Origin of the sequence: Sphingobium sufflavum, assembly GCF_021403115.1 — a bacterium.
GTDB lineage: Bacteria > Pseudomonadota > Alphaproteobacteria > Sphingomonadales > Sphingomonadaceae > Sphingobium > Sphingobium sufflavum.
Map to the genome: position 1 here is coordinate 115344 of NZ_JAJSSH010000002.1, position 57158 is coordinate 172501.

Sequence of the window (57158 nt, forward strand, 5' to 3'; positions counted from 1 at the left end):
GTCCATGTCGGCATAGGCGCAGTTCGACAGGCCCAGATGCTCGCCGGTCATGCGGGTGGTGATGGCCAGTATCTCGTCGGCGTCACGGCTTTCCGCCACGGCGCGGCCCAGCGTGTCGAGGAAGCGCAGGCGGGATTCGCTGTCCTCCAGCGCGGCGCGGGTGCGTTCCGCCTCGGTCGTTTCCACCACGATGGCGATGACGCCGGCGGGATGGCCATCCTCGCCCAGCACCGGGGAATAATCCAGGTCCATCCACACTTTTTCGGGGCGGCCATCGCGATTGAGGAAGAGGGCGTGATTCTTGTACTGGAGGGTCTGCCCGGCCAGCCCGACCCGCATCACATTGTCATTGAACTCGGCGATCTCGTCCCAGCCGTCCCGGACCTTTGACCCCAGCAGGGTGGAATCGCGCCCACCGGCAAAATCGGAATAGGCGTCATTATAGATCATCACGCCGTCGCTGTTCCACAACAGGACCATGGGCACGTCGCTGCGCAGCATCAGGGAGACGGTGCTGCGCAGGCTTTGCGGCCACTGGTCCAGCGGCCCGATGGAGGTCGCTGTCCAGTCGAACCGCGCGATGCGGTCGCCCATTTCACCGCCCCCGGTCAGGAACGCGCCGATTACAGGCAAAATCTTGTTTTCCGACGCCATCGCCACTGCTCACTCACCCGCCAAAGTCCGTTGCCCCATGGTTGTTGCGACAGACGTCCAATGCCCCCATTTCGACGGAAAAGATAACGCGGCAAGTGGGTACGCGTTCCGGTCCGTCCCCGGCCGCCATGCCGAAAAACCCGGTCCCGGAGTGGGACAGGCGATGGGTGGCCGTTCGTCGCCCGCCGTGCCGCCTGTTGCTTCAATGTATCGTGCCGTTTCCGTCGTGGCGCTCCCCGCGCGCTTTGGGCTATGGCGGATCGGAAAAATGAATTAAGCGCGCCGCTTCGATTTCAGCGGCAGGGAGAGTTTGCCATTCGCCAGATCGCAGCCTTGCCCTACCGCACCGATACCGCTGCGGGTGACACGCCGGTCCACATCCTGCTGGTCACGTCGCGGGAATCGCGGCGTTGGGTGATCCCCAAGGGCAATCCGCAGTCCGGCATGGCCCCGCATGTCGCCGCCGCGCAGGAGGCGGAGGAAGAGGCGGGCGTGTGCGGCCCCATCTGCCCGACGCCGCTCGGCTCCTATCGCTATCGCAAGCGCAAGGGCAATGGCGCGTCGCTGATGCTGGACGTGGATGTCTATCCGCTGGCGGTGACGCGGGAATATCCGCAGTGGAAGGAAGACAAGGAGCGAGAACGGCGCTGGTTCAGCCTTGCTGAGGCGGCTAACGCGGTCGAGGAGGAGGATCTGCGCTACCTCATCCGGTCCTTCGGGGCGAGCGGCTTCACCAAGGCGGCGCAGCGTAGCGGCGTCCTGACCGCCGTGGCGCAGAAAACAGGGGTTGGCATAATGTTCGGTTGGTTTCAGCGGCTGTTGCCCAAGAGCGGCAATTTCTTCGACCTGTTCGAGGCTCATGCGGTGAGCGTCATGGCGGCGGCGGACGCGATGGCGCGCCTGTTCGACGGCGGCGTCGCGCGCAAAGATCATATCCGCGAAGTGCATGAGCGCGAACAGGACGCCGACGAGGTGACGCATGAGGTGCTCCAGACTGTCCGCAAGACCTTCCTGACCCCCTTCGACCGCAGCGCGATTACCAGCCTGATCGGATCGCTGGACGACAGCATCGACGAGATGCAGGCGGCGGTGCAGGCCATCGACCTGTATGAGGTCACGAGCTTCGAGCCGGAAATGCGGGACATGGCCGCAATCATCGTGGACGCCGCGCGCATCACCGCAGAGGCGATGCCGCTGCTGCGCGACATTGCGCGCAACGGCGGACGCCTCCACGAACTGACCGAGCGACTGGTGCGCATGGAAGGCCATGCCGACGAGATTCACGCGGCGGGCCTCAAGAAGGCGTTCAAGGCGACCGAGGGCGCGCCCGACACGCTGAAGTTCATCGTCGACCGCGAAATCTACAAGCATCTGGAGCGTATCGTCGATGCGTTCGAGGATGTGGCCAACGAGATTGACGGCATCGTCATCGACCATGCGTGATCCCTGCGCCTGACGGACTTCAACAGACATGCATGAACTTGCCTTTCCGCTGCTGGTCGGCCTGATCTTCATCGCGCTGGCGTTCGATTTCCTGAACGGCCTGCACGACGCCGCCAACAGCATCGCCACGGTGGTCGCGACGCGATTGCTGGGACCGGTGCAGGCGGTGCTGTTCGCCGCCGCCTTCAACTTCGCCGCTTATTTCCTGACCATCGCCTTTCCCGCGCTGCACGCCGTCGCCGACACGATTGGCAAGGGGCTGATCGACAAGGATCTGGTGACCCCGGCGGTGATCTTCGGCGCGCTGGGCGGGGCGATGTTCTGGAATGTCGTGACCTGGCTCAAGGGCATCCCGTCCTCCTCCAGCCACGCGCTGGTAGGCGGGATGATCGGGTCGGGCGTCGCCCATGCGGGCACCGGTGCGATCCAGTGGTTCGGCCTCAACAAGACGCTGCTCGCCATCGTCCTGTCGCCGCTGCTCGGCATGATTCTGGCGATGCTCATCATGCTGCTGTCGAGCTGGGGGCTGCGCAATTACTCGGCGTCTCAGGCGGAGCGCGGGTTTCGGGCGCTCCATCTCCTCTCCTCCGCCGCCTATTCGCTCAGCCATGGCCTGAACGACGCGCAGAAGACGATGGGGATCATCACCGTGCTGCTCTATTCGACCGGCTATCTGACCGGCGATTTCCAGGTGCCGCACTGGGTCGCGATCAGCTGCTATGTCGCCATCGCGGCCGGTACGATGACGGGCGGGTGGAAAATCATCGAGACGATGGGATCGCGCATCACCAAATTGTCGCAGCATCAGGGGTTCAGCAGCTCGCTGGGCGGGTCGATCGTGCTGTTCAGCGCCTCGGCCCTGGGCATCCCCGTGTCCACTACCCACACCATCACGGGGGCGATTATCGGCGCGGGAACGGCCAAGCGGGCCTCCGCGGTGCGCTGGGACGTCGCGCGGACGGTAGTGACGGCCTGGATCATCACCATACCCGCATCGGCGGCGGTGGGCGCGCTATTTTATGGGGTGACGACGCTGTTCTGAGGCGAGGAGCGGCGTGCGGGGCAGGGGAGGCCTTTACGGCTTCGCCGGTCTGGCGGTTGCGGGCAGCCAGCCGCGCATTCCCCGCGCCACCTCTTCTGCTCCCTCCATCACCCGTAGGATATTGCCGCCCGCCAGTTTCGCCAATTCGGCGTCGGTCCAGCCACGGTGGATCAGTTCCGCGAACAGCCGGGGGTAGCTTTCCACCCCGTCCATCCCCTCCGGCAGCACGGCCAGCCCGTCATAGTCGCCGCCCAGCCCGACATGGTCATGGCCTGCAATCCGGGCGATACGCTCCACATGGTCTGCGACGGTGGCCACGGTCGCCCGTGGTTCGGGGTTGGCCGTGAGCCATGCCGCCATCGCCGCCTTCGCCCGGTCCGGCTCCCCGGTGTAGAGGATCTTGCCGCGCGCCTCCTCCGCCGCGCGGGCGCCGCCCCACAGGCGCCGGGCCTCCAATATATATTGGGGCGCGAAGTTCACCATGACGATGCCGCCATTCTTCGCCACCAGCCGCAGGACATCGTCCGGCACGTTGCGCGTATGGTCGCAGAGCGCCCGCGCGCTGGAATGGGAGAAGATGACCGGCGCGGCGCTGGTCAGGAGGGCGTCGCGCATCACCCCCTCGCTGACATGGCTGAGGTCGACCAGCATGCCCAGCCGGTTCATCTCCCGCACCACGGTCTTGCCGAATTCGGTCAGCCCGCCTCTGGGGCCATGTTTCGGATCGTCCGTCGCACTGTCCGCCCAGCTGATGCTCTTGAAATGGGTGAGCGTCAGATAGCCGACACCCAGGTCATGATAGGCGCGCAGCACGGACAGGCTCTCGTCGATCTGTCCGCCGCCCTCCGCTCCGATCAGGGACGCGATCCGCCCCGCCCTGTGCGCGGCCCGCACGTCCGCCGCCGTGCGGGCGAGGGTGAAATGTTGCGGGTATCGCAGCGCCAGCCGCTTGACGAGGTCGATCTGTTCCAGCGTCGCCTTGACCTGCTCCAGTCCCGGCAGGCTGGCGGACACATAGACCGACCAGAATTGCCCGCCGACCCGGCCCCGCCGCAGCCGTTCTATATCCGTGTCATAGTCTTTCGGGTCGAGCCGGTTGAGATCGAGCGTCCAGCGCGCATCTCCGGCCTTGTCCACCAGCGCCTCCGCCCAGTCATTATGGCCGTCGATCAGGGGTGTGCGTTTCAGGATGCGGTCGATTCGCGCCGCCTCTGCTGCTGTCTGGGCAAGGGCGGGTACAGGCAGGGACAGGAGGAGGGCGAAGGCGAGCGTGCGGCATGTCGTCATGCGGCCGAGCATAGGCCGATGTCGCGCCCACCGGAAGCGTCGTCAGACCGCTGTCACCACTGCCACCTCCAGCGATGGGCCGTCAAATGTGAGGGCGTTGAAGCTGGGCCAGCTCGCCCGCACCCGTTCGGACAGGGTGCCTGCGCCGATCAGCCGGATGGGGTGACCATCCGCCTCCACCACCGTATCGAACGGATCATGGACATGGCCCGACAATATGGCGCTGGCCCCCGCACGGGCGAGCGCGGCCAGCGCGCGTGCGCCGCCCCGCGTGCGCGCGGTGCCGCGTGTGCCACCCTCCACCAGCGGATGATGACAGGTGACGAGCCGGTGGCGGGCCGGGGTCGCGGCCAGCAGCGCCACGGCTTTCTCGACGCGGTTGTCCGTCACATGCCCCTTCGACCAGTTGAATCGCCATTGCGCCCGCGCGGTCGTGCGGAGAGACACGACCGCGACGTCGGGCAGGCTCAGCGGCCGTTCGATGAACCGCTCCACCGCCCGGTATCGGCGGTAGGGGGCGATCAGACGGGTGGCGATGTCGAAATAGGGTAGGTCATGATTGCCCACCTCCACCGACACAGGCGCGGCCAGCGATGCCAGCCAGTCGCGCGCGGCGGAAAACTCGCTGCGCCGCGCCCGCATGGTCAGGTCGCCGGTGATGAGGATAGCGTCGGGTCGCCGTGCTTCCGCTTCGGTTCGGAACCAGTCGAGAGCACTCTTGTCCTCCGCACCGAAGTGCAGGTCGCTGGCGTGCAGGATCAGGACCATGGCACGCCCCGGCTCGGATATTCGTCTGTCATGGGATGGCAACGCATCCGTCATGAAAAGGTGCCATCCGGCCTGGTTGCCTGCGACCCACTCGCAAAAGCCATCAATCCTTGATTTTTCGCGCACGCAGCATAGGAGAGGCATCCAAAGGACCGTTCCACACCGGGGAAATTGCGACATGGCCGAATTCACTTTGCCCGCCAACAGCAAGATCAGGGCAAATGGCGTAACCCACAAGGCGCCCGCCAGCGCGACCAAGGTCAAGAAGTTCAAGGTCTATCGCTACGATCCCGATTCGGGCGAGAACCCCCGCTACGATACTTTCGAGATCGATACGGATAACTGCGGTCCGATGGTTCTCGACGCGCTCATCAAGATGAAGAATGAGCAGGATTCGACCCTCACCTTCCGCCGCTCCTGCCGCGAGGGCATCTGCGGTTCCTGCTCGATGAACATGAACGGTAAGAACGGCCTCGCCTGCACCACCGCGATCGAGGATTGCGGCAAGGGCGACGTGCGCATCACGCCGCTGCCGCACATGGACGTCATCAAGGATCTCGTTCCCGACTTCTCGCACTTCTACGCGCAGTATCAGACGATCCAGCCCTGGCTGAAGACCGTGACCCCGCCGCCCGCCGGCAAGGAGCGGCTCCAGTCGCCGGAAGACCGCGAGAAGCTCGACGGTCTCTATGAGTGCATCCTGTGCGCCTGCTGCTCGACCAGCTGCCCCAGCTATTGGTGGAACAGCGACAAGTTCCTCGGCCCGGCGATCCTGCTCCAGGCGTATCGCTGGCTGGCCGACAGCCGCGACGAGCATACCGGCGAGCGTCTGGACGAGCTGGAGGATCCCTTCCGTCTCTATCGCTGCCACACCATCATGAACTGCTCGAATGTGTGTCCCAAGGGCCTGTCCCCGGCGCGTGCGATCGGCGAGATCAAGAAGATGATGGTCGAGCGCGCGGTCTGATTGGATCGAAACTGACTGGACCCGATTTCGTGGCGGAACTGGTTGCCGATGGGCCGTGGGCCGGGTGGATTCGTCATGAAGACGAGGAGCCTGATACCTATCTGAGCATCATCGGCCCCAGCTACAGCCGCCCGGAAGGCGCCCATCGCGCGACTGTCGCGGTGGAAACTCGGCCGTTTCATCGCAACCGCATGGGTGCGCTGCATGGCGGCTATATTGCGGCGGTGGCGGATCATGTCGGCTTCGCGGCGCTCAAGGCCTTGGGGCGACCGGAGCAGTTGGGCGGTGTCACCATCGACCTGCAAGTGCAGTTTCTGGGGTCCGGCAAGGTCGGTCCGGCGCTGTTCGCGGATGTCGAGATTCTCAAGGAAACCGGTCGACTATTCTTCGTGCGGATGACTTTTCGGCAGGATGATGCTCCGGTCGCCGCTGCCACCGCGACCTTTCGCAAGGCCAGCGAGCGGACCAGCGTAAAGGCGTGACCGGCGTTCTTGCCCGCTATGAGGCGCTGGTTGCCGCCGGAGAGATTCGCCCCGATCCCGACCAGCGTGCCGCCGCCGAGCGACTCGACGGCATAGCGAAGGCGCTGGAGGCGGGTGGCGGCGGCAAGGATGGGGGCGGCCTCTTTTCCCGTTTGCTCGGCAAGAAGAAGCCGGAGCCGGTGCGGGGCCTCTACATGTGGGGTGGTGTCGGGCGTGGCAAGTCGATGCTGATGGACCTGTTCTACGACACGCTGACCGTCGGTCCGAAGCGCCGCGCACATTTCCATGAATTCATGCTCGACGTCCACGACCGGCTGCGTATCGCGCGCCAGTCGGAAAAAGGCGATCCTATCCCGCCGGTGGTGGAGAGCATCGCGGCGGAGGCGCGCGTCCTCTGCTTCGACGAGATGGTCGTGAACAATATGGCCGATGCGGCAATCCTGTCGCGACTGTTCGCGGGGCTGCTCGACGCGAATGTGACGGTCATCACAACGTCCAACCGTGTGCCCGAAGACCTCTACAAGGACGGGCTGAACCGGCATCTTTTCCTGCCGTTCATCGACCTGCTGAAGGCGCGGCTGGACGTCATCACCCTCGACGGGCCGGTCGACTATCGACTGGATCGTCTGGCGGGTGCGCGCACGTGGTTGGTGCCCAACGGCGACGCCGCGACTCGCGAACTCAGCGAAACCTTTTTCCGCCTGACCGACTATCCCCCCAGCGACCGGGAGAATGTGCCATCGGAGGATGTGCCCGTCCATGGCGGTCGGTCGATCCATGTGCCCAAGAGTCTGAAAGGTGTCGGCGTCTTCTCCTTCAAGCGGCTGTGCGCGGATGCGCGGGGGGCGAGCGACTATCTCGCCATCGCGCGGCATTTCCACACGGTCGTCATCGTGGGGATTCCGATCCTGGGTGCGGAAAATCGCAACGAAGCGGCCCGCTTTGTCACACTGGTCGATGCACTCTACGAATATAAGGTCAAGTTGCTGGCCAGCGCGGAGGCGGAACCGGAAGTTCTCTACCCCAGCGGCGACGGGGCTTTCGAGTTCCAGCGGACCGTTTCCCGGCTCATGGAAATGCGGTCTCTTGACTATCTCGCGCTCGGCCATGGTGGCGAGGAATAGCAGTCATTGATATTGCGAACTGTTATCACAAATAGATGGTTCGCTGCCGCGAATCTGCATTGAATCCTTAACCCAATGGGCCTAAGCGGTCCTCCGACCAAGCGGCTCATATGCTTTTAAGGAGGACCAGATGGCCCGTAAGAAGATCGCGCTGATCGGCGCTGGCAATATCGGCGGCACGCTCGCGCACCTCGCCGCGCAGAAGGAACTGGGCGATGTGGTCCTGTTCGACATTGCCGAGGGCGTCCCACAGGGCAAGGCGCTCGACCTGTCGCAGTGCGGTCCGGTTGAAGGCTTTGATGCGAAGGTGACTGGCACCAACGATTATGCCGACATTGCAGGCGCGGACGTGATCATCGTCACCGCCGGCGTGCCGCGCAAGCCCGGCATGAGCCGCGACGACCTGCTCGGCATCAACCTCAAGGTGATGAAGGCCGTTGGCGAGGGCATCAAGAACAACGCCCCCGACGCATTCGTGATCTGCATCACCAACCCGCTCGACGCGATGGTTTGGGCGCTGCGCGAATTCTCCGGCCTGCCCCACAACAAGGTTGTCGGCATGGCGGGCGTGCTGGACTCCGCGCGCTTCTCCACCTTCCTCGCGGAAGAGTTTGGCGTTTCGGTGCGTGACGTGTCCAGCTTCGTGCTGGGCGGCCATGGTGATACGATGGTGCCGGTGGCCGAATATTCGACCATCAAGGGCATCCCGATCCCCGACCTCATCAAGTTGGGTCGTTCGACGCAGGAGCGTATCGACGCCATCGTCAAGCGCACCGCCGTCGGCGGCGGCGAGATCGTCGGCCTGCTCGGCACCTCGGCCTTTTATGCCCCGGCCGCCAGCGCCATCGCGATGGCTGAAAGCTATCTGGGTGACCAGAAGCGCATCCTGCCGTCCGCTGCCTATGTCGACGGCAAGTACGGCCTTGATGGCCTGTATGTCGGCGTTCCGGTGGTCATCGGCGCCGGTGGTGTCGAGGAAGTCGTCGAAATCACGCTGGACGAGACGGCGAAGGCCGGCCTTCAGGTGTCGATCGACGCCGTCAAGGAGCTGCTTGTTGCCTGCAAGAGCATCGACCCCAGCCTGGCCTGACGAACAAGGGGCGTCCGGTCCAGAAGGCCGGGCGCGCCTTTCCGCATAGACGTCACCGACCCGAAAAGGGGGATATATGTCCATTCTCATCGACAAGAATACCAAGGTCATCACGCAGGGCATGACCGGCGCGACCGGCACCTTCCACACCGAGACCGCGCTGGCCTATGGCACGCAGATGGTTGGCGGCGTGACCCCCGGCAAGGGTGGCACGACCCACATCGGTCTGCCCAACTTCAACACGGTCGCCGAAGCCAAGCACGCCACGGGCGCCAATGCTTCGGTCATCTATGTGCCGCCGCCATTCGCGGCTGACTCCATCCTGGAAGCGATCGACGCGGAAATCCCGCTGATCGTCGCCATCACCGAGGGTATCCCGGTGCTCGACATGGTTCGCGTCAAGCGCGCCCTGTCCGGTTCGAAGTCGCGCCTGATCGGCCCGAACTGCCCCGGCCTGTTGACCCCCAATGAGTGCAAGATCGGCATCATGCCCGGCAGCATCTTCAAAAAGGGTTCGGTCGGCGTCGTTTCGCGCTCTGGCACGCTGACCTATGAGGCGGTGTTCCAGACCACGAACGCAGGCCTGGGTCAGACCACGGCTGTCGGCATCGGCGGCGATCCGGTCAACGGCACCAACTTCATCGACGTGCTGGAACTGTTCCTGGCCGACGACGAGACCAAGTCGATCATCATGATCGGCGAAATCGGCGGCGACGCGGAAGAGCAGGCTGCACAGTTCCTGATCGACGAGGCCAAGCGTGGCCGCAAGAAGCCGATGGCTGGCTTCATCGCGGGCCGCACGGCGCCTCCGGGCCGTCGTATGGGCCATGCCGGCGCGATCGTGTCGGGCGGCAAGGGCGATGCCGAGAGCAAGATTGCGGCGATGGAGGCAGCGGGCATCCGCGTTTCCTCCAGCCCCAGCCTGCTTGGCGAAACGCTCGTCGAAGTGCTCAAGGGCTGATCTGTCGGGTCGGAACCGCTGCCGCGGCGTGGCGGTTCCGACCGGATGGCTGACGATGATCGGCAAGGCGGCGACAGGTGTTTGTCGCCTCGTGGCGCAAATGAAGCGGAAATGAGGGGCGCACGCGCGCACTCACCGGCCTTCGGGAAGGGGTCCGGTCCGCTCCATGGATGAACGGACGAACGGGGGCGAACCGCACGGCGGGTGACAGGTAAACAGGTTTACCATCATCGGCCCTAACGCAGGCGATTGGAAACGGCAATGGGATATGAAGGTCAGATAGGCGACGGATTGCCCGGTGCCGAAGTGGAGCAGGGGCCGAGCTGGGAACGGCGCGGGTGGCCGCTCGACACCACGGATGACCTGACGGCCGCGCTGGACCCGACCCAGATGGCGGTCGCGGTGAAGGCTGCCGCGAAAAAATCTGGCGCGCCGATCGGCGATGCCGATATCGCCGTCGCTGCGGCGGATGCGATCCGCGCGATGATGTTGATCCGCACCTATCGGGTGCGGGGCCATCTCGCGGCCAATCTCGATCCGCTGGGCCTGACCCAGCGTGAGTTGCCCGCGGATCTGACGCCCGAATATCATGGCTTTTCCGGTGCGGACATCGACCGCCGCGTCTATCTGGGCGGCCATCTCGGTCTGGAGTGGGGCACGATCCGCGAGGTCGTGAACATCCTGCGCGCCAATTATTGCGGCAATGTCGGCCTAGAATATATGCATATCGCCGACGTGGAGGAGCGGGTGTTCCTTCAGGATCGGATGGAAGGCGCCGACAAGTCGATCGACTTCACGCCAGAGGGCAAGAAGGCGATCCTGTCGAAGGTCATCCACGGTGAGCAGTACGAAAAATTCCTGGGCCGCAAATATGTCGGCACCAAGCGTTTCGGCCTCGATGGTGGCGAGTCCATGATCCCCGCGCTCGAAGCGGTCATCAAATATGGTGGCCAGCAGGGCGTGCGCGAGATCGTCTATGGCATGGCCCATCGTGGCCGCCTGAACGTGCTGGCCAATGTGATGGCCAAGGGCTTCCGCGTCATCTTCCACGAATTTTCCGGTGGCACCGCCAACCCGGAAGATGTCGGCGGTTCGGGCGACGTGAAATATCATCTCGGCACCTCCACCGACCGCGAGTTCGACGGGGTGAAGGTGCATATGTCGCTGGTCCCCAACCCGTCGCATCTGGAGACGGTAGACCCCATCGTGCTGGGCAAGGTGCGCGCGCAGCAGGTGTTCCGCGATGACATCGGTACGCATAACCAGGTTCTGCCCGTGCTGATCCATGGTGACGCGGCCTTCGCCGGACAGGGCATTGTGTGGGAGTGCCTCGGCTTCTCCGGCGTGTCAGGCTATAACACCGGCGGCTGCATCCATTTCATCATCAACAACCAGATCGGCTTTACGACCAGCCCGCAATTCTCGCGCGGCTCGCCCTATCCGAGCGACGTGGCGAAGGGCGTGCAGGCGCCGATCATCCACGTCAACGGCGACGACCCGGAAGCGGTGACCTTCGCGTGCAAGATTGCGATCGAATATCGCCAGACGTTCCACCGCGACGTGGTGATCGACATGTGGTGCTATCGCCGCTTCGGCCATAATGAGGGCGATGAGCCGGGCTTCACCCAACCGCTGATGTACCAGAAGATCCGCCAGCATCCGCCGGTGAGCGAAGTCTATGCCGCGCGCCTGACCGCCGAGGGCGTAATCGACGCGGGCTATTCGCAGGGCGTCACCGACGCCTTTGTCGCGCAGCTGGAAGAAGAGTTCGACGCGGCCAAGAGCTACAAGGCGAATAAGGCCGACTGGTTCGCGGGTCGCTGGTCGGGCCTGCACCAGCCCGCCAACGCCGAAACCGCGCGCCAGAATGTGGAAACCGCGATCAATCCCAAGCTGTTCGACAGCCTGGGCAAGACGCTGACTACGGTGCCGGAGGGCGTGAACGTCCACAAGACGTTGCGCCGCATTCTCGACGCCAAGACGGAAATGTTCGCCAGCAGTGCCAATTTCGACTGGGCGACCGGTGAGGCGCTGGCCTTTGGTTCGCTCCTGTCGGAAGGCTATGGCGTTCGCCTGTCGGGTCAGGATTCGGGCCGCGGTACCTTCAGCCAGCGACATTCGGTCTGGGTCGACCAGAATACGGAGAGCAAATATATCCCGCTCTCCACCGTGCCGCATGGCCGGTTCGAGGTCCTGGACAGCCCGCTGAGCGAATATGGCGTGCTGGGTTTCGAATATGGTTTCGCCATGGCCGATCCCAAGACGCTGGTGCTGTGGGAAGCGCAGTTCGGCGACTTCGCCAACGGCGCGCAGATCGTCTTCGACCAATATATCGCCTCGTCGGAGAGCAAGTGGCTGCGCGCTAACGGCCTCGTCTGCCTGCTGCCGCACGGCTATGAGGGGCAGGGGCCGGAGCATAGCTCCGCGCGTCTGGAGCGGTTCCTGCAACTGTGCGCGGAGGGCAACATCCAGGTTGCCAACTGCACCACGCCTGCGAACTATTTCCACATCCTGCGCCGCCAGATGCTGCGTCCGTTCCGCAAGCCGCTGATCATCATGACGCCCAAGTCGCTGCTGCGCCACAAGCTGGCGGTGAGCAAGGCGTCGGACTTCCAGGGCGACACGCATTTCATGCGCCTGCTGTCGGACACCAATCCGGCACCAGACGTGGAGACGAAGCGTCTGGTGCTGTGCTCCGGCAAGGTCAGTTATGACCTGATCGAGGCGCGTGACGCGGCGGGGGACAAGAACACCCAGATCGTCCGCGTGGAACAGCTCTACCCCTTCCCGACCGAAGCCTTGGCGGTGCGTCTGTCGCGCATGCCGAATCTGGAAGAGGTGATCTGGTGCCAGGAGGAGCCGCGCAACAATGGCGGCTGGTTCTTCGTGGAACCGTTCATCGAGCAGGCGCTGGATGCCGCTGGCAAGGCGCCGATGCGCGCCCGCTATGCCGGTCGCAAGGCGTCGGCGTCGCCCGCCACGGGCCTCGCCAAGCGTCACCTTGCCGAACAGGGCGCTCTCATCGCCGACGCGCTGGGCCATAGTGTCCGCGACGAAATCAAACGCCAGAAGAAGGGCTGATCATTCCCATGGCTATCGAAGTCAAAGTGCCCGTTCTGGGCGAATCCGTGACCGAAGCGACCGTTGGACAGTGGCTGAAGAAGCCCGGCGACGTGGTGGCGGCGGATGAACCCATTGTCAGCCTGGAGACGGACAAGGTTGCGGTCGACGTGCCATCGCCCGTTGCGGGCGTGCTGAGCGCGCAGCTGGTCGCCGAAGGCGATACCGTCAACGTCGGCACCGTCATCGCCGCCATCGAGGAAGGCGGCGCGGGCGCAAAGCCCGTCGCTGCGGCTGCCGCACCCGCCAAGGCGGAAAGCGCCGCACCGGCGCCTGCCGCCTCCGCCCCGGCCGAGGATAACAACAGCGTCACCCTGTCCCCGGCAGTTCGCCGTCTGGTGCTGGAGCATGGCCTCGATCCCAGCAAGATCAAGGGCACCGGCAAGGACGGCCGTCTGACCAAGGATGACGTGACCGCCGCGATCGCGGACGGCTCGGCGGTTGCAGCGGCAGCTTCGGCTGCTGCGGTGGAGGCGGTCGCTGCTACTGCTGTCCCGGCCACGCGCAAGCAGGAGCGGGTCAAGATGACCCGCCTGCGCCAGACCGTCGCCAAGCGGCTGAAGAGCGCGCAGGAAACGGCGGCGCTGCTGACCACCTTCAACGATGTCGACATGACCAATGTCATCGAGGCGCGGAACAAATATAAGGATTTGTTCGAGAAGAAGCATGGCGTCCGGCTGGGCTTCATGGGTTTCTTCACCAAGGCGGTGACGCTGGCCCTGCGCGATATTCCGGCGGTCAATGCGCAGATCGAGGGTGACGAGATCGTCTATAATGACTTCGCCGACATCTCGGTCGCGGTGTCCGCGCCCAACGGTCTGGTCGTTCCGGTCATCCGCGATGCGGAGAAGCTGAGCGTCGCCGAGATCGAGCGTACCATCGGCAATTTCGGCAAGAAGGCCAAGGAAGGCCAGTTGACGATGGAAGATATGAAGGGCGGCACCTTCACCATCTCCAACGGCGGTGTGTTCGGTTCGCTGATGTCGACGCCGATCATCAACCCGCCGCAGTCCGCCGTGCTGGGCTTGCACCGCATCGAGGACCGCCCCGTGGTCCGCAACGGCCAGATCGTCATCCGTCCGATGATGTATCTCGCGCTCAGCTATGACCATCGCCTGATCGACGGCCGCGAAGCCGTGACCTTCCTGGTCGCGGTCAAGAATGCGATCGAGGATCCGACGCGGTTGCTGATCGACCTTTGAGAATGAGCTTCGGGGCCGCGCATGTCGCGGCCCTGTCATTTGCACTATAGACAATGCCCCGTGGCGGAACGGGTGACGGAGTGAAACATGGCTGAGTTCGACTATGATGTCCTGGTGATCGGCGCAGGCCCCGGCGGTTATGTCGCCGCGATCCGGGCCGCGCAGCTTGGCCTCAAGACCGCCTGCGCGGAGAGCCGGGCGACGCTGGGCGGCACCTGCCTCAACGTCGGCTGTATTCCGTCCAAGACGCTGCTCAACGCATCGGGCCTCTATCATGAGGCGGCATCGGGTGCGCTTGCCAAGCATGGCGTGAAGCTCGGCTCCGTCGAACTCGACCTGCCTGCCCTGATGGCGGACAAGAATGACGCGGTGAAGGGCCTGACCGGTGGCATCGAATATCTGTTCAAGAAGAACAAGGTCGACTGGCTGAAGGGCTTGGCCACCTTTACCGGCGCCCACACCGTCGAAGTGGGCGGCAAGAGCGTCACCGCGAAGAATATTGTCATCGCCACCGGTTCCAGCGTCACCCCTCTGCCCGGCGTGACCGTGGACAATGATGGCGGCGTGGTGGTGGATTCCACCGGCGCGCTGGCGCTCCCCGCCGTGCCCAAGAACCTTGTCGTGATCGGCGGCGGTGTCATCGGCCTCGAACTTGGTTCCGTCTGGGGCCGTCTGGGCGCGAAGGTGACGGTCGTCGAATTCCTCGACCAGATCCTGCCCGGTATGGACGGCGACGTCCGCGCCGAGGCGGCCAAGATTTTCAAGAAGCAGGGCTTCGACATCAAGACCTCGACCAAGGTCACGGGCGTTAGCGTCAAGGGCAAGACCGCCAGCGTCACTGTCGAACCCGCAGCGGGTGGAGAGGCGCAGACCCTGGAAGCCGATGCGGTGCTGGTCGCCATCGGCCGCCGCCCGAATACGGAGGGGCTGGGCCTCGACGCCATCGGGTTGGCGCTCAATGCGCGCGGTCAGATTGAGACGGACCATGATTTCGCCACCAGCGTCCCCGGCGTGTGGGCGATCGGCGATGTGATCCCCGGCCCGATGCTCGCCCATAAGGCGGAGGATGAGGGCGTCGCCGTTGCGGAGAATATTGCGGGCCTGACCGGCATCGTGAACCATGACGTGATCCCGTCCGTGGTCTACACCCACCCGGAAATCGCCGGCGTCGGCCTGACCGAGGAAGCGGCGAAGGCCAGGGGCGCGGTCAAGGTCGGCAAGTTCCCGATGATGGCGAACAGCCGGGCCAAGGCGATCAGCGACACCGACGGCTTCGTGAAGATCATCGCGGATGCCGAGACGGACAAGGTTCTGGGCGTCTGGATCATCGGTGCGCCCGCGGGCACGATGATCGCGCAGGCGGCACAGGCGATGGAGTTTGGCGCGTCGAGCGAGGACATCGCCTACACCTGCCATGCGCACCCCACGCACAGCGAAGCGATTAAGGAAGCGGCGATGGCCGTGCGGGGCAAGCCCATCCATATGTGAGCCATCCGTGCCCGTCCGTCCCTCTTTGGCAGGCTCGAAGGGGACGGGCGCGGACGGACTGTCCTGTTTCGGGATGGTTCCCGGTCGGGTACGACCTTGGTTGCGGTTCCCGTGGGACGCCGATGCGTCTAGGTGGGGACAAGCAAAAAGGTCGGAATTTCAATATGAATCGTTATTCCATCGCTGCCCTTGTGGTGGTCGCGGCGCTCTCGGCCATGTTGTCGACGGGCATGTCGGTCGATGTCCCCGTTGCGCAGGCGGTCGCTGCGGTCGGCATGGACCGGCATGCGGAGCAAGGTCTTCTCATCGCGCGGCATGACGGCTTGACGCAGCCCTGATCCGGCGAAACCGCTCTGATATAGTTTCGCCCGCGCGATCGGAGCAGCGTGAAGCGGGTTGTTGGTTGATTGTCCCTACTTCGCCACATCTGTTGGGTTAGCAGGGGCACAGTTGCGGTCGACGTTTGGTTTCCGGTGCGGCTCTCCGCAGGGCATGATGGGTAGGCGGCATCCTGAACGATGTCCTTTCCGTGCGGATGCTCGGCTCACGGCAGAGCCTCCCAACTCCCGCTCTCCGACAGCGTTTGACGCCCTTTCTCGGCAGTCCGGTATCCCTATCCCCCAGCGCCCGCTGGAACAGTCCTACATCGACCCATGTGTTGAACTTCCAGCCGACCGCATTGTGGGTACCGGTCTGCCGAAAGCCACAGCGTCGATGCAGTGCGACGCTCGCAGGATTGGGCAGGGCAATCAGCGCGACGGCCTGCCGACACCCCAACTCCGCCAATATCTGGAGCAGCAGGTGATAGAGGCGCGTGCCTAGTCCCCGGCCGATTGCATCCCGTGCCAGATAGATGGTCGGCTCCACGGTGAAGCGATAGGCGTGCCGGGCATGGAAGGGTCCGGCATAGGCATAGCCAGCGATCCCGCCGTCCGTTTTCTCCGCCACGACCCAGGGCAGATGTTGTCCCAGTACGTCGGCGATTCGCGGTGTCATGGTCGCGCCGTCAGGCGGATCGGTCTCGAACGTGATCGCCGTATCGCGGACATAGGGTGCAGAAAGGGCGGCTAGGGCTGCGGCATCTTCTGGCCTTGTCCGACGCAGGATCACCGGTGGGCGCGCCAATTTACCGGGCGTTCAGCCACGCGCCCAGCCAGCCCCAGATCCCGCCGTTCGCGCCCGCCTTTGCGACGGTGGATGGTGGCCCGCCCAGCCCCCGGCACTCCAGACAGTCCGCCCGGATCGCGGACCCGGACAGCATTGCCCGCGCCTGCACCAATGCCCCCTGCGCCGCCTGCTCCCGCCTGCGCGACTGGAGGGTCAGCCAGTCGAGCGCCGCCGGGCGTGCTTTCGTCCCGGCCCGTGCGCTGACCGACCCCAGAAATTGCGAGACAGGGTCGAGTGTGGGGTCCAGCCAGCGGGGACGGGCATCGGTACCGGTCAGCTTGGCGCGCCGCGCCGCCTCCGCCACGGCATCGTCCAGCCCGCCGAACGCATCGACCAGCCGCAATTGCCGGGCAGAGCCGCCATCCCACACCCGGCCCTCCGCGATTTTCTCTGCCTGATCGACGGGCAGATGCCGTGCGGAGGCGACCAGTCCCACGAACTGGCGATAGACATGCTCGACCGTGGACTGGGCGATGGCATTGAATGCGGGGCTGACCCCGCCCGTCACATCGGGTTCGCCGGACAGGGGCGTGGTGCGGACGCCGTCGCTGGTCACGCCGATCTTGGCCAATGTCCCCTCGAAGCTGGGCAGGATACCGAACACCCCGATGGAACCGGTGATGGTGGACGGTTCGGCATAGATTTTTTGCCCCGCCGTGCTGATCCAGTAGCCGCCGCTGGCCGCGACATTGCCCATGGAGATGACGACCGGCAATCCGGCTTTGCGGGCCTGCATCACCGACTGGCGGATCGCCTCCGCCGCTGTCACCGAGCCGCCGGGAGAATCGACGCGCACCACCAGCGCCTTGATCTTGTCATCGGCCAGCGCGTTGTCGATCAGGGCGGCGATGCTGTCACCGCCCGCGCTGCCCGGTCCGGCTTCGCCATCCACGATTTCACCCGCGACGGTCACGACGCCGACCTTGCCCTGATCGCGGCTGGCGGGATGACGGCGCAAATAGTCCTCCAGCGGGATGGAGGCATAGGTGCCGTCATTCTCCGGGTCTGCGCCGGCAATCTCCGTCACTCGGTCGTTGAAGCCATAGTCGTCGCCCAGCTTGTCCACGAGACCGCGCGAGAGGGCTGCCTTGGCCGCATCGCCCTTGAAATCGCGGGCGACGAGCATCGGGTCTGCGGCATAGGCGGCGACCTGCGCCTTGGGCCGGGCGCCGTGGACATTGGCGATCCAGTTGCTCCACAAAGAGGAAGCAAGCGCTTGTGCGGCCTCCTTGGCCGGAGGCGACTGGTCGGCGCGGATATAGGGTTCGACGAAGCTCTTGTAGGTGCCCACGCGGTAGATATGGGTTGTGACGCCCAGTCGGTCGATCAGTCCCTTGTAATAGAGCTGGCTGCCGCCCGGCCCCGCGATGGCCACGAAGCCGAAGGGGGATAGCCATACCTCGCTGGCATGGGCCGCGATCTGGTATCCGCTATCGTCATATTGCACGGCATAGGTGAGGACCGGCTTGCCTGCGCGGCGCACCTTGTCCATCGCCGCGCCCAGCCGCTGCCCGGCGACATGGCCTGTGCCTGTGAAGCGCGACAGGTCGATGACCACAGCCTTGATCGCATCGTCGCCTGCCGCCGTCTCCACCGCATGCACCACGTCGCGCAGCCGGTATTCGGGCGCCGACTCCGGTGCGCCGATGACGCTGAGCGGATCGGAACCGGCTGGCTGTTCGACCAGTGCACCGTCCAGACTGACATACAGTGCGCCCCGTGCCGGGGCGGGGGCGGGTCGCACCATGGAAATGGCGGCATAGATGGCGATGAAAAAGCCGATGAGGAACAACAGGACCAGTGCGTCCTTGACGACCATGAGGAGACGCCATGCGCCCTTGATGAATCCCACCCGTCATTCCTTCTGTCATCCGGCCGGATCATGGGGTTGGCCGATAGGGACCGATGTCTAGAACATGGCGTGTGCTGCCGCAATCGCCGCACGCTTCGTGTCAGGGAGGATGCGGGCGGCAAAAAAATCTGGCAACCCGGCTTGACCCTCCGTTCCGGCGGCCCATATTGCGCCCTGTTAGCACTCTGACCCAATGAGTGCTAAGCATGGCTTTCGCGCCCGCGACACCACCGTTCGATTCCCTGTTCCCCGGCCTTAAGGCTGGCCAGGACAAGGGCGGACGGCGATCGCGGCGCCTGTTTAGGGAAAGGGAACTCATATGGCATTCCGTCCGCTGCACGACCGCGTGCTCGTTCGCCGCATCGAAGCTGAAGAGAAGACCGCTGGCGGCATCATCATCCCCGATACCGCCAAGGAAAAGCCGCAAGAGGGCGAGATCGTCTCCGTCGGCACCGGCACCAAGGCCGAAGATGGCAAGGTGACGCCGCTCGACGTCAAGGCTGGCGACCGCGTGCTGTTCGGCAAATGGTCGGGCACTGAGGTTAAGGTCGACGGCCAGGACCTACTCATCATGAAGGAAAGCGACATTCTCGGCGTCATCGGCTGATCCGCTGACCCGATTGTTGCAGTTTCAGATCCACAGTTTTTCAGACTAGAAAAGGTACAAGACCATGGCAGCGAAGGAAGTAAAATTCTCGCGCGACGCTCGTGAGCGCATTCTGCGCGGCGTCGACATCCTGGCCGATGCGGTCAAGGTGACGCTTGGCCCGAAGGGCCGCAACGTCGTGATCGACAAGAGCTTCGGCGCGCCCCGAATCACCAAGGACGGTGTTTCGGTCGCCAAGGAAATCGAACTGAAGGACAAGTTCGAGAACATGGGCGCGCAGATGCTGCGCGAAGTGGCTTCCAAGTCCAACGACAAGGCCGGTGACGGTACGACCACCGCGACCGTCCTGGCGCAGGCGATCGTTCGTGAAGGCATGAAGTCGGTTGCCGCCGGCATCAACCCGATGGACCTGAAGCGCGGCATCGACACCGCCGTCACCGCCGTCGTGGAAGACCTCAAGAAGCGTTCGACCCCCGTCACTGGTTCGGAAGAGATCGCACAGGTCGGCATCATCTCCGCCAATGGCGATGAGGAAGTCGGTCGCAAGATCGCCGAAGCCATGGAGAAGGTCGGCAAGGAAGGCGTCATCACCGTCGAAGAGGCCAAGGGCCTCGAATTCGAGCTGGACGTCGTCGAGGGCATGCAGTTCGACCGCGGCTACCTGTCGCCTTACTTCGTGACCAACCCGGAAAAGATGCAGGTCGAACTGTCCGACCCCTACATCCTGATCCACGAGAAGAAGCTGTCCAACCTGCAGGCGATCCTGCCGATCCTGGAAGCCGTCGTTCAGTCGGGTCGTCCCCTGCTCATCATCGCGGAAGACATTGAGGGCGAGGCTCTGGCCACGCTCGTCGTCAACCGTCTGCGTGGCGGCCTGAAGGTCGCTGCCGTCAAGGCTCCCGGCTTTGGTGACCGCCGCAAGGCGATGCTGGAAGACATCGCGATCCTGACCAATGGTCAGACGATCTCGGAAGACCTCGGCATCAAGCTGGAGAATGTGACGCTCGGCATGCTGGGTCAGGCCAAGCGCGTCACCATCGACAAGGACAACACCGTCATTGTCGACGGCGCTGGCGACGGCGAGGCCATCAAGGGCCGCGTCGAGCAGATCCGTGCACAGGTCGAGTCCACCACGTCGGACTATGACAAGGAGAAGCTCCAGGAGCGTCTCGCCAAGCTCGCTGGCGGCGTTGCTGTCATCAAGGTCGGCGGCGCGACCGAAGTGGAAGTCAAGGAGCGCAAGGACCGCGTCGACGACGCTCTCCACGCGACCCGCGCGGCTGTGGAAGAGGGCATCGTCCCCGGCGGCGGCACGGCTCTCCTCTATGCCATCCGCGCTCTGGACGGCCTGAAGGGCGCCAACGACGACCAGACCCGTGGCATCGACATCATCCGCAAGGCGATCGAGGCTCCTATCCGTCAGATCGCGCAGAACGCTGGTCATGATGGTGCGGTCGTCGCGGGCAACCTGCTGCGCGTGGGTGACGTGGACCAGGGCTTCAACGCCGCCACTGACACCTATGAGAATCTGAAGGCCGCTGGCGTCATCGACCCGACCAAGGTCGTGCGCACCGCGCTCCAGAACGCAGCTTCGGTTGCTGGCCTCCTGATCACCACGGAAGCTACGATCGCCGAACTGCCCGACGACAAGGGCGGCCCGGTTGGCATGCCCGGCGGCGGCATGGGCGGCATGGGCGGCATGGACTTCTAATCGAAGTTCTGTCGGTCATTCGATCAAGAAAGAAGGGCCGGAGGAGCAATCCTCCGGTCCTTTTTCATTAGTTGGCAGATAATGCGGCGCTGGCTGGAGAGGCCGCTGACCGCCGATCTATTTCTCCAGCTTGTTCGCGACCATGGGCGACAGCCTGGCGACGATTGTCGCTACCCCTTTGGCGTTGGGGTGGATGCCGTCGGGCAGTTTCAGTTCCCGATGGTCGATCACCCCGTGGAGGAAGAAGGGATAGAGCGGTACGCCGAATTTCTTCGCAAGGTCGGGGTAGATGGGATTGAACGCCCCCGCATAATCCGGCCCCATATTGGGGGAGGCGAGCATCCCGGTGAGCATGACGGGCAGACCGCGCTTTTGCAATTCGGTGATTATGGCGGCGAGATTGGCGCGGGTCGCGTCCGGTTCCAGACCGCGCAGCATGTCGTTGCCGCCAAGACCGACCAGCACAAGGTCGGGCTTGCGGGGCAGGCCGTCGAGCGTGAAGGCAAGGCGGGCCAGACCCGCCGCGCTGGTATCGCCCGAAACGCCGCCATTCACCACGAGCGCCTTGAGCGATCCGGCGGTCAGGGCCTGTTCGAGGACAGGCGCCAATCCCTCCGACGGACCAAGATTATAGCCTGCATAGAGACTGTCGCCGAACACCAGAACCAGCTTCGTATCGGCCGGTACCGCAGTATCGGCGGAGGATATCGGTGCGGTGGCCATCACCCTATTGGACCCATTCTGCTCCGGTGCGGATGGCGAACAGGCGATGGCCAGTTGGACAAGCGCCAGACAAGCTCCATATTGGCGAAATCTCGCCATGACCAATCTCCTCAAGGAGCGCCCTTTCTTCATGCACGCGACCATAGACCAGGCCCATATTGCGATCCGGGCGCGCAATGTCACCCTCTCGCTCGGCACGACCGCCATATTGAAAGGGGTCGACCTCGACATCGCCAAGGGGGAGAGCTTGGCGATCCTCGGCGCGTCAGGATCGGGCAAGTCGTCGCTGATGGCGGTTCTGTCCGGGCTGGAGCGGGCGAGCGGGGGATCGGTATCCATTGCGGGCGTCGATTTCGGCGCGCTGGACGAGGATGCATTGGCGCGAGCGCGCCGGGGACGGATCGGCATCATCCTCCAGTCCTTCCACCTCCTTCCCACCATGACGGCGCTGGAGAATGTGGCTGTTCCGCTGGAGCTGGCGGGGCATGACCATGCCTTTGTCCGTGCGGGGGAAGAATTGTCGGCGGTGGGGCTGGGTCATCGGATCGACCATTATCCGACGCAACTGTCGGGCGGCGAGCAGCAGCGTGTCGCCATCGCGCGCGCCATGGCGCCGGAGCCGGACATCCTTTTCGCCGACGAGCCGACCGGCAACCTTGACGCTACGACGGGCGCGGCGGTGATCGACCTGTTGTTCACGCGGCAGCGGGCAGCGGGCGCGACCCTCCTCATCATCACCCATGATCCGGGGCTGGCGGAACGGTGCGACCGCATCGTCGAGATGCGCGATGGGCAGATCGTGGCCGAGCGACGCCCGTGAAGACGACGCCCATGAAGACTTTGGGCTGGGGCGCCAGTTGGCGCATCGCACGGCGAGACCTGCACGCGGGCTTTCGCGGCCTGCGCCTGCTTTTTCTCTGCCTGTTCCTGGGCGTGGGAACGCTGGCGGCGATCGGCAGCCTGACCGCCTCCATCACCGGTGAAATCGCGGCGCGGGGCCAGACCATCCTCGGCGGCGATATTGAGGTGCAACTGACGCAGCGGGAGCTGGACGCCGGGCATCGCGCCGCCCTTTCCAGACTGGGCGCGTTCAGCGAGACGATCCGCATGCGTGCCATGGCGCAGGAGGCCGGAGACGCGGGTAAGGGCAAGTCGCCCGCCGTGCTGACCGAACTGAAGGGCGTCGATGGGGCCTACCCGCTTTATGGCGCGTTGGCCCTCCAGCATGGAACATACGCGCCGCTGCCTGCCGATCGCATTCTGATCGGCCCGGCGCTGGCCGAGCGGCTGGGCGTAGGGCGTGGTGACCGGCTACGCTATGGACAGGCGATTTTCACTATCGCCGACATTATCGTCGACGAACCGGATCGTGTCGGGGAGGGCTTTACCCTCGGCCCGGTCGGCATCGTGTCGATGGAGGGTCTGCGCCGCACCCAACTGATCCAGCCGGGCAGTCTGTTCAGCAGCAAATATCGCATCCGGCTGTCTCCTGGCGAGGATGCCCATGCCCTGCGCGAGGGGCTGGAGAAACGCTACGCTACAGAAGGCTGGGAATATAAGGACCGGGAACGGGCCGCGCCCGGCACCAACCGTTTCATCGAACGGATGGGGCAATTTCTGTCGCTGATCGGGCTGACCGCCCTGATCGTGGCGGGGATCGGCGTCAGCAATGGTGTCGGCTCCTATCTGGCGCTCAAGCGCGGCAGTCTGGCCACGATGAAGATATTGGGTGCGACCTCGGCTGACATAGAGCGTATCTATCTGTTGCAACTGGGCGCTGTGGCAGTGGTCGCGATCCTGCTGGGCTTGGGCGTGGGCGCGATTATGCCCCCGGCCATCGTCATGTTGGCGGGTGATGTGTTGCCGGTGCAGCCGGGGTTTCGGTTGCATGTCCAGCCACTGGTGACCAGTGCGGTCTATGGTCTGTTGATCGCCCTCATCTTTACCTTGCCGCCCCTTGCACGGGCACGCACGGCACCTGCCGCCGCCCTGTTCCGTGCGGCGGTCGATCCCCGCCATGGACGGGACCGGCGCACGCTGATCGGCGTAGGTGGAGCGGCGCTGATGCTGGTTGCCATTGTGCTGGGTACAGCGCGGGAGCCATTGTTCGCGGCGGCGGTGTTGGGTGCGACGGGAGCGGTGTTGCTCCTGCTCCTGTTGCTCGGTCGGCTTGTCAGCCTGATCGCGCGGCGCGTGCCCTGGCCGCGGCGGCCGCTGCTGCGTCTTGCCATCGCGAATCTCTACCGCCCCGGTGCGCAGACCGGAGCCTTGGTGGTGGCGCTGGGACTGGCGCTGACTCTGTTCGTCACGCTGGCGGGTATCCAGACCAGCCTGAATGCGGAGATTGCCCGGACGGTGCCGAAGAAGGCGCCCAATCTCTTCATCCTCGACCTGCCCTCGCCCAGCGAAGCGGCCTTTCGCACCATAGTGGAGAAACAGAGCGCGGGCGCGAGGTTGAACATCGTACCCACCTTGCGTGGCACGGTTGTCGCCTATGCCGGGCAGCGCGTCGCTGACCTGAAGGAACAACCGGAGGGCGCATGGATATTGCGCGGCGAGCGCGGGGTGACCTACAGCGCGACCCTGCCCGAAGGCAGCGTTGTCACAGCCGGGCAATGGTGGCCCCGCGACTATAGTGGGCCCCCGCTGCTGTCCATCGACGAGGAACAGGCAAAGGCTCTGGGGGTCGGGGTCGGCGACAGCATGACGGTCAGCGTGCTGGGCCGGGAGATAGAGGCGCGCATCGCCTCGCTTCGCAAGGTCAATTGGGAGACGATGGGCTTCAACTATGTGCTGGTCTTCTCCCCCAACACATTGGCGACCGCTCCGCACAGCCTGACCGCGACGATCAGCATGGCGGCTGGCAAGGCCGGGGAGGCGCAGGAAAATGCGATGACCCGCGTGTTGCTCGGCGCGTTTCCCGGTGCGTCGGTGATCGCTGTGGGGGAAATGATCGGCCAGATCAGTGGACTGCTCGACCAGATGACAGGCGCGATCCTGTGGGCGGCCTCCATCACCATTCTCGCGGGCATCGCCGTGCTGGTGGGCGCGATCGCCGCCTCCCGGCAGGCGCGCACCTATGACAGCGTGATCCTCAAGACGCTGGGCGCGACGCGGGCGCAGGTTCTGGGCACGCAGGCGCTGGAATATGGGTTGCTGGCGCTGATGCTGGCGGCGGTGTCGCTGTTGCTGGGAACCTTGGCGGCGTGGTTCGTGATCGTGCAGATATTTGCGTTCAACTGGTCACCGGACTGGGGCGTGGTACTCGGCACGCTGGCGGGCGGAGCGGTGCTGACGCTGGGGATCGGGCTGGCGGGGTCTATCCCGATGATGTCGGTTCGGCCGGCGCGGGCGTTGCGGCAGTTGTAGAGAGGAAGCGGGATGGCTGGCTGGTGGTCGGCTGTCCCGCTGCCATTCGATCCGCAGAATGAGTCGGAGAAATGTGCGGCGGGCCGGCCGGGGGAGTCGGTTGTTCGGCGCCCTACTGCCCAGCGGCTGTCGCCTGATCGCCACCGAGTGCGCGGTAAAGGGCGATGCGGTTGGCGACGAGGGTAAGGCGGGTGGCGATTTCCTGCTGCTGGGCGCTGTACAGGCTGCGCTGCGCGTCGAGATTTTCCAGATAGCTGTCCACCCCGCCGCGATAGCGCGCCTCGGTCAGGCGGGCGGTGTCGCTAGAGGCGGTGACGCGCGCGGTGGACGCGCGCATCTCATCTGCGATCGTGCCCTGCCGGGCCAGTGCGTCGGCGACTTCGCGGAAGGCGGTCTGGATTGCCTTCTCATAGACCGCGAGGGCGGCGTCGCGCTGCGCCTTGCTGGCCGCTACGCCTGCGCGAACGCCGCCCGCGGAGAAGATCGCCTGGTTCGCATCGCCGCCGATATTGTTGTGGAACGACGCCGAGTCGAGAAGCGTGCGGAGAGAATCGCTGGCAAAGCCTAGCAGGCCGGTGAGCGTGATGCGCGGGAACAGCGCCGCGCGGGCCACGCCAATCTCCGCGTTGGCGGCGCGCAGGCCATATTCGGCTTCCAGCACATCCGGGCGACGCAATAATATGTCTGAGCTGGCGCCGGGCGGCAGCGTCGCCACGGTTCCTGCCACCTCATCCAGACGGGTCGGCAGCAGCGACGCATCCACCGGCGCACCGACGAGCAAGCGCAGCAGGTTTACATCCTGCGCCAGCGCGGTCGTTTGTGCCGCAACGTCGGCCTGTGCAGTCGCCAATATCTGCTCGGCTTGCCGCAGGTCGGTGCGGGGTGCGATACCACCTTTCAATCGCGCGGCGGTCAGGCCGACGCTGCGCTGGGCGCTCGCGACGGTGTCTTGCGCAATGCGCAGCAGTTCGGCATCGGCGGCATGGGTCGACCAGGCATCGGCAATATCGGCGACGAGGCCGAGTCGGACGGTGCGTGCGGCTGCCTCCGTCGAGAGGGCGCGTTGCCGTTCTGCATCCGTGGCGTTGGCAAGGCGGCCGAACAGGTCCAATTCGAAGGCGCTGATCCCGGCGTCGAGCGCAAAGCTGCTGCTGGCGGCGCGGTTGGCGCCGCTGTCCCGGCTGGCGCTTAAGCCGGTGACGATCTCCGGAAATTGCTGCGCGCGCTGGACACGTACTTGCGCGCGCGCGGCGGCGAGATTGGCGGCGGCTTCGCGCAGGTCGCGGTTGTTGGCCAGCGCCTGCTCCACCAGTGCCTGGAGCCGGGCATCGCGGAAGATGTCGCGGTAGGATATCGTCGGCACACCCGCCTCCGACCGGACCAGATAGGCATCGCCCACCGGCCAAGAGAGCGGCACGGGCGGTGCAGGCCGTTCATATCCGGGCGCCATCGAACAGGCCGATAGAGCGGTGGCAAGCAGGGGAGGAAGATGGCGGAGCGGCCGGCGGGTCATGCGCGACCCTCCCGACCGAACCGGCGGCGCACTGCCTGCACTCCGTCGCGCACGCCCCGGCGGACCAGCACGAAGAACAGCGGGATATAGAACACCGCCAACAATGTGCCGGTGACCATGCCGCCGATGACGGAGGTGCCGATGGCGACGCGGCTGTTGGCGCCCGCACCAGTCGCGATGGCCAGCGGCAGTACACCGAAGATGAAGGCGAAGCTGGTCATCAGGATTGGACGCAGGCGAATCCGCGCGGCCTCCAGCGCAGCCTCCAGCACGCCCCGGCCCTTGCGCTCCTCCTGCTCCGCGAACTCGACCATCAGGATGCCGTTCTTTGCCGCCAGACCCATGGTGGTGAGCAGGCCAATCTGGAGATAGACGTCATTCTCCAGCCCGCGCAGAACAACCGCCAGAATTGCCCCGATCAAGCCCAGGGGCACGATCAGCAGCACCGCCACCGGGATCGACCAGCTTTCATAGAGCGCCGCGAGGCACAGGAAGACGACCAGTAGCGACAGGCCATAGAGCAGCGGCCCCTGTGCGCCAGCCTGCCGTTCCTCATAGGAAACGCCGGACCAGGCGACACTGGTGCCGGGCACTTTTGCCGCCAGATCCGCAATGGCATCCATCGCTTCGCCCGAACTCACGCCCGCGGCCGGTTGGCCCTGAAATTCAAAGGACGACATGCCCTGAAAGCGCGAGAGGCTGGCAGGCGCCGTGGACCAGCCGATGTGCGAGAAAGCGGAGAAGGGGGCCATCGCCCCGTCCGATCCGCGCACGAACCATTGGCCCAGACCGGAAGGATCGGAGCGATAGGGCGCATCGCCCTGCACATAGACGCGCTTCACACGGCCCAGTTCGATATAGTCGTTGACGTAGCGACCGCCCCACGCCGTCGACAGGGTCGCATTGACGTCCGACGGGCTGAGGCCGAGCGCCGTGACCTTCTGCTGGTCCACATCCACTTTCAGGGTGGCGAGGTCGTTGAGATCGGTCAGGCGGACGGCCTGAAGACGAGGGTCGTTGCTGGCCTCCTGCAACAAGGCGTCGCGCGCGGCGAGGAACTGCGCCCGGTCCATGCCGCTGTTATTCTGCAACTGCATGGTAAAGCCCGACGATTGGCCGAGGCCACGCACGGCGGGCGGCACGAGCGCGAAAATCTGTGCATCGCGAAGGCCCTTCACCGCGCCGGATGTGCGCTGGGCCAGCGCATCCGCCGTGCGCTGCGCACCGGGCCGGTCCTTCCAGTCCACCAGGTTGAGGAAGCCCTGTCCGGTATTCTGGCCGGATGGCCCGCCGCCCCCGCCGCCGCCCGCGACGATGAAGAGGGTGCGGACGTTCGCTTTTTCCTGATCCAGCAGATAGCGTTCCACGGCGCGCTGCACCTCATAGGTGCGCTCCAGCGTGGCGCCGGGTGGGAGGCGGGTCTGGAGCGATACCACGCCCTGATCCTCCGTCGGCAGGAAGCCGCTGGGCAGGCGCAGGAACATGACGCCCATTACCGCGACGATGAGGACATAAATGCCCAGAAAACGCCATTTGCGGTTAATCACCCGGCCACAGGTTGCGGCATAGCCTTCCTTGAGCCGGTCGAAACTGTCGTTGAACCAGATCGTCGCCCGCTGAAGCCCCTGTGCTACGCCGGGGAAGTGCCGTGCGAGCCAGCTTTCGCCATGGGCCTCCTCGTCGGGCCGACGCAGAAGGGTAGAGGTGAGCGCCGGGCTGAGGATCAGCGCAACCAGCACCGACAGCGCCATGGCCGCGATGATCGTGACCGCGAACTGGCGATAGATGACACCGGTCGATCCGCCGAAGAAGGCCATGGGCAGGAACACCGCGCACAGGACCAGCGCGATGGCGACCAGCGCGACCTGAATCTCCTTCATTGACTCGATCGTCGCTTCGCGCGGCGTCATGCCCGGATTTTCGTGCATCAGCCGCTCGACATTCTCCACCACGACGATGGCGTCGTCGACCAACAGGCCGATGGCGAGGACAAGGCCGAACAGCGTTAGCGTGTTGATGGAGAAGCCGGTGACATAGAAGACGGCAAAAGTGCCCAGCAGCACCACCGGCACGGCGATGGCGGGGATCAGGGTCGCGCGCCAGCTTTGCAGGAACACGAACATGACGATGACGACCAGCGCGATCGCTTCGACCAGCGCCTTGACCACTTCCTCCACCGACAGAGTGATGAAGGCGGTGGTGTCATTGGCATAGTCGTGGCTGAGGCCGTCGGGGAAACTGCGCGCCAGTTCGTCCACCTTGGCCTTCACCAGTTCGGCGGTCTTGAGCGCGTCGGCGCCGGGCGCGAGCGATACCGCCATACCGGCACCGGGATGGCCGTTGAATCGCGAAAGGCTGTTGTAATTTTCGGAGCCGACCTCGACCCGTGCGACGTCCTTGAGCCGGACGCTCGACCCGTCGGTCAGGGTCTTGAGGACGATGGCCTCGAACTGATCCGGTGTCTGGAGGCGGGCCTGCGCGGTGACGGTGGCGTTGAGCATCTGCCCCTTGGGCGACGGCAGGCCGCCGACGTCGCCCGCTGCGACCTCCGTGTTCTGTGCGGTGATGGCGGTGACGACATCGCCCGGCATCAAGGCCACGGCTGCCAGCTTTTGCGGGTTGAGCCATATGCGCATGGCATGGGACGCGCCGAACACATTGACTTCGCCGACGCCCTGCACGCGCGACAGCGTGTCCTGGACGTTGGAGGCCAGATAGTCGGAAATTTCCTGATTGGACCGCAGGTTGTTCTTGTCGAAAATGGCGACGAGGAGCAGCGGATCGCTGTTAGACTTGGTGACACGCACGCCCTGCTGCTGCACCTGGGTCGGCAGGCGGGACACAGCGGCCTGCACCTGATTCTGGACCTGCACCTGCGCAATGTCGGGGTCGGTGCCCTTGCGGAAGATGGCGGAGATGTTGGCCTGACCGCGTGAACTCGACTGGGAACTGAAATAGAGCAGCCCGTCAAGGCCGGTCAGCGACTGCTCCAGCACCTGTGTAACGCTGTTCTCGACCGTCTGGGCATTGGCGCCGGGATAGCTGGCGCGCACATTGATCTGGGTCGGTGCGATGTCCGGATATTGGGCGATCGGCAGGGCCGATAGCGCGCCAAGGCCCGCAATCATCACGACGATGGCCAGCACCCATGCGAAGATCGGGCGTTCGATGAAGATGCGGGACATGGGTTGGTTCAGCCACCCTGCCTGCGAGGGGAGCCTTCAGTGCCGCTGTTCGCTCCCTTGGCGGGCGGTGCGATACGCTGCGGGCTGTTGGCGGGAACCGGGCGCACTGGCGCATCGGCGCGCAGGCCGCTGGTGCCTTGCGTGATGACCTTGTCACCCTGCTTCAGGCCATTGGTGATGACCCAGTTGGCGCCGCTGGTGCGATCCGCGGTGACGTTGCGGCGAACCACCTTGTCGCCCGGCCCGACGAGGAGGAGATAGGCGACACCGCCCAGATCCCGCTGCAAAGCCTGCTGCGGCACCAGATAGGCGCTCGCGTCCATCGCCTGATCGAAGCGGGCCTGCACGAACATGCCCGGTAATAGCACGTCGCCCGGATTGGGGAAGCGCGCGCGCAGGGTGACAGTCCCGGTCTGGGCGTTGACGGTCACTTCCGAGAATTCGACGCGGCCGACCGGGCCATAATCGCTGCCATCCTCCAGCCGCAGCCGTACCGCCGTGCTGCCGGGAAGTGCACCCCCGCTCGACAGCGCGCGGCGCATGGCGAGCAGTTCGCCGCTCGACTGCTGCATATCGACGAATACCGAATCGAGCCGCTGGATCACGGCTAGCGGATCGACCTGATTGGCGCTGACCAGCGCGCCGACGGTGAACAGCGAACGACCGATCTTGCCCCCGATGGGTGCCGGAACGGTGGTAAAGCGCAGGTTGATGCGCGCGGTTTCCAGTTGCGCGCCGTTCTGCGCGACGGCGGCGCGGGCCTGCCGCGCCTGCGCCAGCGCATCGGTGTAATCCTGCTTCGCCACCGCTTCCATCTCAGCCAGCGGGCGATAGCGGTCGGCCTTTGTCGCCGCCGCTTCCGCAGAGGCGCGGGCGCTGGCGAGGTTGGCGGAAGCCTGCTCCACCGATGCGCGATACAGGCTGGGGTCGATCTCGAACAGCGGTTGCCCGGCGCGCACCGTCTGCCCCTCGGTAAAGAGTCGCTTGCGGATCAGGCCGGTGATCTGGGGCCGGACTTCGCTCGTCTCCGCCGCGACGACACGGCCGGACAGGATGGTCTGGATCGGTACCGCCTGCGGGCGCATCACCACGAACCCGACCTGCGGCGTGGGTTTCTTGCGGGCGTCGGAATCACCTTTGCCGGAACAGCCGGACAGCAGCAGGCAGAAAGCGGTGGCGGGGAAAAGCAGGCGCGCGTGCAGCATGAAGGAAGGATGCTCTTTTTATCAGGCTAGTCGCGAGGAAGGAGCATATCCTATTTCAGATATAGGGTGCGGCGCGCAAGCGTTTGGGCGTGGCTGCGACAAAATAGGACAATTATGGCTCGATAGCGGATGTCTATGGATGGTCTTCCACGGACAATCCCGCCGCGCGGGCGCGTTCAAGCAACGCGATGATCTCATCCGGCATTGCCCCTTCCCAATGCAAGGTCACGGTGGCGGAGAATGTGGGCGGTGTCGGCAGAACCTGCACCGACTGGCCAAAGGGATTGTCCAGCCGATAGCCGGGCGCGCCATCCCCGATGCGCTGGATCGTCATGCCGGTGAGGCGCGCCTCATCTTCCTTCGATGCTTCATCGCTCATGATCCTGCTATCGCCCGGATGCGCCTGTCTGGGCAACGGGGTTTTGAGAGCCGGGCATAAGCCATCGACAGGCCGCGCGCCGCTGGCTAGGCACGGGAGCCATGGTACGGACCACAGGATCATCGGGCATCAGAACCCTCGCCTCCGTGCGCGAAGCGGGCGTCGAGCTGATCTATACCCATGGTTATGAAGCGATGACGCTGCGCATGCTGGCGTCGGCGGTTGGGGTGCAGCCCGCATCGCTCTACAAATATTTCGACACCAAGCAGGGCCTGCTCTTCGCCCTGTTGCGGGATCATCTGGAGGCGCTGAATACCGCCCTGGCGGAGGCTTTGCCTGACGGTGGGACTGCTGCCCATCGGTTGGATGCCTTCGTCACATTCCATGTCGCCTATCATATGGAGCGTAAGCGCGAGGTCAGTCTCGCCAATTTCGAACTGCGATCTTTGAGCGACGAGAACAAGCCGGCCATCGTCGCGCTGCGCCGCGCCTATGAAGCGCCCCTGATCGCCATTCTGGAGGATGGCGTGGCGGAGGGGGCCTTTGTGCTGGCGGATAGCCATGTGACGGCCTTTGCGATGCTGTCCATGCTGACCGGGGTATGCACATGGTATGACAGGCATGGCCCACGGCAGCGCGACGAGATCATCGCCATGCATCTCGCCATGGCGCGCGGGATGGTAGGGTTGGCGCCGGGAACCGATGTGGGGTGACGACAGGGCGGACGTGCTGAAGGAGAGTAAGAGTAGCTCTTACTTGCTCCCCGCACCTGCAGGATTGTCCAGTCCGATCGGATAGGTGCCATGTCCCAGCCGCACCTTGTCCCCGTCGAATGTCAGCACTTCGGACACGCTGATGCCCTTCTGATTGCGATACTGGATGACCAGCGTGTCGATACCCGCAAAAATGGCCTCTATCGTGAAATGCAGGTCGGGGATGCGGCGCAGCCCCTCAGTCCAATAGTGTTTCAGTGCGACCTTGCCTCTGACCTTGCCGCCCGACTCCGGCAATAGCCCCGCAGCCACCGGGGAGGTGAACAGCACATCGTCGTGGAAATGGTCGAGCAGGGCGTCGAGGTCATGCGCATTCCAGGCGGCGCACCAGTCCTCCGCAAAACCCTGCCAGTCTCGCGTCACGGGATCAGCCCTTCGCGGCTTCGTCCGCGGCGATCAGGTCGGCGCGGATCTTGTGCTTCAGCACCTTGCCCGCATCGTTCTTGGGTAGGGATGGCCAGATTTCGATCCGCTCCGGGATCTTGAAGCGCGCCACGCCCTTCGCGTCGAGGAAGGCGAGTATGTCCTTGAGTGTCGGCGCAGCCTCCGGTCCCTCCACGATCACCGCACAAGCCTGCTCTCCGGTCCGCTCATGGGGAAGGCCGACGATGGCGATCTCGGTCACGCCGGGATGCTCGATGAGGATGTCCTCGATTTCCTTCGGCGCGATATTCTCGCCGAAGCGGATGATGATGTCCTTCTTGCGCCCTTCGACCACCACATAGCCGCCGTCGAGCAGTCGTCCGGTGTCGCCGGTGCGGTAGAACCCTTCCTCATCGAACACGCTCGCCTCATGCTCGGCATGCATATAACCCGCCAGCATTTGCGGGCCGCGCGCGCAAATTTCGCCATCGGCGGCGATCTTCACCTCTGCAATACCGATGCGGCCATCGGTGTCGGCGGCATGATCGAGATCGTCGCGGCTGGGTGCGCCCACCGTCGTGACTGGCACCTCGGTTGATCCATAGACGCGCGTGACGGCGGTGTGGGTGAGATAGGCCGACGCTTCCCGGATGATCGACGGGGGCACCGATGCGCCGCCGCAAATGAACACCTTGAGGTCGGGCAGGGTGGTGCCCGCCGCCTTTGCCGCAGCGAGCAACTGCTCCAGAAACGGGGTCGCGCCGGCCAGATGAGTGATCTTCTGGTCGACCATGATCTTCACCCCCTCGTCGGGATACCATTGGTCCATCAATATGACGCTGGTGCCGAGCAGCAACGGCCCTTCAAACGCATAGATGGAGCCGCCGATATGGCTGATTGGCGAGGGGACGAGGAAGGTGTCGCCGGGCGCGGCATGCCAGTGCTGCCCGATCTGGCGGAGCAGCGCGTGCAGCGAATTATGGGTATGCAGCACGCCCTTGGGGCTGCCCGTGGTGCCGGACGTGTACATGATCATCCGCACCGCGTCGGGATCGAGCGTGGGCAGGTCGCGCGGTTCCGCGCCGTCGAACAGGGAGGCATAGGCGATATGCGGGCCAGCCTCGCCGCGCAGCACGACCACCAACGGCGGATTGTCCGAGGCCTCCGCCACGCGGGTGAGCATCGCGGCATAGTCATGCTTGCGGAAGGTTTCGGGGATGAAGATCATGCGGCTGTCGACATCCTTGAGCAGGAAGCCGAGGTCATGATCGCGCAGGGACGGCAGGATCGGATTGGCGACCATTCCGGCCAGCGTCGCGCCGAGATAGATTTCCGCCGCCTCGTGCCAGTTGGGCAGCATGAAGCTGATGACACTGCCGACCGGGATGCGCGCGAGCAGGGCGTGGGCCAAGGTCGTGGCGCGGGCGAGCAACGTGGCGGCGTCGATTCGCACATCGCCCTCCGACACCAGCACGCGGTTCGGTTCGGTGGCGGCGGCACGGGCGAGCGCATCGGCCAGTGTTTCCTTGACCCACAGGCCCTGCGCATAGGCAGCATCGGCCCGGCCCTGGTCCCAGCGAATGGAGCGTCCGCCGACGATACGGCGGTCTGGCGCTGCGGTTTCGCCCGAACGCACTGCACTGGTCTGGTCGCTGCTGCTCATGATCTTGTCCACATCCGTCTTGTCACTTGCCGCCCGCCGTATCGCGCCCGCGTGCCGCGCACAATGTCCGAGAGGTACAGATCGCCTTCCATCACCGGGACGAACGGCAAATCGCCTGAACGCAGCGCTCGCCTCCGTCGGAGAGCGCGCTATTGTGGGCACGCTAGAAGACAGGAAGCCTTGATGACCGCTGAGAATTTCGCGTCGATCCACCACCATGGCCTCGTGCGGGTCGCCTGTGCGACGCCGCGGGCGAGCGTGGGGGACGTCGCCGCCAATGTGGACGCGATCCTTGCACAGGCGCGGGAGGGCGCAGCGGCGGGCGCGGACCTGATCCTCTACCCGGAACTCAGCATCTCCTCCTATGCCATCGACGACCTGCTGCACCAGGAGGCGTTGCTGGACGCGGTGGAGGTGGGAGTGGGGCGGTTGCTGGCGGAAAGCCGGGAGATTGCGCCTGTCCTGCTGGTCGGCGCGCCGGTGCGGCGGGCGGGGCGGCTGTATAATTGCGCGTTGGTTGTCGCGCGGGGAAAATTGCTGGGCGTGGTGCCCAAGAGTTTCCTGCCCAACTATCGGGAATATTATGAGAAAAGATGGTTCGCGTCGGGGGCGGGTTTTACAGGATTACCAACCAAAATAGCCGGTGCAGAAGCGCCCTTTGGCACCGACCTGTTGTTTTCCGCAAGCAATTACAAGGACTTCACCTTCCACGTCGAGATTTGCGAGGATATGTGGGCGCCGCTGCCGCCGTCCACCCATGGCGCGCTGGCGGGCGCGCATATCCTGTGCAACCTGTCCGCATCCAACATCACCATCGGTAAGGCGCGCGAGCGGCATGTGCTGTGCGCCGCCCAGTCCGCGCGCTGCATCGCGGCCTACGCCTATTCCGCCGCCGGGCCGGGCGAGAGCACCACCGACCTCGCCTGGGACGGGCAGGCGATGGTGCACGAAATGGGCCAGCTTTTGACCGAATCGACGCGTTTTGGCGACGAACCGGAGCTGATCTACGCCGATGTGGACGTCCAGCGCATCCGTCTGGAGCGGCAGCGCAACGGCACCTTCCACGACTCCGCCGCCGCGGCGGGCCACCCCGAAACCCGCTTTCGCACCATCCCGTTCATCCACCAGCCGCGCGACGCCGATGGGGCCCATCATGATCGCCTGCACCGCCCGCTCAGCCGCTTTCCCTTCGTCCCGGACGACCCGGCGCGGCTGGACGAGGATTGTTACGAGGCGTTCAACATCCAGGTGGAAGGGCTGGCCAAGCGGCTGCGCGCCACAGGCGGCCAGCATTTCGTCATCGGCATTTCCGGCGGCCTCGACAGCACCCATGCGCTGATCGTCGCGGCCAAGGCGTGCGACCGGATGGGCCTGCCCCGCGCCAGCATCCTGGGCTATACCATGCCCGGTTTCGCGACCGGTGAGGACACGAAGGGCAACGCCTGGGCGCTGATGAAGGCGCTGGGCATCAGCGGCGCGGAGATCGACATCCGCCCCGCCGCGCGCCAGATGCTGGGCGACATGGGCCACCCCTTTGCGGATGGCGAGCCGCTGTACGACATCACGTTCGAAAATGTGCAGGCGGGGCTGCGCACCGACTATCTCTTCCGCTTGGCCAACCAGCATGGCGGCATGGTGGTGGGAACGGGCGACCTGAGTGAACTGGCGCTGGGCTGGTGCACCTATGGCGTCGGCGACCAGATGAGCCATTATGCCGCCAATTGCGGCGTGCCCAAGACGCTGATCCAGTATCTGATCCGCTGGTGCGTGGAGACGGACCAGTTCGATGGCGAGACAGACCGCATCCTGACCGCGATCCTGAACACCGAAATCTCCCCCGAACTGGTGCCCGCCGACGCGGCGACCGGCGCGATCCAGAGCACGGAGAGCAAGATCGGCCCCTATGCGCTGAACGACTTTTTCCTGCACCATGTGGTGCGATACGGCCTGCCGCCGTCGAAGATCGCCTTCCTCGCATGGCATGCGTGGCGCGATGCGGAAGCGGGGGCATGGCCGGTCGCGTTCCCGGAGGCGAAAAAGCAGGGCTATGACCTGCCCACCATCCGGCACTGGTTGGAGAAATTCCTGTATCGCTTTTTCCAGATCAGCCAGTTCAAGCGGTCCGCCATCCCCAATGGGCCGAAAGTGTCGGCAGGCGGCGCCCTGTCACCGCGCGGGGACTGGCGCGCGCCGTCGGACGGGACGGCGCGGGTGTGGCTGGAGGAGTTGGCGGCGGGGGTGCCGGAGTGAGGGGATTTTGCGCAAAGTTGCGCAATAGGCGGACATGCCAATAGCGTGATGCGATGGGCTGGAGCGGCTCCTGGCGGAGGCCGGTGTAACCCAGGTTAAACGGGTCGTTAATCGTCCCTTTGGTCTTCTCCCATAGGACGGGATGCACAGTCCCGGAGATCCACCATGAAGCGCCTCCTCTATATCAGTACGGCTCGCTCACCCCTGCGCCCATCCGAACTGGAGGCGCTGCTGATGAAATCGCGCACGGCCAACAGCGCGGCGGACCTGACGGGGATGCTGGTCGTAGGCGGTCGTCGCTTTCTACAGGTTCTGGAAGGCCCCGATCAGGCTGTCACGACGACTTTTGAGCGGATCGCGCGCGACCCCCGTCATTTTGCCCTGGTCAAGCTTCATGACAAGGAGGTCGCTGCACGGTCATTTGCATCCTGGGCCATGGGATTTGAGCAAGGCGGCGTGTCAGCGGCATCCGCAACGCTGGAGGAGCAGGTAAATGCCCTGGTCGCGCCCATCGCCGATCCCACGCTGCGCGCCTATTTCACCGGCTTTGCCAAAACCCATACATCGGCTTAAGCGACTGACGGCTTTACGGGCATGGGTGGTGCGCCCGAAGTGTCGGGAACCGGCGTCCCCCCCCCCCGCTCACCCCACCCGCACCTCTTCCGTAACAATCTCGAACTGCGACAATATCATATTCCCGAAACTGGTCGTCAGGGCGGTGTCGGTGGCGTCACGGCCGCGCGCCATCAGGATGCGGCCGATGCGGGGGTGGCGGTGGCGCGCGTCGAAGACGTGCCAGGCGTCGCCCAGCCAGACCTCGAACCAGGCGGAAAAGTCCATGGGGGCATCGGCGGGAGGCACGCCGATGTCGCCCAGATAGCCGGTGCAGTAGCGCGCGGGGATGTTCATGCAGCGGCACAGCGTGACGGCGAGGTGGGCGAAGTCGCGGCACACGCCCCGCTGTTCCTGATAGGCGTCCCATGCCGTGCGGTTGGAACGGGCGTGGTGATAGCCGAACTCGATATGGCCATGGGTGAAGGCGGCGATAGCCTGCACCTTCTCCCACCCCGACTGGATATGGCCGAACAGCGACCATGCGGTTTCGGAAAGGCGATCCGTTTCGCAATAGCGGCTGCCCAGCAGGTAGAGCAGCGCTTCGTCCGGCAGATCCTCGATCGGGTGCTGCACCGCGTCCGGGGTCGCGGGGTCGGGCTGGCCGCTGTCCTGCATGGTGAATTCGCACGAAAGGGTGAAGCCACCGGGCGGCACGGTGACGCGTGAGCAGACATTGCCATAGGCGTCGTGATAATCGTAGATCGGCACCTGCGGCAGGGTGAGGATATGGTGGGGCGTCACCAGATCCTTGTTCCGCGACGGATGGATGCTGAGCATCGCCAGCATCGGCGTCGGTACCTCGCACTCGAACCTGATGCTGTAGCCGGCACGAATCAACATGGCGTTACTCCCTGTCATGCCGATAGCTGGGTTTCGGATGGCGCGCCTTGATCCACATGTATGTCGACGGACACGTTCATCCCCTGATAGCTGCCCGGAAAGCCGGACCAGGTGCCGCTGATCGGCACCGCCTGATAGATGTCGCGGGCGATGGCGACGCGGATCAGGCCGTTGGTGCCGACGATGTCGTTGGTGGGGTCGAACTCCACCCAGCCCGAACCGGGGAGGTAGACGCGGACCCACGCATGGGTGTTGCCCCCGCCCAGCGTGGCGCGGCGGCGGCCGGTGGGGTTATAGACATAGCCCGACACGAAGCGCGCGGCGAGGCCCAGCGCCCGCACCGCCTCGATCATCAGCATGGCATAGTCGCGGCAGGTGCCCTTGCCCCGGTCCAGCGTCTCGATAGGGGTCTGCGTGCCCTTCTGCTGGCGCGGGACATAGGTGAATTCGCGGCGGATGGCGGCGGTCATGTCCGTCAGCATCCCCAGCGTCCCCTGATCCCCACGGTTGCGGACGAAGCGGCGCGCCCAGTCGTCGATGCGGCGGTGGGGGTCGTGATGCTGGCGCTCGATGGAGCGCAGCAGGTCGGGCATCTCCTCCGACGCATAGGTGAAGGGATAGTCGCGGGCATAATCCTCGATATGCACGTCCTGCAACTCGGACGGCTTGTGGAGGACGCGCGCCTGGCTCTCGATCCGCAGTTCCTTCGCCCGCTTGTGGAAGGTTGCGATGGCGACGCTGTTGCCGAAGACGTCGTGGAGCCAACGGACCTCGCGCGGTTCGGGGTCGATGATGAGTTCGGCGGTGATGAGATGCTGGTCGAAGCTCTCGCGCGGGCGGACCATCAGCCGATGCTCGCCAAAGGCGGCGGGCTGGCTGTATTCATAGGTCGTGATATGGGTGACGTTTACAAACGGCATCGGGCATCCCGCAGTCATGGACTCAGAACGAAGCCAGCCCCTGATCGGGCCGGACGATCCGCCGCCTGTCCGCGTCACTAACCCCGGCGGGCGGTCATCGTTCCTTCTGATCGGGGATCATGCGGGCCGGGCGATCCCGGCGCGGCTGGGATCGCTGGGGTTGGGGCAGGCCGATCTGGCCCGGCACATCGCCTGCGACATCGGCGTGGCGGGGCTGGGGCGGCGGCTGGCGGGGGAGTTGAACGCCTGCTTCATCGAACAGGTCTATTCCCGCCTCGTCATCGACTGCAACCGGCCGGAAGGGCATGGCGAGGCGTTCGTGGAGGAAAGCGACGGGACCGTCATAACGGGCAATGGCTCGCTGGACGCGCGCGCGCGGGCGGAGCGGCGGGCGGCCATCGCCACGCCCTATCAGGCGGCCATCGCGGCGGAACTGGCGCGTCGGGACGCGCAGGGGACGGCGACGGTGCTGGTGGCGCTGCACAGCTTCACGCCCGTGATGCAGGGGGTGGCCCGGCCATGGGACATCGGCGTGCTGCATGACGGCGGGGACACGGGCTTTGCGCGGGCGCTGCTGGCGCGGTTGCGCGGGGCGGGCGGCGTGGTGGTGGGGGATAATGAACCCTATCGGATGGACGCGACGGACCATAGCGTCCCGCTCCACGCCTATGCGGCGCGGCGGCCCTATGCGGAACTGGAGGTGCGGCAGGACCATCTATCCGATGCGGCGGGCCAGTCGCTGTGGGCGGCGCGGCTGGCGGCGGCGCTGCAAGGGGCGCTGGCGGATGGGTGAGGGGGCGGGAGCGGGCGAGCGCGAGCGCGAGCGCCTCTATGGCTGTGTGGAGGCGGGGGGCACGAAGATGGTGCTGGGCATCGCCAGCGGCGCGGGCGCGGTGCTGGACAGCCTGACCATCCCGACGACGCTGCCCGACGAAACGATCGGCGCGGCGGTGGCATGGCTGGACAGGGCGGCGCGGCCTTATGGCGCGCTGTCCGCCATCGGCATCGCGAGTTTTGGCCCGGCGGGGATCGACCGGGGCGGGGCCGACTGGGGCCGCATCACCGCGACGCCCAAGCCGGGCTGGCGCGATTGCGACATGGCGGGGCCGTTCGCCCGCGCGCTGAACCTGCCGATAGGTTTCGACACGGACGTCAACGCCGCCGCGCTGGCGGAGCATCGCTGGGGCGCGGCGCAGGGGGAACGGGTCGCCGCCTATGTCACGCTGGGCACCGGGATCGGCGGCGGCGTGGTGATCGACGGACGGCCGCTGCACGGGCGCACCCACCCGGAGATGGGGCATGTCCGGGTGCGGCGCGACCCCGCCGACGGGGATTTCGGCGGCATCTGCCCCTTTCATGGCGACTGCCTGGAGGGGCTGGCGAGCGGCCCGGCGATCCTCGCGCGCTGGGGCGTGTCGCTGTCCGACCTGCCCGCCGACCACCCCGGTCCTGCGATAATCGCGGGCTATGTCGCGCAACTGTGCATCGCGCTGGAGGCCATGATGGCGCCGGGGCGGATCGTGATCGGCGGCGGCGTGGCGAAGACACCGGGCCTGCTGGCGCGCATCCGGGCAGCGGCGGAGGGGCTGGCGGGCGGCTATTTCCCCGGCTTCGACGGTGCGCGGATCGTGGCGCCGGGGCTGGGCGAGCGGTCCGGGCTGCTGGGCGCGCTGGTGCTGGCTGAGGGGGTGGTGGGGATGCGGTAGGGGTGGCGAGGCAGATGGCGAAGCGGCGCTGGGGACGGAAGCCCCCGGCCGCTTCGCACAGGGTCAGAACTTCACGGAGGCTTCCAGGGAACCGAAGCCATAGGTCCGGTGGTAATCATTCGCATCCACGTTTGAATTGCGCACCTGATAGCGCAGTCCGGCGTTGCCTGCGAAATCTATGCCATGGATGTCGAACGTGACTTCGACCCCGCCGCTCGTCTTGTAACTCCAGTCCTTACGGTCTTTGACGAGCTGCGGAACGCTGTCGAAACTGCGCCGGGACACATCGAATTTTGCAAACAGATTGAATTTGGCTGTCAGGTCGAGGGAGGGGGTTATTCCTTTCACCGACGCTTTCGTCTGCCAATAGCGTTGCGTGCCGTCGGACGACCAGTTTCGCGCTATGTCAGCCCCTATGATGAGCTTCCAGTTGCTTTTGCAGACGCCATCCTCGATGGCCGAGCAATGCCATGGATTATTGGTGGTATAGGAGAAACCGCCGCTCAGATTGTCGTCATATCTTTTGTGACCATCGATAAATCCCGACTGTCCGTCAGTATGTCGAAAGAGAAAATAGGGTTTGATCTTCCCTTCATATTTTTTGACATGCCTTTTCAGCAGGGTGTTTCGCTGCAACAAGTCATCCAAATTCTTGGCCGTATTGCCTAACCCGATCTCGGCATAGGTCGCACTACTGGGATCCTGATCGTCAAAGGCCTGGGGAGAGTAGGTGGCGCCGCCTTTGAAACGCAGGGGCCAGGTCTTGAAGAGAAAATCGGATTTCACGATTTCGATACTGACCTCATGCTCGCCTTCGTCGACCAAATCCTGCGCACTGCCTTTTGGAAGGCGTGCAGCGTTGAAACCAATACCCATTGTCGCGGTCGCTTCCCACTGTGGTGGTGGGGTCAGGGTCGAGTCAGCTTGCGCAAATGTCGGATAGCAAGACAAGGCGGCGGCCGAAAATATCCTCAGATTCTTCATAATGGTCCCCTTTTTGCCATTTACTTATAGTAATGGTTGAAATCGGGGAGATGGAATTTGAAACGAAATGAATTATTCAGAAAAACTTTGGGTGAATCCGGGCAAGAAGTTTCCATAGCCACTAGGAATATTTATAATCCGGTCTGCGTGTCGTCGGAAACAGTTCCCCCCTTATACCACCGCGTCCAGCAGCGTCATCGTGCCCGCCCATGCCAGCTTCGCGGACAGTGCGTCATAGGCGATGCCCTCGCGGCCCATCTCGTCGGCGTGCGGGTCGGTGAAGCTGTGGAACGCCTGCCCGAAGATGGTGATGGCATAGTCGGCTTCCGCCGCGATCATCTCCGCGCGCAGGGCGTCCACGTCGGAGAGGGGGGCGTAGGGGTCGCGCCCGCCGGTGTAGACGGCGACCTTGCCCTTGACCGCGCCGGGCTGCGCCGGGGCGGCGGTCTTCAATATGCCATGGTAGCTGATGATGGCGCGGGCGTCCGCGCCGCCGCGCGCCAGTTCCAGCACGCACATCCCGCCGAAGCAATAGCCGATGGCGGCGACGCGGGCCGGATCGACGCCGGGCAGGGTCTTGAGATGCTCATACCAGGCGGTGACGCGGGCGCGCAGGCGGCCGGGCGTGCCGACGAGGCTGGAGAAAGGCTCGCCCGCATCCTCCGGCGCGCCATAATGGATGCCGCCGCCATACATGTCCGCCGCCAGCGCGATATAGCCCGCGTCGGCGAGGATTTGCGCGCGCTCATGCATGGCGGGGCCGATGCCATGAGCGTTGTGGACGACCAGCACGGCGGGATGCGGTCCCGGCCCGGCCGGTACGGCGATCCGCCCGATCAGGTCCGCGCCCTCGTGATGCAACGCAATCGCCGCCAGTTCCGCCATGCTGTCCTCTCCCCGTCATGCCGCGCCGGTGCGGCGCAGGATGACGAGAGCGTTGCCCCATCGGGCGAAAAGCTTCGTCATTCTGATGCCGCATCGTCCAGGCCGTCGACCGGAACGGTCAACGGGAAAGGGCACTAGAGCAGCAAGGGGGACGAGACAATCGCCTGCCGGAACGGGGCGCCTGCCCGATCGTCCAATGGGCATGGCCGGTCGTCCGGGCGGAGTCCGGGCCGGGCAAGGCAAGGCAAGGCAAGGCAAGGCAAGGCAAGGCAAGGTGGGGGTGTGGAGGCCATGGGCCGCCATCCCGAAAGGGACGCGGGATAGCGTCGCGGAGCGCCATCGCGCCCGCTGTGTGGGAGGGGTGTCGATTGTCCTCCGCATCAGGGGGCGGCTGGCGGCTGGCGGCTGGCGGAGACGCGGGAAAGGGAGAGGCGGGCGCCGCTCACGCGGCGCTATGGACGGGGGGACAGGCCGCCCGCGATGCTGCGCAGCCACTCCATCACCGCCACGACCCGCGCGACGCGGCGCAGGTCGGCATGGACCACCATCCAGTAGGTGCGGTTGATGACGATCTCCGGCAGGATCGGCACCAGCGTCGGATCGTCGTGCGCCATGAAATGATGCAGCACGCACAACCCCACGCCGCTGCGCGTCATGGCGTGCTGCACGGCGATGCTGCTGCTGGTGATCGTCGCGCCCAGCGCGGGGTCGATCTCCTCCAGATAGCGCAGCGCGTCCCAGAAGATGAAGTCGGGGATATAGCCGATGAGGGTGCGGGTGCGCAGGTCGGCAAGGTCCGTCACCATGCCGTGCCGCTCGATATAGCTGCGGCTGGCGTAAAGGCCGAGTCGATAGTCGCCGATCCGGGACACGATCAGGCTGCCGCTGGCTGGGCGATTGAGCATGATGGCGATGTCCGCCTCCCGCTTCGACGGGTTGAGGAAGCCATGGGTGCTGGCCAGTTCCAGCGCGATGCCCGGATGGGCGGCGTGGAAGGCGGGCAGGGTGGGCGCGACAAGGGCGGTGGCAAACCCTTCGGGCAGGCTGATCCGCACCGTGCCCGCCAGCCGGTTGCTCTCCCCGGTCAGGTCGCCGCTGGCCGCGAGGATGGACCGCTCCACCTCCTCCGCATGATGGCGCAGTTTCTCGCCCGCGTCGGTCAGGCGGTGGCCCTGCGGCCCGGCCTCGAACAGCGCGGCGTTGAGCGCATGGGACAGCCGTTCCACCCGGCGGCCCACCGTGGTCGCATCCACGCCCAACCGCGCCGCCGCCCCGCTGAGCGTCCCCGCGCGCTCTACGGCCAAGAAAAAACGCAGATCGTCCCACTGCATATCGTCACAATCCTGCAAAAATGCAGGTCGGCAATGCAACATCTCCTCTTTCTCCGCAACCATACAGGGTCTAAGACGCCGCCATCCCCATTGACGAGGTTTCCCATGCGGCAGATCGACCATTTCCTGAGCGGCGGCGCGTCCTTCGCTCCGAAGCGCACCAGCGATGTTTTCAACCCCAGCACCGGCCAGGTGCAGGCGCAGGTCGCGCTGGGCGACCAGGCTGTGCTCGACGCCGCCGTGGCGAACGCGCAGGCGGTGCAGCCCAAGTGGGCCGCGATGAACCCGCAGCGCCGCGCCCGCGTGATGTTCAAGTTCAAGGAACTGATCGAGAAGAACATGCAGTCGCTGGCCGAGATGCTGGCCGCCGAGCATGGCAAGGTCGTGGACGACGCCAAGGGCGACATCCAGCGCGGTCTGGAAGTCGTGGAATTCTGCGCCGGCATCCCGCACGCGCTGAAGGGCGAATATTCGCAGGGCGCAGGCCCCGGCATCGACGTCTATTCCATGCGGCAGGCGCTGGGCGTGGGCGCGGGCATCACCCCGTTCAACTTCCCCGCGATGATCCCGCTGTGGATGGCGGCCCCCGCGATCGCGGTCGGCAACACCTTCATCCTGAAGCCGTCGGAGCGTGACCCCTCGGTCCCCAACCGCCTGGCCGAACTGTTCCTGGAAGCCGGCGCGCCCGAAGGTGTGTTGCAGGTCGTCCATGGCGACAAGGAAATGGTGGACGCGATCCTCGACCACCCCGGCATCGCCGCCGTCAGCTTCGTCGGGTCGTCCGACATCGCGCAATATGTCTACAGCCGCGGCGTCGCCTCCGGCAAGCGCGTGCAGGCGATGGGCGGGGCCAAGAACCACGCCATCGTCATGCCCGACGCGGACCTGGACCAGACCGTCAACGACATCATGGGCGCAGCCTATGGTTCGGCGGGCGAGCGCTGCATGGCCCTGCCCGTCGCCGTGCCGGTCGGTGAGGAAACCGCCGAGCGCCTGCGCGAGAAGCTGATCGCCGCCATCGACAAGCTGAAGGTCGGCATCTCCACCGATCCCGAAGCGCAATATGGCCCGGTCGTCACCGCCATCCACAAGCAGAAGATCGAGAACTGGATCCAGACCGGCGTCGACGAGGGCGCGGAACTGGTCGTCGACGGTCGCGGCTTCTCGCTTCAGGGCTATGAGGAAGGCTTCTTTGTCGGCCCCAGCCTGTTCGACCATGTCACCACCGACATGAGCGCGTACAAGGAGGAAATCTTCGGCCCGGTCCTCCAGATCGTCCGCGCCAAGGATTTCGAGGAGGCGCTGGAGCTGCCCACCCGCCACCAATATGGAAATGGCGTCGCCATCTTCACGCGCAACGGCCATGCGGCCCGCGAATTCGCGCAGCGCGTGCAGGTCGGCATGGTCGGCATCAACGTGCCGATCCCGGTGCCGGTCAGCTACCACAGCTTTGGCGGCTGGAAGCGGTCCGCGTTCGGCGACCATAACCAGTATGGCATGGAAGGCATCCGCTTCTGGACCAAGACCAAGCTGGTCACGCAGCGTTGGCCGGACGGCGGCGCGGGCGACAGCGCCTTCATCATCCCCACCATGGGGTGACAGGCCCCTGATGGGCCGGCAGGTCCATGATGGCGTAACAGGCCCATGATAGCGTAACAGGGAGGGCGGCCCGGCAATCGCCGGGTCGCCCGCCATGGCACGGGAGGACAGGATGGGACGGACAGCTCTGCTCGCGGGGATCGCGCTTCTGGCGGGATGCGCCCCGAAAACGGCGACGATCCCGCCCCTTCCCCGTCCGCCCGGAGACTGTGTGGCCGCGCCCGCGCAGACCCGGATCGGCGCAAAATGGTCCGAGGCGCTGGGCGCGGAGCTGCTGACGCTCACAGGCTCCCGCACGCTGCGCGCGCTGGGACCGGGCATGGCGGCGACAATGGATTTCAGGCCCGATCGACTGACCGTGGCCTATGACGAGAATCAGGTAATCGTCAGGATCGGCTGCGGCTGATACGCGGACGGATCGACCTTTTGAGAGGATGCAGGGTTTAGTATGACCGGACAATTTTCCCTCACCGAAGACCAGCTCGCCATTCAGGAGATGGCCCGCCGGTTCACCGCCGAGCAGATCACCCCCTTTGCAGCGGAGTGGGACGAGAAGCACCATTACCCCGTCGATGTGTGGAAGGCCGCCGGGCAGCTCGGCTTTGGCGCCATCTATGCGTCGGAGGAGAATGGCGGCACGGGGCTGGGTCGTCTGGAGGCGGCGCTGATCTTTGAGGCGCTGTCCTATGGCTGCCCGGCGACGGCCGCCTATATCTCCGTCCATAATATGGCGACGTGGATCGTCGACAGCTTTGCCGACGACCAGTTGAAGCAGCGCTATCTGCCCGGCCTGACCAGCATGGACCTGCTCGGCGGATATTGCCTGACGGAGCCGGGTTCGGGGTCCGACGCCGCCGCGCTCAAGACGACCGCACGGCTGGAGGGCGACCATTATGTCGTCAACGGCACCAAGCAGTTCATCACCGGTGGCGGCGTCAACGACGTCTATGTCGTGATGGTCCGCACCGGCGACGATGGCCCCAGGGGGATCAGCGCGCTGGTCATCGAAAAGGGCTGGGAGGGCGTCAGCTTCGGCGCGCCGGAGAAGAAGCTGGGCTGGAACGCCTCGCCCACCGCGCAGGTCATCCTGGACAATGTGAAGGTGCCGGTCGCCAACCGCCTGGGCAAGGAAGGCGATGGCTTCAAATTCGCGATGGCGGGCCTCGACGGGGGCCGGGTGAACATCGGCGCCTGCTCGCTGGGCGGGGCGCAGCGGTGCCTCGACGAGGCGGTGGGTTACGTCAAGGATCGCAGCCAGTTCGGCAAGACGCTGGCCGAGTTCCAGAACACCCAGTTCACGCTGGCCGACATGGCGACCGACCTGGAGGCGGCGCGCGCGCTCCTCTATATTGCCGCCGACAAGGTGACGTCGGGTGCGCCGGACAAGACGCGCTTTGCCGCCATGGCCAAGAAGCTGGCGTCCGACAATGGATCGCAGATCGTGGACAAGGCGCTCCAGATGTTCGGCGGCTATGGCTATCTCCGGGACTATCCGATCGAGCGTTTCTGGCGCGACCTGCGCGTCCATCGCATCCTGGAGGGCGCGAACGAGATCATGCGCCTCGTCATCGGGCGCGACCTGCTGAAATGACCGGACGGCGGGCGGCCCGGTGTCGCCCGTCCTCCCCGTTCGACGGACCGCGCAGGGGCGCGGCCGCGATGATGAAGTGCGCCAGAGAGAGGATGCCCGATGAGCGATGAAGTGCTGTTCCGCGTCGAGGGCAAGGCCGGTATCGTCAGCCTGAACAGGCCGCACACCATCCATGCGCTGACCCACGGCATGGTGCTGGCCATGACGGACAGGCTGGCGGCGTGGGCGAATGACCCGGCGGTGGCGATCGTCCTGATCGACCATGCCGTCGATCCGGCGGGCGACCCGAAATTGTCGCGCGGTTTCTGTTCGGGCGGCGACATCAATCTGGTCCGCACCTCCGTGCTGGAGGATGGCGGCGCGGCGGGGCGGCAATTCTTCTTCGACGAATATCGGCTGAACCATCTGATGTTCAGCTATGCCAAGCCGATCGTGGCGTTCATGGACGGCATCACCATGGGCGGCGGCGTGGGCATCTCCCAGCCCGCGCGGTTCCGCGTCGCGACGGAAAAGACGCGCTTCGCCATGCCGGAGACGGGCATCGGCCTGTTCCCGGACGTGGGCGGCGGCTGGTATCTGTCGCGCCTTGCCGGGCGGCTGGGCCGTTATCTGGGCCTGACCGGGGCGCGGATCGACGGGGCGGATTGCGTCGCGGTGGGGCTGGCCACGCACTATCTGCCGTCCGAAGCGCTGGACGAGGCGAAGCGCCGCATCGCGCAGCAGCCGGACGATGCGGCGGCGATCCTCGACGATCTGTCCATCGCGCCGCCGGACGCCGGGATCGGCACGCACCTTGCCGCCATCGACCGGCTGTTCGCGTCGGACCGGCTGGAGGAGATCGTCGCGGCGCTGGCCGCCGACGAGAGCGATTTCGCGCGGGAGACGCTGGCGACGCTGCGCTCCAAAAGCCCGCAGACATGCAAGGTGGCGCTGCGCCAGTTGCGGCTGGGCGGGGAGGCGACGAGCTTTGCGGACAATATGGCGATGGAGTATCGCATCGCCAGCCGCGCCCTCGACCGCCCCGATTTCGTGGAGGGGGTGCGCGCGGTGCTGGTCGACAAGGACCATGCCCCGCAATGGAACCCCGCCACGCCGGAAGGGGTGAGCGAGGAATTGCTCGACAGCATATTCGCGCCCCTGCCCGCCGACCGGGAGTGGCGGCCGCTCTGATGCAGACCCGTCCCTGAAGGGCGGACCAGCCCGGACAGGGCGGACCCCATGGAGAGTTGACTATGAAGATCGCGATCATCGGCCTGGGCAACATGGGCGGCGGGATGGCCGCGAACCTCGTGAAGGGAGGGCATGAGGTCCATGCCTTCGACCTCTCCGATGCGGCGCTGCTGAAAGCGCGGGCGAATGGCGCGACGCCGCATCGCGACGTGCGCACCGCGGTGGAGGGCGTGGCGGTGGTCGTCACCATGCTGCCCAATGGCAAGATCGTGGAGAGCGTCTACACCGCCGACGTGATCGGCCAGGCGCCCACGGGCGCGCTGTTCATCGACTGTTCGACCATCGATGTCGCCACCGCCAAGGCCGTGGCGTCGGCGGCCGTCACGGCGGGCTATGCGATGGTGGACGCGCCCGTCTCCGGCGGGATCGCGGCGGCGAACGGCGGCACGCTGACCTTCATGGTGGGCGGCGACGATGCGGCCTTTGCGGCGGCGGAGCCGGTGTTGCAGGCGATGGGCAAGGCGGTGATCCATGCGGGCGCGAGCGGCGCGGGGCAGGTCGCCAAGATGTGCAACAACATGCTGCTGGCCTCCACCATGATCGCGACGTGCGAGACGTTCGCGCTGGCGGAGAAGCTGGGGCTGGACCTCCAGACCTTCTACGATATTTCGTCCAAGGCGACGGGGCAGAGCTGGTCCATGACCAGCTATTGCCCCGTGCCCGGCGTGGGGCCGCAAAGCCCGGCGGACAATGGCTATCAGGGTGGGTTCGCGACGGCGTTGATGCTGAAGGATCTGGGGATCGCCATGGACGCGGCGCAGGGCGTCGGCGCGTCCACGCCGATGGGGACGCGGGCGGCGGCGCTGTACCGCCTGTTCAACGATGCGGGCCATGGCGAGATGGATTTTTCCGCGATCATCGCCGCGATCAAGGATGGGGCGTTCGGGGACGTGGGGGCGTAGGGTTTTCGGGCAGGGTGGGGGTGGTTGTCCGATCCCGCTTCCTCCACCCATATTCCGTCACCCCGGCCCCGATCCAGGGTTTGGCTTTTCCTTCACGCGGCGGAATTGAGGTAGCAAGCGGGATCCCGGATCACGTCCGGGATGACAGGCAGAAAGGTTGGTCCGTCGGGTTCAGGAGACGCCCGCCAGCCGCGCCAATGCCCGCTCCCGCCCGATCAGCGGCAGCAGGGCCGCCATGTCGGGACCATGGTCGCGGCCGGTCAGGGCGCGGCGCAGCGGCAGGAACAGGGTCTTGCCCTTGCGGCCCGTCTGCTCCTTCAGCGCGGCGGTGAGGCTGGACCACAGCGTATCGGCGGTCGCCCAGTCGAGGGTCGCGGCGACCTGTGCGGCGAGGGTGCAATAGGCGCGGTCGTCCGCGTCCAGATCGGGGGCAAGGCCGGAGCCGTCGCCCGTCACCACGGCCCACCAGTCGGCGGCCTGTCCGACCACCTCCAGATTGGGACGGATCGCGGCCCATGCCGCCTCATCCATGCCGATGGGCAGGCGGTCGGCCACGGTGGCATAGGGGAGCTGGTGGACGATCTTCTGGTTCAGGGTGGCGAGTTCCGTATCGTCGAACCGGGCGGGTGCACGGCCAAAGCGGGCGAAGTCGAAGGTGGCGATCAGGGGGGCGATGTCCGTCACCGGCTCCACCGGGTCGCTGGTGCCGATGCGCGCCAGCAGGGCGGTGATGGCGACCGGCTCGATACCCTGTTCGCGGAAGGCGTTGCAGCCGAGCGAGCCGATCCGCTTGGACAGCTTGCCCTCGCTGCCGACCAGCAGCGCCTCATGCGCCAGATGTGGCGGCTGTGCGCCCAGCGCGGCGAACATCTGCACCTGTGTCGCGGTGTTGGACACATGGTCCTCCCCCCGCACGATATGGGTCACGCCCATCTCCACATCGTCGATGGCGGAGGGCAGCATGTAGAGCCAGCTACCGTCCGCGCGGCGGATGACGGGGTCGGAGAGGTTGGCGGGGTTGAATGTCTGCTCGCCCCGGATCAGGTCGTGCCAGACGATCGGCTGGTCATGGTCGAGGCGGAAACGCCAGTGGGGCTGGCGCCCTTCCGCCTCATGCGCGGCGATCTGGTCTGCGGTCAGGGTCAGGGCGCTGCGATCATAGACGGGCGGCAGGCCGCGCCCCAGCAGCACCTTGCGCTTGAGGTCCAGCTCCTGCGCGGTTTCATAGGCGGGATAGATGCGGCCCGCCGCGACCAGCGCGGTAAAATGCGTCTCGTAGAGCGCGAACCGCTCCGACTGGCGTGCGCCGCCGTCGATGTCGAGGCCGAGCCAGTCGAGGTCGGCGCGGATCGCATCCCCATACTCCTCCCGGCTGCGTTCGGCGTCGGTGTCGTCGATGCGCAGCAGGAAGCGCCCGCCATGCCGCCGCGCCCACATCCAGTTGTGGAGGGCGGTGCGGATGTTGCCGACGTGCAGGCGGCCGGTGGGCGACGGGGCGAAGCGGGTGACGACGGGCTGGTCGAGGGTCATGGAATCACGCGGTCCTGAAGGCGTTGCTGATCGGATAGCGGCGGTCGCGGCCGAAATTGCGCCCGCCCAGCTTCACGCCCGGCGGCGACTGGCGGCGCTTATATTCCGCCACATACAGCAACCGTTCGATGCGGACCACCGTGTCGCGGTCGAAGCCCATGGCGGCAAGGTCGTCCACGGACTTTTCCTGCTCCACCAGCCCATAGAGGATGGGGTCGAGGACGGAATAGGGCGGCAGGCTGTCCTCGTCCTTCTGGTCCTCGCGCAGTTCGGCGGAGGGTGGTTTGGTGATGACCCGCTGCGGCATGACCGCGCCGTCGGGGCCGAGGGCGAAGGACGGGCGGGCGGTGTTGCGCCATTCGGACAGGTCGAACACCGTGGTTTTGTACGCATCCTTCAGCACCGAATAGCCGCCGGCCATGTCGCCATAGAGGGTGGCGTAGCCGACGCTCATCTCGCTCTTGTTGCCGGTGGTCAGGACCATATGCCCATATTTGTTGGACAGCGCCATCAGGGTGACGCCCCGGATGCGCGACTGGATATTCTCCTCCGTCAGGTCCGCCGTGCGGCCCGCGAAGGCGGGGGCGAGCATGGCGTCGAACGTCTCCACCGCCGCGCCGATGGGGATGGTGTCGAGCCGCACGCCCAGCAGGCGCGCACATTCCGCCGCATCCTCAAGGCTCTCGGCGCTGGTGAAGCGGGACGGCATCATCACGCACCACACCCGGTCCGCGCCCAGCGCATCGACCGCGACGGCGGCGGACAGCGCGCTGTCGATGCCGCCCGACAGGCCCAGCACCACGCCGGGGAAATGGTTGCGCTCCACATAATCGCGCAGGCCGACCAGCATGGCGCAGTAAATGTCGGCGGGATGATCCTGCACCTCCACCACGGGCGCGGGCAGGCACAGCCACTGGCCGCCGTCGCCCTGCTGCCATTCGGTGACGAGCAACACCTCCTCCCACTCCGGCAGGCGGCAGGCGATCTGCCCCTCCGCATCCATGACGAAGCTGGCGCCGTCGAACACCAGTTCGTCCTGCCCGCCGACGCGGTTGAGGTAGATGATGGGCAGGCCCGTCTCATGCACGCGCGCGGCGCACACGCCGTTGCGGCGGCGGGTGTCCTTGGCGACCTCATAGGGGCTGCCGTTGATGTTGATGAGAATCTCCGCGCCGCGATCGCGCAGATGCGCGGTGACGAAGGGGAGCCAGATATCCTCGCAGATCGGCAGGCCCAGTTTCACCCCGCGAAATTCCACCGGATCGGGCAGGGGACCGGGGGTGAACAGGCGCTTTTCATCGAATGTGCCATAATTGGGCAGTTCGCGCTTCTGGCTGACCGCCGCGATGGCGCCGCCGTCGAGCAGGGCGACGCAATTATACAGATGGCCGCCCGCCTCGATCACCGTGCCGATCAGCATGGCGGGGCCGCCGTCGCCGGTCGCCTCCGCCAGCCGCACCAGCTCCGCCTCGGCCCGTTCGACCAGCGCGGGTTTCAGCACCAGATCCTCCGGCGGGTAGCCGATCAGTTGCAGTTCGGGAAAGACGATCAGGTCCGCCCCCTCCGCCGCCGCCTGCGCCCGCCAGGCCAGCATCCCCTCCGCATTGGCGGACAGGTCGCCCATCGCCTGGTTGGCCTGCGCCAGCGCGATGCGGAGGCGGGACGGGGCGTGCGTATGGGCGTGGGTATGGGTGTGGGGGGCGGGGGAGGAGGATTGGGTCATGCCGTTCCCCTATGCGACCGACCGATGCACGACAACCACATCCGGTCAGTTAAGCGCACGGTTGGACCCCGACCCGTGGTTGCGGGCCTTTTCGGATCGGGATTCACGCGCTAAAGGCGCTCGCGCAGGGTAGCGGCACCATCAGCATAGAGCGGGGAAGCGACATGAAGATTATTTCGGGCAACGGCAATCTGCCGCTGGCAAAGGCGATCGCACAATATGTCGAACTGCCGCTGACCGACGCGAGTGTCCGCCGTTTCGCCGACGAGGAAGTGTTCGTCGAAATCCACGAGAATGTGCGCGGCGAGGATGTGTTCGTCATCCAGTCGACCAGCTATCCGTGCAACGACAACCTCATGGAACTGCTCATCATGATCGACGCGCTGAAGCGCGCATCGGCCAAGCGGATCACGGCGGTCGTCCCCTATTTCGGCTATGCCCGGCAGGACCGCAAGCCCGGCCCGCGCACGCCGATCTCCGCCAAGCTGGTCGCCAACCTCATCACCACGGCGGGTGCGGACCGCGTGCTGTCGGTCGATCTCCACGCCGGGCAGATCCAGGGCTTTTTCGACATTCCGACCGACAATCTGTTCGGTGCGCCGGTCATGTCGGCGGACATCCAGGCGCGCTTCTCCGGCAAGAACATCATGGTCGTGTCGCCCGACGTGGGCGGCGTGGTGCGCGCCCGCGCGCTGGCCAAGCGGCTGGACAACGCCCCCCTCGCCATCGTCGACAAGCGGCGTGAGCGGGCGGGCGAATCGGAAGTGATGAATATCATCGGCGACGTGAAGGGCCGCTTTTGCGTCCTGATCGACGATATTGTCGATTCGGCGGGCACGCTGTGCAACGCGGCGGCCGCGCTGAAAGCGGCGGGCGCGGAGGATGTGGTCGCCTATGTCACGCACGGCGTCCTGTCGGGCGGCGCGGTGGCGCGGGTCGACGGATCGGAACTGAAGGAACTGGTCATCACCGATTCGATCCTGGCGACCGACGCGGTGGGCGTTTCCACCAAGATCCGCCAACTGCCCATCGCCCCCCTGCTGGGCGAGGCGGTGAAGCGGATCGCGGACGAAAGCTCGGTCTCGTCGCTGTTCGATTGATCCCCGGTCGCAACGATTGAACTCTCGGCCCGCTTCGGCGTTGGGAGAGGTTGTTCCGTTCGGGAAAAGAGTTTGAGGAGGCCGGCATGAAGAAAGACAGGCTTGTGCAGGAGGCGGTGCGGGGCGCCCTGATGACGGGTGCGCTGGCTGTGGGCGTGCTGGCGCTGAGCGGCTGCGCGACCGTGAAGGGCGTCGGCCGGGACATCACCTCCGTCGGTCAGGCCGGATCGGACGCGATCAACGGGCGCTGAGCCGGGATGCGGGCCGGGCGGATGCGCTAATTTTCTCCGCATTTTCCGGGCCAGCCGATGATGCCATCCGCTTCGGAAATGCTGCAGGTCCGGGTGCGCGAACGCACTGGCAGGCTGCAGGAGAGTGACCGGAAACAGGAAGGGGAAGCGCCGTATGGCGGCTTCCCCTTTTTCATTCGCCTGTCTCTGTGTCGTGGCCTGTCATGGGCCTGTGCGGTCTGCGGGTCAGGCGTGCGCGGTTTCGTCCGCCGCGATCAGCTTTTGCAGCACCGCCACACGCTCACGCTCCGTCGACCAGTCGCGGGAGGGCTGGGCCTCCATCTGGGTGAGCAGGACTTTCAGTTCCTTGCGGCGGTCTTCCGTGGTGGTTCCGTCCATGATGCGATCCTCTCTCTGCACTAGCGGGGCAGGTGGAGGGGCAACGTTTCGGGCGGCATGAGGTTTCGTCGGCGGCGGAATTTCTCGGTCGCCTGTGCCCCTATGCGGCGCTCTTGCGTGCCGTGGCCCGGCCTTCACACAGGCGCACAGGAATTGGCTCCGCGACAGGGGCGCGGAGCCAGTCCGTCCTTATTCCGCCGCGATCCCCGCGCGCTTGAACATATCCTCGCCCAGATCGCCGTCCACGGTCAGGCCGACATCGTTCGCGCGGGCGTTCTTGCGGCTGTCGAAATTCTCCCACACGTCGTTCCACGAGCCGCGCGTCGCGCCCTTCGAATATTCGGTCGCGCGGGTTTCGAAGAAGTTGGCATGTTCCACGCCGTTGAGCAGCGGGGTCAGCCAGGGGAGCGGGTGATCCTCGATCATGTAGATGGCGGGCAGGCCGAGTTGACCCAGGCGCCAGTCCGCGATGAAGCGGATATACCGCTTGATCTCCTTGGCGGTCATGCCGGGCACCGGACCCTGCTCGAACGCCAAGTCGATGAAGGCATCCTCCAGCCGCACCGTCTTCTGGCAGGTGTCGATAATGTCTTCCTTGACCGCCTTGGTCAGGCACTGCCGCTCCTTCACGAATTCGTGGAAGAGGCGGATGACGCCTTCGCAATGCAGCGTTTCGTCGCGGACGGACCAGGTGACGATCTGGCCCATGCCCTTCATCTTGTTGAAGCGCGGGAAGTTCATCAGCATGGCGAAGGAGGCGAACAGTTGCATCCCCTCCGTAAAGCCGCCGAACATGGCCAGCGTGCGCGCGATGTCCTCGTCATTGTCCACGCCGAACTTCTGCATATAGTCATGCTTGTCGCGCATCTCCTGATATTCCAGGAACATGCTATACTCGCTCTCCGGCATGCCGATGGTGTCGAGCAGGTGGGAATAGGCGGCGATGTGGATCGTCTCCATGTTGCTGAACGCGGTCAGCATCATCTTGACTTCGGTGGGCTTGAACACGCGGCCGTACTTGTCGTGGTAGCAGTCCTGCACCTCGACATCCGCCTGGGTGAAGAAGCGGAAGATCTGGGTCAGCAGGTTGCGCTCATGATCGGACAGCTTCTGCGCCCAGTCGCGGCAATCCTCGCCCAGGGGCACTTCCTCCGGCATCCAGTGGACCTGCTGCTGGCGCTTCCAATAGTCATAGGCCCAGGGATATTCGAAGGGCTTATAGACCTTGCTGGCTTTGAGAAGGGACATGGATCGAGCCTTTCAGCGAGAGATTGCGGAATAGTCGGCGGCCGGCATATCGGGTGTCCGGCCAAAAAAACGGTCGAGGTCGTCCGGCGTCGAGCTGTGCCGCGCGGCGGTCGACGGGGTGGTGAAGGCGGCCTGCGTCCGCTCCAGCATCCGTATGGCGGCGGGGCGGGCGGCGATGCGGTCACGCCAGCGGATCAGCGCGGGATGCGCCTGCGGCTCCAGCCCATGCTGTTCAAGATATGTCGCCCAGGGCCAGGTGGCAATGTCCGCGATGCTATAGGCGTCGCCCGCGATCCACTCCCGGCTGGCGAGGCGGTCGTCGAGCAGGCGGTAGAGGCGGCGGGCGGCCTCCGTAAAGCGGCCCAGCGCATAGGCGTGGCCGATGCTGCCCGGCCCGTCGGCGCCCTGATCCTGCATCTGGAAATGGTTGAGCTGGCCCAGTTGCGGGCCGACATTGGCCATCTGCACCATCACCCATTGCATCACTTCGGCGCGGGCGGGCTGGACGGTGGGCAGCAACTGGCCGTGCGCCTCCGCCAGATAGAGGAGGATCGCGCCCGATTCCGCCAGCGGCATGCCCAGCGCGGGATCGACCAGCACCGGCACCTTGCCCAGCGGGTTGAGCGCGAGGAATTCGGGCGAGAACTGTTCCCCCCTGAACACGGCGACATGCTCCAGCGCATAGGGGAGGGCAAGCTCCTCCAGCATCAGCGCGACCTTGCGCACATTGGGGCTGTTCATGCCGTACAGGGTGAGGGCGGCGGTCATCAGATGGTCGCGCCCTTGCCCACCGGCAGCGCGGGCAGGGTGATGCTGGCCATCGTCGCCACATCCGGTCCGTCGTTGCGCCAGGCATGGACGGTGCCGCGCTGGACCACGCAGTCGCCCGCGCGGAGGGTCGCCTCGCCCACCTCCATCTCCAGCACGATCGTCCCCTTGAGGATGACCAGATAGTCGAGCGTGTCGGTGGCGTGCAGGAAGCGGCCCATGCCGACCGGCAGTTCCGTGACGGAGAAAGTGGCGCTACCGTCCTTGAGATGCTCCATCGCGAAGGGGACGGAGGCGTCCTCACCCCCGCCATTGTCGGCGGGGAGGGCGGGCGCGCGCCAGATGAGCTGGTTGCCCCGCTCCGTACGCGGCACGGGGCCGTCGATGAGGATGCAGGAGCGCCCCTGTTCATCGAGACCGGTGACGATGCGGCGCGGCCCGGTGGTGGTGGTGTCTGTCATTGGTCGCACCCCGAATGAGACGAGCCGCGGAACGCGCAGGGCCGCCTCGCCGTTGAAGCTCCAGAAGCAACATGGACGAGAGGATCATCATCATGTTCGAGAAATTGCGCATCAAGCAGCATATGGAAGTCACCAACGCCAGCGGCCAGCATGTCGGCACGGTGGACGAGGTCGACGGCGACACGATCAAGCTGACGCGGAGCGACAGCAACGACGGCCAGCATCATTACCTCGACTTCGAGGCGGTGGACCGCATCGAGGATAACCGCGTCTACCTCAAAGTCGGCGCCAGCCCGCAGGCGCACGTGGCCGAGCAGCAGCACCAGTCGGGCGTGCAGCAGCCGCAGGTCGGCGGTGCTGCCAGCCAGATCGACCCGGCCACCTACGCCCCCGGCACCACGCCCGGCGCGAGCGATCCCGCCAACCCGCCGCTGTTCGGTACCGGGCATACGAGCGGGGAGCGCGCGAAATTCTGATCGCGCGATCCGACGCGTTGCCCCGGCAAGGGTGCGGCGCACAGAGCTAGCAGCGCGGGGCATGCGACCATGTCCGACGCGCTCGGCCCCGGTGGACATCCGTGCCACCGGGGTTTCTCTTGTCCGTGAAGGGAGCGGGGTTGCCATTCCCTAGCCCTTTTCAGGCGTGAAGACCGGGTCGGTTCGGGTGAACTCGACCGGCACGCCATCGGAGGGGGAATAGACATGAACC

Annotated in this window: 52 protein-coding genes (2 of these 52 cut by a window edge); 28 read left to right on the plus strand and 24 right to left on the minus strand. The window is 65.4% G+C overall.

Going from position 1 to position 57158, the window contains the following annotated elements:
* Positions 1 to 654 carry the beginning of a PAS domain-containing protein gene (locus LWE61_RS03760; protein WP_234148700.1) on the minus strand. Its footprint begins 2628 nt before the window's first position, so the window shows 654 of its 3282 coding nt (coding positions 1-654); its start codon is at positions 652 to 654; its stop codon lies off the left edge, out of view.
* Between the two features lie 378 nt (positions 655 to 1032).
* Here LWE61_RS03760 and LWE61_RS03765 point away from each other — a divergent pair, with 378 nt between their 5' ends.
* Both LWE61_RS03765 and LWE61_RS03770 read left to right on the plus strand, forming a co-directional pair.
* Entirely contained in the window at positions 1033 to 2097 is a 1065-nt protein-coding gene (locus LWE61_RS03765) for a DUF47 family protein (RefSeq protein ID WP_234149058.1), read from the plus strand.
* Positions 2098 to 2125: 28 nt separating this feature from the next.
* Positions 2126 to 3139, plus strand: a complete 1014-nt coding sequence (locus LWE61_RS03770; protein WP_234148701.1) for an inorganic phosphate transporter — start codon at positions 2126 to 2128, stop codon at positions 3137 to 3139.
* 33 nt (positions 3140 to 3172) lie between these two features.
* Here the strand turns inward: LWE61_RS03770 and LWE61_RS03775 are convergent, their stop codons facing one another.
* Together LWE61_RS03775 and LWE61_RS03780 are read right to left on the minus strand one after the other, a co-directional pair.
* Entirely contained in the window at positions 3173 to 4426 is a 1254-nt protein-coding gene (locus tag LWE61_RS03775; protein WP_234148702.1) for a dipeptidase, read from the minus strand.
* A gap of 42 nt (positions 4427 to 4468) precedes the next feature.
* Positions 4469 to 5194: a metallophosphoesterase family protein gene (locus LWE61_RS03780; RefSeq protein WP_234148703.1), complete on the minus strand. Its 726-nt coding sequence runs from the start codon at positions 5192 to 5194 to the stop codon at positions 4469 to 4471.
* 178 nt (positions 5195 to 5372) lie between these two features.
* On the opposite strand from LWE61_RS03780, the gene LWE61_RS03785 reads away from it, so the two are divergent.
* From LWE61_RS03785 to LWE61_RS03825, 9 genes are all read left to right on the plus strand, one after another.
* Positions 5373 to 6161: a succinate dehydrogenase iron-sulfur subunit gene (locus tag LWE61_RS03785; protein ID WP_234148704.1), complete on the plus strand. Its 789-nt coding sequence runs from the start codon at positions 5373 to 5375 to the stop codon at positions 6159 to 6161.
* A gap of 29 nt (positions 6162 to 6190) precedes the next feature.
* The gene (locus LWE61_RS03790) at positions 6191 to 6643 is read left to right on the plus strand and encodes a PaaI family thioesterase (protein ID WP_234148705.1); all 453 of its coding nucleotides are present in this window, start codon (positions 6191 to 6193) and stop codon (positions 6641 to 6643) included.
* Positions 6640 to 7767: a cell division protein ZapE gene (gene zapE, locus LWE61_RS03795; RefSeq protein ID WP_234148706.1), complete on the plus strand. Its 1128-nt coding sequence runs from the start codon at positions 6640 to 6642 to the stop codon at positions 7765 to 7767. Before LWE61_RS03790 ends, zapE begins: the two co-directional genes overlap by 4 nt.
* Before the next feature lie 130 nt (positions 7768 to 7897).
* A complete protein-coding gene (gene mdh, locus LWE61_RS03800; RefSeq protein WP_234148707.1) occupies positions 7898 to 8857 on the plus strand; it encodes a malate dehydrogenase in 960 nt (319 codons plus the stop codon).
* Positions 8858 to 8933: 76 nt separating this feature from the next.
* Positions 8934 to 9818, plus strand: coding sequence for a succinate--CoA ligase subunit alpha (gene sucD, locus LWE61_RS03805; RefSeq protein WP_234148708.1), 885 nt, complete (start codon positions 8934 to 8936; stop codon positions 9816 to 9818).
* A gap of 261 nt (positions 9819 to 10079) precedes the next feature.
* Positions 10080 to 12899 (plus strand): 2-oxoglutarate dehydrogenase E1 component, encoded by a 2820-nt coding sequence (locus tag LWE61_RS03810; protein WP_234148709.1) that lies wholly within the window; start codon positions 10080 to 10082, stop codon positions 12897 to 12899.
* A gap of 8 nt (positions 12900 to 12907) precedes the next feature.
* Positions 12908 to 14140, plus strand: a complete 1233-nt coding sequence (odhB, locus tag LWE61_RS03815; RefSeq protein ID WP_234148710.1) for a 2-oxoglutarate dehydrogenase complex dihydrolipoyllysine-residue succinyltransferase — start codon at positions 12908 to 12910, stop codon at positions 14138 to 14140.
* An 87-nt stretch (positions 14141 to 14227) separates the two neighbouring features.
* Positions 14228 to 15628 (plus strand): dihydrolipoyl dehydrogenase, encoded by a 1401-nt coding sequence (gene lpdA, locus LWE61_RS03820; protein WP_234148711.1) that lies wholly within the window; start codon positions 14228 to 14230, stop codon positions 15626 to 15628.
* Between the two features lie 164 nt (positions 15629 to 15792).
* Entirely contained in the window at positions 15793 to 15966 is a 174-nt protein-coding gene (locus LWE61_RS03825; RefSeq protein WP_234148712.1) for a hypothetical protein, read from the plus strand.
* A 97-nt stretch (positions 15967 to 16063) separates the two neighbouring features.
* Here the strand turns inward: LWE61_RS03825 and LWE61_RS03830 are convergent, their stop codons facing one another.
* Together LWE61_RS03830 and sppA are read right to left on the minus strand one after the other, a co-directional pair.
* Positions 16064 to 16738, minus strand: a complete 675-nt coding sequence (locus LWE61_RS03830) for a GNAT family N-acetyltransferase (RefSeq protein ID WP_234148713.1) — start codon at positions 16736 to 16738, stop codon at positions 16064 to 16066.
* A 16-nt stretch (positions 16739 to 16754) separates the two neighbouring features.
* Positions 16755 to 18647: a signal peptide peptidase SppA gene (sppA, locus tag LWE61_RS03835; RefSeq protein WP_234148714.1), complete on the minus strand. Its 1893-nt coding sequence runs from the start codon at positions 18645 to 18647 to the stop codon at positions 16755 to 16757.
* A 319-nt stretch (positions 18648 to 18966) separates the two neighbouring features.
* Here sppA and groES point away from each other — a divergent pair, with 319 nt between their 5' ends.
* Entirely contained in the window at positions 18967 to 19254 is a 288-nt protein-coding gene (gene groES / locus LWE61_RS03840) for a co-chaperone GroES (protein WP_234148715.1), read from the plus strand.
* A gap of 64 nt (positions 19255 to 19318) precedes the next feature.
* Positions 19319 to 20965, plus strand: coding sequence for a chaperonin GroEL (groL, locus tag LWE61_RS03845; protein WP_234148716.1), 1647 nt, complete (start codon positions 19319 to 19321; stop codon positions 20963 to 20965).
* A 117-nt stretch (positions 20966 to 21082) separates the two neighbouring features.
* Here the strand turns inward: groL and LWE61_RS03850 are convergent, their stop codons facing one another.
* Positions 21083 to 21787 (minus strand): arylesterase, encoded by a 705-nt coding sequence (locus tag LWE61_RS03850; RefSeq protein ID WP_234148717.1) that lies wholly within the window; start codon positions 21785 to 21787, stop codon positions 21083 to 21085.
* A 31-nt stretch (positions 21788 to 21818) separates the two neighbouring features.
* Between LWE61_RS03850 and LWE61_RS03855 the strand changes: the two genes are divergently transcribed.
* Together LWE61_RS03855 and LWE61_RS03860 are read left to right on the plus strand one after the other, a co-directional pair.
* Positions 21819 to 22508 carry an ABC transporter ATP-binding protein gene (locus tag LWE61_RS03855; protein WP_234149059.1) on the plus strand — a complete coding sequence of 230 codons (690 nt, stop codon included), beginning with the start codon at positions 21819 to 21821 and terminating at the stop codon, positions 22506 to 22508.
* Between the two features lie 11 nt (positions 22509 to 22519).
* The gene (locus tag LWE61_RS03860; RefSeq protein ID WP_234148718.1) at positions 22520 to 25057 is read left to right on the plus strand and encodes an ABC transporter permease; all 2538 of its coding nucleotides are present in this window, start codon (positions 22520 to 22522) and stop codon (positions 25055 to 25057) included.
* 112 nt (positions 25058 to 25169) lie between these two features.
* On the opposite strand, the gene LWE61_RS03865 is transcribed toward LWE61_RS03860, so the two are convergent.
* The 4 genes from LWE61_RS03865 to LWE61_RS03880 all read right to left on the minus strand — a co-directional run bounded on the left by LWE61_RS03865 (position 25170) and on the right by LWE61_RS03880 (position 31339).
* On the minus strand, positions 25170 to 26570 hold the full coding sequence (locus LWE61_RS03865) for an efflux transporter outer membrane subunit (RefSeq protein ID WP_234148719.1): 1401 nt from the start codon (positions 26568 to 26570) through the stop codon (positions 25170 to 25172).
* Positions 26567 to 29755, minus strand: coding sequence for an efflux RND transporter permease subunit (locus LWE61_RS03870; protein ID WP_234148720.1), 3189 nt, complete (start codon positions 29753 to 29755; stop codon positions 26567 to 26569). The genes LWE61_RS03865 and LWE61_RS03870 overlap by 4 nt, the downstream gene beginning before the upstream one ends.
* Positions 29756 to 29763: 8 nt before the next feature.
* A complete protein-coding gene (locus LWE61_RS03875) occupies positions 29764 to 30960 on the minus strand; it encodes an efflux RND transporter periplasmic adaptor subunit (protein WP_234148721.1) in 1197 nt (398 codons plus the stop codon).
* 133 nt (positions 30961 to 31093) lie between these two features.
* Entirely contained in the window at positions 31094 to 31339 is a 246-nt protein-coding gene (locus LWE61_RS03880) for a hypothetical protein (protein WP_234148722.1), read from the minus strand.
* Positions 31340 to 31440: 101 nt separating this feature from the next.
* On the opposite strand from LWE61_RS03880, the gene LWE61_RS03885 reads away from it, so the two are divergent.
* Positions 31441 to 32052, plus strand: coding sequence for a TetR/AcrR family transcriptional regulator (locus LWE61_RS03885; protein WP_234148723.1), 612 nt, complete (start codon positions 31441 to 31443; stop codon positions 32050 to 32052).
* 39 nt (positions 32053 to 32091) lie between these two features.
* Here LWE61_RS03885 and LWE61_RS03890 read toward each other — a convergent pair whose 3' ends face one another.
* Together LWE61_RS03890 and LWE61_RS03895 are read right to left on the minus strand one after the other, a co-directional pair.
* Positions 32092 to 32475, minus strand: a complete 384-nt coding sequence (locus LWE61_RS03890; protein WP_234148724.1) for a nuclear transport factor 2 family protein — start codon at positions 32473 to 32475, stop codon at positions 32092 to 32094.
* Positions 32476 to 32479: 4 nt separating this feature from the next.
* Positions 32480 to 34138: an AMP-binding protein gene (locus tag LWE61_RS03895; RefSeq protein WP_234148725.1), complete on the minus strand. Its 1659-nt coding sequence runs from the start codon at positions 34136 to 34138 to the stop codon at positions 32480 to 32482.
* Between the two features lie 183 nt (positions 34139 to 34321).
* On the opposite strand from LWE61_RS03895, the gene LWE61_RS03900 reads away from it, so the two are divergent.
* Positions 34322 to 36388 (plus strand): NAD(+) synthase, encoded by a 2067-nt coding sequence (locus LWE61_RS03900; RefSeq protein WP_234148726.1) that lies wholly within the window; start codon positions 34322 to 34324, stop codon positions 36386 to 36388.
* Positions 36389 to 36553: 165 nt separating this feature from the next.
* Entirely contained in the window at positions 36554 to 36961 is a 408-nt protein-coding gene (locus LWE61_RS03905; RefSeq protein WP_234148727.1) for a BLUF domain-containing protein, read from the plus strand.
* A gap of 69 nt (positions 36962 to 37030) precedes the next feature.
* Here LWE61_RS03905 and LWE61_RS03910 read toward each other — a convergent pair whose 3' ends face one another.
* Positions 37031 to 37843, minus strand: a complete 813-nt coding sequence (locus tag LWE61_RS03910; protein WP_234148728.1) for a transglutaminase-like domain-containing protein — start codon at positions 37841 to 37843, stop codon at positions 37031 to 37033.
* A 14-nt stretch (positions 37844 to 37857) separates the two neighbouring features.
* The gene (locus LWE61_RS03915) at positions 37858 to 38763 is read right to left on the minus strand and encodes a transglutaminase family protein (RefSeq protein WP_234148729.1); all 906 of its coding nucleotides are present in this window, start codon (positions 38761 to 38763) and stop codon (positions 37858 to 37860) included.
* Positions 38764 to 38779: 16 nt separating this feature from the next.
* On the opposite strand from LWE61_RS03915, the gene LWE61_RS03920 reads away from it, so the two are divergent.
* Positions 38780 to 39556 (plus strand): N-formylglutamate amidohydrolase, encoded by a 777-nt coding sequence (locus LWE61_RS03920; RefSeq protein WP_234148730.1) that lies wholly within the window; start codon positions 38780 to 38782, stop codon positions 39554 to 39556.
* Positions 39486 to 40469 carry an ROK family protein gene (locus LWE61_RS03925; RefSeq protein ID WP_234148731.1) on the plus strand — a complete coding sequence of 328 codons (984 nt, stop codon included), beginning with the start codon at positions 39486 to 39488 and terminating at the stop codon, positions 40467 to 40469. The genes LWE61_RS03920 and LWE61_RS03925 overlap by 71 nt, the downstream gene beginning before the upstream one ends.
* A 63-nt stretch (positions 40470 to 40532) precedes the next feature.
* Here LWE61_RS03925 and LWE61_RS03930 read toward each other — a convergent pair whose 3' ends face one another.
* From LWE61_RS03930 to LWE61_RS03940, 3 genes are all read right to left on the minus strand, one after another.
* Positions 40533 to 41453 carry a hypothetical protein gene (locus LWE61_RS03930; protein WP_234148732.1) on the minus strand — a complete coding sequence of 307 codons (921 nt, stop codon included), beginning with the start codon at positions 41451 to 41453 and terminating at the stop codon, positions 40533 to 40535.
* 171 nt (positions 41454 to 41624) lie between these two features.
* A complete protein-coding gene (locus tag LWE61_RS03935) occupies positions 41625 to 42338 on the minus strand; it encodes a dienelactone hydrolase family protein (RefSeq protein ID WP_234148733.1) in 714 nt (237 codons plus the stop codon).
* A 452-nt stretch (positions 42339 to 42790) separates the two neighbouring features.
* Positions 42791 to 43669: a LysR family transcriptional regulator gene (locus tag LWE61_RS03940; RefSeq protein ID WP_234148734.1), complete on the minus strand. Its 879-nt coding sequence runs from the start codon at positions 43667 to 43669 to the stop codon at positions 42791 to 42793.
* Positions 43670 to 43774: 105 nt separating this feature from the next.
* On the opposite strand from LWE61_RS03940, the gene LWE61_RS03945 reads away from it, so the two are divergent.
* The 5 genes from LWE61_RS03945 to mmsB all read left to right on the plus strand — a co-directional run bounded on the left by LWE61_RS03945 (position 43775) and on the right by mmsB (position 48991).
* On the plus strand, positions 43775 to 45268 hold the full coding sequence (locus LWE61_RS03945) for a CoA-acylating methylmalonate-semialdehyde dehydrogenase (RefSeq protein WP_234148735.1): 1494 nt from the start codon (positions 43775 to 43777) through the stop codon (positions 45266 to 45268).
* 112 nt (positions 45269 to 45380) lie between these two features.
* Positions 45381 to 45674: an I78 family peptidase inhibitor gene (locus LWE61_RS03950; protein WP_234148736.1), complete on the plus strand. Its 294-nt coding sequence runs from the start codon at positions 45381 to 45383 to the stop codon at positions 45672 to 45674.
* Between the two features lie 42 nt (positions 45675 to 45716).
* Positions 45717 to 46859 (plus strand): acyl-CoA dehydrogenase family protein, encoded by a 1143-nt coding sequence (locus LWE61_RS03955; RefSeq protein WP_234148737.1) that lies wholly within the window; start codon positions 45717 to 45719, stop codon positions 46857 to 46859.
* A gap of 99 nt (positions 46860 to 46958) precedes the next feature.
* Positions 46959 to 48029, plus strand: a complete 1071-nt coding sequence (locus LWE61_RS03960; RefSeq protein WP_234148738.1) for an enoyl-CoA hydratase/isomerase family protein — start codon at positions 46959 to 46961, stop codon at positions 48027 to 48029.
* Between the two features lie 62 nt (positions 48030 to 48091).
* A complete protein-coding gene (gene mmsB / locus LWE61_RS03965; RefSeq protein ID WP_234148739.1) occupies positions 48092 to 48991 on the plus strand; it encodes a 3-hydroxyisobutyrate dehydrogenase in 900 nt (299 codons plus the stop codon).
* A 171-nt stretch (positions 48992 to 49162) separates the two neighbouring features.
* Here mmsB and gltX read toward each other — a convergent pair whose 3' ends face one another.
* Together gltX and LWE61_RS03975 are read right to left on the minus strand one after the other, a co-directional pair.
* Positions 49163 to 50521, minus strand: coding sequence for a glutamate--tRNA ligase (gltX, locus tag LWE61_RS03970; protein ID WP_234148740.1), 1359 nt, complete (start codon positions 50519 to 50521; stop codon positions 49163 to 49165).
* Positions 50522 to 50525: 4 nt separating this feature from the next.
* Positions 50526 to 52244 (minus strand): NAD+ synthase, encoded by a 1719-nt coding sequence (locus LWE61_RS03975; RefSeq protein ID WP_267961581.1) that lies wholly within the window; start codon positions 52242 to 52244, stop codon positions 50526 to 50528.
* Between the two features lie 164 nt (positions 52245 to 52408).
* On the opposite strand from LWE61_RS03975, the gene LWE61_RS03980 reads away from it, so the two are divergent.
* Both LWE61_RS03980 and LWE61_RS03985 read left to right on the plus strand, forming a co-directional pair.
* Positions 52409 to 53344 carry a ribose-phosphate pyrophosphokinase gene (locus tag LWE61_RS03980; protein ID WP_234148741.1) on the plus strand — a complete coding sequence of 312 codons (936 nt, stop codon included), beginning with the start codon at positions 52409 to 52411 and terminating at the stop codon, positions 53342 to 53344.
* A 131-nt stretch (positions 53345 to 53475) separates the two neighbouring features.
* Positions 53476 to 53595, plus strand: a complete 120-nt coding sequence (locus LWE61_RS03985; RefSeq protein WP_234149061.1) for an entericidin A/B family lipoprotein — start codon at positions 53476 to 53478, stop codon at positions 53593 to 53595.
* A gap of 225 nt (positions 53596 to 53820) precedes the next feature.
* Here LWE61_RS03985 and LWE61_RS03990 read toward each other — a convergent pair whose 3' ends face one another.
* The 4 genes from LWE61_RS03990 to LWE61_RS04005 form a co-directional block, all read right to left on the minus strand.
* On the minus strand, positions 53821 to 53973 hold the full coding sequence (locus LWE61_RS03990; protein ID WP_234148742.1) for a hypothetical protein: 153 nt from the start codon (positions 53971 to 53973) through the stop codon (positions 53821 to 53823).
* Positions 53974 to 54162: 189 nt separating this feature from the next.
* Entirely contained in the window at positions 54163 to 55221 is a 1059-nt protein-coding gene (locus tag LWE61_RS03995) for a ribonucleotide-diphosphate reductase subunit beta (protein ID WP_234148743.1), read from the minus strand.
* Between the two features lie 12 nt (positions 55222 to 55233).
* Positions 55234 to 55989, minus strand: a complete 756-nt coding sequence (locus tag LWE61_RS04000; protein ID WP_234148744.1) for a glutathione S-transferase family protein — start codon at positions 55987 to 55989, stop codon at positions 55234 to 55236.
* Positions 55989 to 56450, minus strand: a complete 462-nt coding sequence (locus LWE61_RS04005) for a cupin domain-containing protein (protein ID WP_234148745.1) — start codon at positions 56448 to 56450, stop codon at positions 55989 to 55991. Before LWE61_RS04005 ends, LWE61_RS04000 begins: the two co-directional genes overlap by 1 nt.
* A gap of 71 nt (positions 56451 to 56521) precedes the next feature.
* Between LWE61_RS04005 and LWE61_RS20900 the strand changes: the two genes are divergently transcribed.
* Entirely contained in the window at positions 56522 to 56926 is a 405-nt protein-coding gene (locus LWE61_RS20900) for a DUF2171 domain-containing protein (protein ID WP_407696187.1), read from the plus strand.
* A 150-nt stretch (positions 56927 to 57076) separates the two neighbouring features.
* Here the strand turns inward: LWE61_RS20900 and LWE61_RS04015 are convergent, their stop codons facing one another.
* Positions 57077 to 57158: the 3' portion of a hypothetical protein gene (locus LWE61_RS04015; protein ID WP_234148746.1), read on the minus strand. It continues 410 nt past the right edge of the window; 82 of the gene's 492 nt are visible here — the last part of the coding sequence; its start codon lies off the right edge, out of view; the stop codon is at positions 57077 to 57079.

Bases quoted from the DNA above. Each gene is read 5' to 3' on its own strand.
- LWE61_RS03770 (WP_234148701.1), top strand. From the start codon at position 2,126: ATGCATGAACTTGCCTTTCCGCTGCTGGTCGGCCTGATCTTCATCGCG.
- LWE61_RS03775 (WP_234148702.1), bottom strand. From the start codon at position 4,426: ATGACGACATGCCGCACGCTCGCCTTCGCCCTCCTCCTGTCCCTGCCT.
- LWE61_RS03780 (WP_234148703.1), bottom strand. From the start codon at position 5,194: ATGGTCCTGATCCTGCACGCCAGCGACCTGCACTTCGGTGCGGAGGAC.
- LWE61_RS03785 (WP_234148704.1), top strand. From the start codon at position 5,373: ATGGCCGAATTCACTTTGCCCGCCAACAGCAAGATCAGGGCAAATGGC.
- mdh (WP_234148707.1), top strand. From the start codon at position 7,898: ATGGCCCGTAAGAAGATCGCGCTGATCGGCGCTGGCAATATCGGCGGC.
- sucD (WP_234148708.1), top strand. From the start codon at position 8,934: ATGTCCATTCTCATCGACAAGAATACCAAGGTCATCACGCAGGGCATG.
- LWE61_RS03810 (WP_234148709.1), top strand. From the start codon at position 10,080: ATGGGATATGAAGGTCAGATAGGCGACGGATTGCCCGGTGCCGAAGTG.
- odhB (WP_234148710.1), top strand. From the start codon at position 12,908: ATGGCTATCGAAGTCAAAGTGCCCGTTCTGGGCGAATCCGTGACCGAA.
- lpdA (WP_234148711.1), top strand. From the start codon at position 14,228: ATGGCTGAGTTCGACTATGATGTCCTGGTGATCGGCGCAGGCCCCGGC.
- LWE61_RS03825 (WP_234148712.1), top strand. From the start codon at position 15,793: ATGAATCGTTATTCCATCGCTGCCCTTGTGGTGGTCGCGGCGCTCTCG.
- groES (WP_234148715.1), top strand. From the start codon at position 18,967: ATGGCATTCCGTCCGCTGCACGACCGCGTGCTCGTTCGCCGCATCGAA.
- groL (WP_234148716.1), top strand. From the start codon at position 19,319: ATGGCAGCGAAGGAAGTAAAATTCTCGCGCGACGCTCGTGAGCGCATT.
- LWE61_RS03850 (WP_234148717.1), bottom strand. From the start codon at position 21,787: ATGGCGAGATTTCGCCAATATGGAGCTTGTCTGGCGCTTGTCCAACTG.
- LWE61_RS03855 (WP_234149059.1), top strand. From the start codon at position 21,819: ATGCACGCGACCATAGACCAGGCCCATATTGCGATCCGGGCGCGCAAT.
- LWE61_RS03860 (WP_234148718.1), top strand. From the start codon at position 22,520: ATGAAGACTTTGGGCTGGGGCGCCAGTTGGCGCATCGCACGGCGAGAC.
- LWE61_RS03865 (WP_234148719.1), bottom strand. From the start codon at position 26,570: ATGACCCGCCGGCCGCTCCGCCATCTTCCTCCCCTGCTTGCCACCGCT.
- LWE61_RS03870 (WP_234148720.1), bottom strand. From the start codon at position 29,755: ATGTCCCGCATCTTCATCGAACGCCCGATCTTCGCATGGGTGCTGGCC.
- LWE61_RS03875 (WP_234148721.1), bottom strand. From the start codon at position 30,960: ATGCTGCACGCGCGCCTGCTTTTCCCCGCCACCGCTTTCTGCCTGCTG.
- LWE61_RS03880 (WP_234148722.1), bottom strand. From the start codon at position 31,339: ATGAGCGATGAAGCATCGAAGGAAGATGAGGCGCGCCTCACCGGCATG.
- LWE61_RS03885 (WP_234148723.1), top strand. From the start codon at position 31,441: ATGGTACGGACCACAGGATCATCGGGCATCAGAACCCTCGCCTCCGTG.
- LWE61_RS03895 (WP_234148725.1), bottom strand. From the start codon at position 34,138: ATGAGCAGCAGCGACCAGACCAGTGCAGTGCGTTCGGGCGAAACCGCA.
- LWE61_RS03900 (WP_234148726.1), top strand. From the start codon at position 34,322: ATGACCGCTGAGAATTTCGCGTCGATCCACCACCATGGCCTCGTGCGG.
- LWE61_RS03905 (WP_234148727.1), top strand. From the start codon at position 36,554: ATGAAGCGCCTCCTCTATATCAGTACGGCTCGCTCACCCCTGCGCCCA.
- LWE61_RS03910 (WP_234148728.1), bottom strand. From the start codon at position 37,843: ATGTTGATTCGTGCCGGCTACAGCATCAGGTTCGAGTGCGAGGTACCG.
- LWE61_RS03915 (WP_234148729.1), bottom strand. From the start codon at position 38,763: ATGCCGTTTGTAAACGTCACCCATATCACGACCTATGAATACAGCCAG.
- LWE61_RS03920 (WP_234148730.1), top strand. From the start codon at position 38,780: ATGGACTCAGAACGAAGCCAGCCCCTGATCGGGCCGGACGATCCGCCG.
- LWE61_RS03925 (WP_234148731.1), top strand. From the start codon at position 39,486: ATGCGGCGGGCCAGTCGCTGTGGGCGGCGCGGCTGGCGGCGGCGCTGC.
- LWE61_RS03930 (WP_234148732.1), bottom strand. From the start codon at position 41,453: ATGAAGAATCTGAGGATATTTTCGGCCGCCGCCTTGTCTTGCTATCCG.
- LWE61_RS03935 (WP_234148733.1), bottom strand. From the start codon at position 42,338: ATGGCGGAACTGGCGGCGATTGCGTTGCATCACGAGGGCGCGGACCTG.
- LWE61_RS03940 (WP_234148734.1), bottom strand. From the start codon at position 43,669: ATGCAGTGGGACGATCTGCGTTTTTTCTTGGCCGTAGAGCGCGCGGGG.
- LWE61_RS03945 (WP_234148735.1), top strand. From the start codon at position 43,775: ATGCGGCAGATCGACCATTTCCTGAGCGGCGGCGCGTCCTTCGCTCCG.
- LWE61_RS03950 (WP_234148736.1), top strand. From the start codon at position 45,381: ATGGGACGGACAGCTCTGCTCGCGGGGATCGCGCTTCTGGCGGGATGC.
- LWE61_RS03955 (WP_234148737.1), top strand. From the start codon at position 45,717: ATGACCGGACAATTTTCCCTCACCGAAGACCAGCTCGCCATTCAGGAG.
- LWE61_RS03960 (WP_234148738.1), top strand. From the start codon at position 46,959: ATGAGCGATGAAGTGCTGTTCCGCGTCGAGGGCAAGGCCGGTATCGTC.
- mmsB (WP_234148739.1), top strand. From the start codon at position 48,092: ATGAAGATCGCGATCATCGGCCTGGGCAACATGGGCGGCGGGATGGCC.
- gltX (WP_234148740.1), bottom strand. From the start codon at position 50,521: ATGACCCTCGACCAGCCCGTCGTCACCCGCTTCGCCCCGTCGCCCACC.
- LWE61_RS03975 (WP_267961581.1), bottom strand. From the start codon at position 52,244: ATGACCCAATCCTCCTCCCCCGCCCCCCACACCCATACCCACGCCCAT.
- LWE61_RS03980 (WP_234148741.1), top strand. From the start codon at position 52,409: ATGAAGATTATTTCGGGCAACGGCAATCTGCCGCTGGCAAAGGCGATC.
- LWE61_RS03985 (WP_234149061.1), top strand. From the start codon at position 53,476: ATGACGGGTGCGCTGGCTGTGGGCGTGCTGGCGCTGAGCGGCTGCGCG.
- LWE61_RS03990 (WP_234148742.1), bottom strand. From the start codon at position 53,973: ATGGACGGAACCACCACGGAAGACCGCCGCAAGGAACTGAAAGTCCTG.
- LWE61_RS03995 (WP_234148743.1), bottom strand. From the start codon at position 55,221: ATGTCCCTTCTCAAAGCCAGCAAGGTCTATAAGCCCTTCGAATATCCC.
- LWE61_RS04000 (WP_234148744.1), bottom strand. From the start codon at position 55,989: ATGACCGCCGCCCTCACCCTGTACGGCATGAACAGCCCCAATGTGCGC.
- LWE61_RS04005 (WP_234148745.1), bottom strand. From the start codon at position 56,450: ATGACAGACACCACCACCACCGGGCCGCGCCGCATCGTCACCGGTCTC.
- LWE61_RS20900 (WP_407696187.1), top strand. From the start codon at position 56,522: ATGGACGAGAGGATCATCATCATGTTCGAGAAATTGCGCATCAAGCAG.